Origin of the sequence: Burkholderia pseudomultivorans (assembly GCF_001718415.1) — a bacterium.
Lineage (GTDB): Bacteria > Pseudomonadota > Gammaproteobacteria > Burkholderiales > Burkholderiaceae > Burkholderia > Burkholderia pseudomultivorans_A.
This window is the reverse complement of the sequence record NZ_CP013378.1, coordinates 1,949,197-2,006,867: the sequence shown is the minus strand read 5'-3', so window position 1 is coordinate 2,006,867 and position 57,671 is coordinate 1,949,197. Positions and strand designations below refer to the sequence as shown.

At 62.2% G+C, this 57,671-nt stretch carries 49 protein-coding genes, 1 tRNA gene and 1 riboswitch (2 of these 51 only partly in view); of the genes, 24 read left to right on the top strand and 26 right to left on the bottom strand.

Features of this window, described 5'->3' with window-relative positions:
• The 4 genes in view from hmgA to WS57_RS21540 are tightly spaced (at most 35 nt apart) and all read right to left on the bottom strand, a layout consistent with a single transcriptional unit that may run on beyond the window.
• Positions 1–1,099, bottom strand: partial view of a homogentisate 1,2-dioxygenase gene (gene hmgA, locus WS57_RS21555; protein ID WP_059519389.1) — the 5' portion only. The gene continues 236 nt to the left of window position 1, outside the view; the window shows 1,099 of its 1,335 coding nt (coding positions 1–1,099); it begins with the start codon at positions 1,097–1,099; its stop codon lies off the left edge, out of view.
• A 20-nt stretch (positions 1,100–1,119) separates the two neighbouring features.
• The gene (locus WS57_RS21550) at positions 1,120–2,475 is read right to left on the bottom strand and encodes an MFS transporter (RefSeq protein ID WP_059519391.1); all 1,356 of its coding nucleotides are present in this window, start codon (positions 2,473–2,475) and stop codon (positions 1,120–1,122) included.
• Entirely contained in the window at positions 2,472–2,702 is a 231-nt protein-coding gene (locus tag WS57_RS21545) for a DUF2783 domain-containing protein (protein WP_059519393.1), read from the bottom strand. Before WS57_RS21545 ends, WS57_RS21550 begins: the two co-directional genes overlap by 4 nt.
• A 35-nt stretch (positions 2,703–2,737) precedes the next feature.
• Complete coding sequence (locus tag WS57_RS21540; protein ID WP_069245463.1) at positions 2,738–4,408, bottom strand: FAD-dependent oxidoreductase; 1,671 nt, start codon at positions 4,406–4,408, stop codon at positions 2,738–2,740.
• A 373-nt stretch (positions 4,409–4,781) separates the two neighbouring features.
• Here WS57_RS21540 and WS57_RS21535 point away from each other — a divergent pair, with 373 nt between their 5' ends.
• Positions 4,782–5,585 carry an EAL domain-containing protein gene (locus WS57_RS21535; protein ID WP_040126728.1) on the top strand — a complete coding sequence of 268 codons (804 nt, stop codon included), beginning with the start codon at positions 4,782–4,784 and terminating at the stop codon, positions 5,583–5,585.
• A gap of 140 nt (positions 5,586–5,725) precedes the next feature.
• Here the strand turns inward: WS57_RS21535 and WS57_RS21530 are convergent, their stop codons facing one another.
• Positions 5,726–6,517 (bottom strand): IclR family transcriptional regulator, encoded by a 792-nt coding sequence (locus WS57_RS21530; RefSeq protein ID WP_009690910.1) that lies wholly within the window; start codon positions 6,515–6,517, stop codon positions 5,726–5,728.
• A gap of 75 nt (positions 6,518–6,592) precedes the next feature.
• On the opposite strand from WS57_RS21530, the gene WS57_RS21525 reads away from it, so the two are divergent.
• The gene (locus WS57_RS21525) at positions 6,593–7,780 is read left to right on the top strand and encodes an acyl-CoA dehydrogenase (RefSeq protein WP_040126726.1); all 1,188 of its coding nucleotides are present in this window, start codon (positions 6,593–6,595) and stop codon (positions 7,778–7,780) included.
• 138 nt (positions 7,781–7,918) lie between these two features.
• Here WS57_RS21525 and WS57_RS21520 read toward each other — a convergent pair whose 3' ends face one another.
• Positions 7,919–8,557 carry a peroxiredoxin gene (locus tag WS57_RS21520; RefSeq protein WP_009690912.1) on the bottom strand — a complete coding sequence of 213 codons (639 nt, stop codon included), beginning with the start codon at positions 8,555–8,557 and terminating at the stop codon, positions 7,919–7,921.
• Between the two features lie 318 nt (positions 8,558–8,875).
• Here WS57_RS21520 and WS57_RS21515 point away from each other — a divergent pair, with 318 nt between their 5' ends.
• From WS57_RS21515 to WS57_RS21505, 3 genes are all read left to right on the top strand, one after another.
• On the top strand, positions 8,876–9,178 hold the full coding sequence (locus WS57_RS21515; protein ID WP_009690913.1) for a DUF883 family protein: 303 nt from the start codon (positions 8,876–8,878) through the stop codon (positions 9,176–9,178).
• Between the two features lie 120 nt (positions 9,179–9,298).
• Positions 9,299–9,688, top strand: a complete 390-nt coding sequence (locus WS57_RS21510) for a phage holin family protein (RefSeq protein ID WP_040126725.1) — start codon at positions 9,299–9,301, stop codon at positions 9,686–9,688.
• A 43-nt stretch (positions 9,689–9,731) separates the two neighbouring features.
• A complete protein-coding gene (locus WS57_RS21505) occupies positions 9,732–10,178 on the top strand; it encodes a DUF3318 domain-containing protein (RefSeq protein WP_009690915.1) in 447 nt (148 codons plus the stop codon).
• Positions 10,179–10,281: 103 nt separating this feature from the next.
• Here WS57_RS21505 and WS57_RS21500 read toward each other — a convergent pair whose 3' ends face one another.
• The 7 genes from WS57_RS21500 to glyA form a co-directional block, all read right to left on the bottom strand.
• On the bottom strand, positions 10,282–10,710 hold the full coding sequence (locus WS57_RS21500; RefSeq protein ID WP_059519399.1) for a type IV pilin protein: 429 nt from the start codon (positions 10,708–10,710) through the stop codon (positions 10,282–10,284).
• A gap of 15 nt (positions 10,711–10,725) precedes the next feature.
• A complete protein-coding gene (locus tag WS57_RS21495) occupies positions 10,726–11,184 on the bottom strand; it encodes a pilus assembly protein (RefSeq protein WP_059519407.1) in 459 nt (152 codons plus the stop codon).
• Between the two features lie 176 nt (positions 11,185–11,360).
• On the bottom strand, positions 11,361–12,182 hold the full coding sequence (locus WS57_RS21490) for a PilW family protein (protein WP_069244812.1): 822 nt from the start codon (positions 12,180–12,182) through the stop codon (positions 11,361–11,363).
• A complete protein-coding gene (locus WS57_RS21485) occupies positions 12,172–12,582 on the bottom strand; it encodes a type IV pilus modification PilV family protein (RefSeq protein ID WP_069245462.1) in 411 nt (136 codons plus the stop codon). Before WS57_RS21485 ends, WS57_RS21490 begins: the two co-directional genes overlap by 11 nt.
• On the bottom strand, positions 12,579–13,142 hold the full coding sequence (locus WS57_RS21480) for a GspH/FimT family pseudopilin (RefSeq protein ID WP_069244811.1): 564 nt from the start codon (positions 13,140–13,142) through the stop codon (positions 12,579–12,581). The genes WS57_RS21485 and WS57_RS21480 overlap by 4 nt, the downstream gene beginning before the upstream one ends.
• 151 nt (positions 13,143–13,293) lie before the next feature.
• Positions 13,294–13,773, bottom strand: coding sequence for a transcriptional regulator NrdR (gene nrdR, locus WS57_RS21475; protein WP_006417067.1), 480 nt, complete (start codon positions 13,771–13,773; stop codon positions 13,294–13,296).
• Positions 13,774–13,779: 6 nt separating this feature from the next.
• Positions 13,780–15,027 (bottom strand): serine hydroxymethyltransferase, encoded by a 1,248-nt coding sequence (gene glyA, locus WS57_RS21470; RefSeq protein ID WP_040126719.1) that lies wholly within the window; start codon positions 15,025–15,027, stop codon positions 13,780–13,782.
• A gap of 137 nt (positions 15,028–15,164) precedes the next feature.
• A riboswitch (ZMP/ZTP riboswitch) is annotated at positions 15,165–15,265 on the bottom strand.
• 180 nt (positions 15,266–15,445) lie between these two features.
• Between glyA and WS57_RS21465 the strand changes: the two genes are divergently transcribed.
• From WS57_RS21465 to WS57_RS21425, 9 genes are all read left to right on the top strand, one after another.
• A complete protein-coding gene (locus WS57_RS21465; RefSeq protein ID WP_009692363.1) occupies positions 15,446–16,192 on the top strand; it encodes an SDR family NAD(P)-dependent oxidoreductase in 747 nt (248 codons plus the stop codon).
• A gap of 98 nt (positions 16,193–16,290) precedes the next feature.
• Positions 16,291–16,776, top strand: a complete 486-nt coding sequence (gene ybgC, locus WS57_RS21460) for a tol-pal system-associated acyl-CoA thioesterase (protein ID WP_009692362.1) — start codon at positions 16,291–16,293, stop codon at positions 16,774–16,776.
• A 166-nt stretch (positions 16,777–16,942) separates the two neighbouring features.
• On the top strand, positions 16,943–17,620 hold the full coding sequence (gene tolQ / locus WS57_RS21455) for a protein TolQ (protein WP_006484959.1): 678 nt from the start codon (positions 16,943–16,945) through the stop codon (positions 17,618–17,620).
• 10 nt (positions 17,621–17,630) lie between these two features.
• Complete coding sequence (gene tolR / locus WS57_RS21450; RefSeq protein WP_006401570.1) at positions 17,631–18,080, top strand: protein TolR; 450 nt, start codon at positions 17,631–17,633, stop codon at positions 18,078–18,080.
• Positions 18,077–19,147: a cell envelope integrity protein TolA gene (tolA, locus tag WS57_RS21445; RefSeq protein ID WP_059603874.1), complete on the top strand. Its 1,071-nt coding sequence runs from the start codon at positions 18,077–18,079 to the stop codon at positions 19,145–19,147. Before tolR ends, tolA begins: the two co-directional genes overlap by 4 nt.
• 121 nt (positions 19,148–19,268) lie before the next feature.
• On the top strand, positions 19,269–20,564 hold the full coding sequence (gene tolB, locus WS57_RS21440; RefSeq protein ID WP_009692358.1) for a Tol-Pal system beta propeller repeat protein TolB: 1,296 nt from the start codon (positions 19,269–19,271) through the stop codon (positions 20,562–20,564).
• Between the two features lie 17 nt (positions 20,565–20,581).
• Entirely contained in the window at positions 20,582–21,094 is a 513-nt protein-coding gene (gene pal, locus WS57_RS21435) for a peptidoglycan-associated lipoprotein Pal (protein ID WP_040126715.1), read from the top strand.
• Positions 21,095–21,113: 19 nt separating this feature from the next.
• Positions 21,114–21,863: a tol-pal system protein YbgF gene (gene ybgF / locus WS57_RS21430; protein WP_009692356.1), complete on the top strand. Its 750-nt coding sequence runs from the start codon at positions 21,114–21,116 to the stop codon at positions 21,861–21,863.
• Positions 21,864–21,920: 57 nt separating this feature from the next.
• Positions 21,921–21,996, top strand: a tRNA-Lys gene (locus WS57_RS21425).
• A 186-nt stretch (positions 21,997–22,182) separates the two neighbouring features.
• On the opposite strand, the gene yiaA is transcribed toward WS57_RS21425, so the two are convergent.
• Positions 22,183–22,626, bottom strand: coding sequence for an inner membrane protein YiaA (gene yiaA, locus WS57_RS21420; RefSeq protein WP_009692355.1), 444 nt, complete (start codon positions 22,624–22,626; stop codon positions 22,183–22,185).
• A gap of 328 nt (positions 22,627–22,954) precedes the next feature.
• Here yiaA and WS57_RS21415 point away from each other — a divergent pair, with 328 nt between their 5' ends.
• Positions 22,955–24,829, top strand: a complete 1,875-nt coding sequence (locus WS57_RS21415) for a TadG family pilus assembly protein (protein WP_081337654.1) — start codon at positions 22,955–22,957, stop codon at positions 24,827–24,829.
• A gap of 91 nt (positions 24,830–24,920) precedes the next feature.
• Here the strand turns inward: WS57_RS21415 and WS57_RS21410 are convergent, their stop codons facing one another.
• Positions 24,921–25,862, bottom strand: coding sequence for a cupin domain-containing protein (locus tag WS57_RS21410; RefSeq protein ID WP_059512927.1), 942 nt, complete (start codon positions 25,860–25,862; stop codon positions 24,921–24,923).
• A gap of 128 nt (positions 25,863–25,990) precedes the next feature.
• Here WS57_RS21410 and WS57_RS21405 point away from each other — a divergent pair, with 128 nt between their 5' ends.
• The 9 genes from WS57_RS21405 (at position 25,991) to WS57_RS21365 (ending at position 42,111) form a co-directional block, all read left to right on the top strand.
• Entirely contained in the window at positions 25,991–26,320 is a 330-nt protein-coding gene (locus tag WS57_RS21405; protein ID WP_009692351.1) for a carboxymuconolactone decarboxylase family protein, read from the top strand.
• Between the two features lie 99 nt (positions 26,321–26,419).
• Positions 26,420–27,253 carry a class II glutamine amidotransferase gene (locus WS57_RS21400; protein WP_059481496.1) on the top strand — a complete coding sequence of 278 codons (834 nt, stop codon included), beginning with the start codon at positions 26,420–26,422 and terminating at the stop codon, positions 27,251–27,253.
• A 584-nt stretch (positions 27,254–27,837) separates the two neighbouring features.
• Positions 27,838–28,899, top strand: a complete 1,062-nt coding sequence (rfbB, locus tag WS57_RS21395) for a dTDP-glucose 4,6-dehydratase (protein ID WP_040126710.1) — start codon at positions 27,838–27,840, stop codon at positions 28,897–28,899.
• A gap of 11 nt (positions 28,900–28,910) precedes the next feature.
• A complete protein-coding gene (rfbA, locus tag WS57_RS21390) occupies positions 28,911–29,804 on the top strand; it encodes a glucose-1-phosphate thymidylyltransferase RfbA (protein ID WP_069244809.1) in 894 nt (297 codons plus the stop codon).
• On the top strand, positions 29,789–30,340 hold the full coding sequence (rfbC, locus tag WS57_RS21385) for a dTDP-4-dehydrorhamnose 3,5-epimerase (RefSeq protein WP_040126708.1): 552 nt from the start codon (positions 29,789–29,791) through the stop codon (positions 30,338–30,340). The genes rfbA and rfbC overlap by 16 nt, the downstream gene beginning before the upstream one ends.
• On the top strand, positions 30,328–31,251 hold the full coding sequence (gene rfbD, locus WS57_RS21380; RefSeq protein WP_059513046.1) for a dTDP-4-dehydrorhamnose reductase: 924 nt from the start codon (positions 30,328–30,330) through the stop codon (positions 31,249–31,251). The genes rfbC and rfbD overlap by 13 nt, the downstream gene beginning before the upstream one ends.
• A 643-nt stretch (positions 31,252–31,894) precedes the next feature.
• Complete coding sequence (locus tag WS57_RS21375; protein WP_069244808.1) at positions 31,895–39,523, top strand: type I polyketide synthase; 7,629 nt, start codon at positions 31,895–31,897, stop codon at positions 39,521–39,523.
• 7 nt (positions 39,524–39,530) lie between these two features.
• Positions 39,531–40,889, top strand: coding sequence for an aminotransferase class I/II-fold pyridoxal phosphate-dependent enzyme (locus tag WS57_RS21370; protein ID WP_059603863.1), 1,359 nt, complete (start codon positions 39,531–39,533; stop codon positions 40,887–40,889).
• Between the two features lie 55 nt (positions 40,890–40,944).
• The gene (locus WS57_RS21365) at positions 40,945–42,111 is read left to right on the top strand and encodes a nucleotide sugar dehydrogenase (protein WP_069244807.1); all 1,167 of its coding nucleotides are present in this window, start codon (positions 40,945–40,947) and stop codon (positions 42,109–42,111) included.
• Positions 42,112–42,176: 65 nt separating this feature from the next.
• Here the strand turns inward: WS57_RS21365 and WS57_RS21360 are convergent, their stop codons facing one another.
• From WS57_RS21360 to WS57_RS21330, 11 genes are all read right to left on the bottom strand, one after another.
• The gene (locus tag WS57_RS21360) at positions 42,177–43,427 is read right to left on the bottom strand and encodes an IS256 family transposase (RefSeq protein ID WP_038455837.1); all 1,251 of its coding nucleotides are present in this window, start codon (positions 43,425–43,427) and stop codon (positions 42,177–42,179) included.
• Between the two features lie 262 nt (positions 43,428–43,689).
• Positions 43,690–44,916: a glycosyltransferase family 61 protein gene (locus tag WS57_RS36030; RefSeq protein ID WP_081337653.1), complete on the bottom strand. Its 1,227-nt coding sequence runs from the start codon at positions 44,914–44,916 to the stop codon at positions 43,690–43,692.
• Positions 44,917–45,258: 342 nt separating this feature from the next.
• On the bottom strand, positions 45,259–46,173 hold the full coding sequence (locus tag WS57_RS36025) for a heparin lyase I family protein (RefSeq protein WP_081337652.1): 915 nt from the start codon (positions 46,171–46,173) through the stop codon (positions 45,259–45,261).
• Between the two features lie 161 nt (positions 46,174–46,334).
• On the bottom strand, positions 46,335–47,249 hold the full coding sequence (locus WS57_RS21355; RefSeq protein WP_069244806.1) for a glycosyltransferase family 2 protein: 915 nt from the start codon (positions 47,247–47,249) through the stop codon (positions 46,335–46,337).
• 18 nt (positions 47,250–47,267) lie between these two features.
• Positions 47,268–51,389: a glycosyltransferase gene (locus WS57_RS37205; protein ID WP_155774331.1), complete on the bottom strand. Its 4,122-nt coding sequence runs from the start codon at positions 51,387–51,389 to the stop codon at positions 47,268–47,270.
• A 32-nt stretch (positions 51,390–51,421) separates the two neighbouring features.
• Positions 51,422–51,976, bottom strand: coding sequence for a hypothetical protein (locus tag WS57_RS37200; protein WP_155774330.1), 555 nt, complete (start codon positions 51,974–51,976; stop codon positions 51,422–51,424).
• A 55-nt stretch (positions 51,977–52,031) separates the two neighbouring features.
• Positions 52,032–52,688, bottom strand: coding sequence for an ABC transporter ATP-binding protein (locus tag WS57_RS21350; protein WP_069244805.1), 657 nt, complete (start codon positions 52,686–52,688; stop codon positions 52,032–52,034).
• Positions 52,688–53,503, bottom strand: coding sequence for an ABC transporter permease (locus WS57_RS21345; RefSeq protein ID WP_069244804.1), 816 nt, complete (start codon positions 53,501–53,503; stop codon positions 52,688–52,690). Before WS57_RS21345 ends, WS57_RS21350 begins: the two co-directional genes overlap by 1 nt.
• An 11-nt stretch (positions 53,504–53,514) precedes the next feature.
• Positions 53,515–54,642 (bottom strand): polysaccharide biosynthesis/export family protein, encoded by a 1,128-nt coding sequence (locus tag WS57_RS21340; protein ID WP_236871953.1) that lies wholly within the window; start codon positions 54,640–54,642, stop codon positions 53,515–53,517.
• A gap of 19 nt (positions 54,643–54,661) precedes the next feature.
• Positions 54,662–55,774 (bottom strand): ABC transporter permease, encoded by a 1,113-nt coding sequence (locus tag WS57_RS21335; RefSeq protein WP_069244803.1) that lies wholly within the window; start codon positions 55,772–55,774, stop codon positions 54,662–54,664.
• A gap of 72 nt (positions 55,775–55,846) precedes the next feature.
• Positions 55,847–57,671, bottom strand: the 3' portion of a protein-coding gene (locus WS57_RS21330) for a glycosyltransferase family 2 protein (protein WP_236871952.1). It continues 266 nt past the right edge of the window; 1,825 of the gene's 2,091 nt are visible here — the last part of the coding sequence; the start codon falls outside the window, past its right edge; it ends in the stop codon at positions 55,847–55,849.

Here is a 57,671-nt window from a genome sequence, read left to right as displayed (position 1 = left end):
CGCCCGGCACGAAGCCTTCGGCCTTCGCGTCGTACGCGCCGTGCACGAGCCCCATGAACTCGCTCGCGACGTTGCGATGGAACCAGGGCGGACGGAACGTATCCTCGGCCGCGAGCCAGCGCGGCGGGAAGATCACGAAGTCGATCGCGTCGACGCCCGGCGTATCGGTCTGCGAATGCAGCACGAGGAAGATCGACGGATCGGGATGGTCGAAGCTGATCGAGCCGATCGTGTTGAACAGGCGCAGGTCGTATTTGTACGGCGCGTAGTTGCCGTGCCACGCGACGACGTCGAGCGGCGAGTGGCCGATATCCGCGCGCCACAGCCGGCCGTTCAGCTTGGCGACGAGTTCGAACGCGCCTTCGCGGTCCTCGTACGCGGCCTGCGGCGTCAGGAAGTCGCGCGGGTTCGCGAGCCCGTTCGAGCCGATCGGACCGAGGTCGGGCAGGCGCAGCTGCGCGCCGAAGTTCTCGCAGATATAGCCGCGCGCGTTGCCGTCGGGCAGCGCGACCGAGAAGCGCACGCCGCGCGGGATTACCGCGATCTCGAACGGCTCGACGTCGAGGCGGCCGAACTCGGTCGCGATGAACAACCGCCCCTGCTGCGGCACGATCAGCAGCTCGCCGTCGGCGCTGTAGAAGAAGCGGTCCTGCATCGAGCGGTTCGCCGCGTACAGGTGGATCGCGCAGCCGTTCATCGCGGCCGCCGAGCCGTTGCCGGCCATCGTCACCCAGCCTTCGACGAAATCGGTCGGCTCGGCCGGCATCGGCAGCGGATCCCAGCGCAGCTGGTTCGGCGGCGTCGGCGGCACGTCGGCCGAATCGCCGAATTCCGACACGAGCCGCTGCGGGCCCGCGAACGGCTCGAACGGCCGATGCACGGCCGCCGGGCGGATCCGGTACAGCCACGAGCGGCGGTTATGGCCGCGCGGCGCGGTAAACGCGGTGCCCGACAGCTGCTCCGCATAGAGCCCGTACGGCGCGCGCTGCGGCGAGTTGCGGCCGTGCGGCAATGCGCCGGGCAACGCCTCGGTCGCGAACTCGTTCGCGAAACCGCTCAGGTAGCCGGCACTCGCCGGTTTCGACAGGTCAAGCGTCATCGTTCCATTTCTCCATCAATTCAGGCGGCGCTCGGCGCCTGTTCGCCGAGGCGTCGCGACACACCCGCGAGCCCGAGAACGAACAGCGCCGAGCACAGCACGGGCACGGCGGCCGCATGAAACAGCGCGCCGTTCGACCAGTTGAGTGCAATCAGTTGCCCACCGACGAGCGGCCCCAGCACCGAGCCGATGCGGCCGATGCCGAGGCTCCAGCCGATGCCCGTCGAGCGCAGCGAGGTCGGGTAGTACTGGCCCGCGAGCGCGTTGACGGCCGGCTGCCCCCCGACCACGCAGAACCCGCCCGCGAACACGACGATCAGCAGCCACGGCAGCGCGTGCGCGACCGAGCCGATCAGCCCGACCGACACCGCCGCGCACGCGAAGCAGGCGAACAGCACGCGCACGAAGCCGTAGCGCTCGATGAACCAGCCGAGCGACAGCGTGCCGACCACGCCGCCCGTCTGCAGCACCGTGCCGACGATCACCGCGGTGGACGGCGCATAACCGGCATCGCGCATCACGGTCGGCAGCCAGTTCGACAGGAAGTACAGGTCGATCAGGTTCATGAAGCTGATCGCCCACAGCAGCAGCGTGACGGGCAGGCGACCATGGCGGAACAGCTCGGCGACCGGCGCGCCGCTCGTTGCGCGCTCGCGCACGACGAGCCGCGTGTTCGCGTCGATGCCCGCGTGCGGCGCGAAGCGCGCGAGCCAGTCGCGCGCCCGCGCGTCGCGCCCTTTCAGCACGAGGAACTGCAGCGACTCGGGAAGCCGCGCGACCATCGCGATCGCGAGCACCAGCGGCACCGCGCCGCCGACGAAGAACACCGCGCGCCAGCCGAGCGCCGGAATCAGCGCCGCGCTGATGAAGCCGCCGATCGCCGCGCCGAGCGTGAAGCCGCACGACACGATCATCATCCGCTTCACGCGATGCGCGCCCGGGCTGAACTCGCCGACCAGCGCCATCGCGTTCGGCATGATGCAGCCGAGGCCGAGCCCCGTGACGAAGCGCAACGCCATCAGCACCGGGATCGAGCCCGCGAACGGCGTCGCGAGCATCGTCAGCGCGAAGAACAGCGTCGCGCCGATCAGCACCGGGCGGCGCCCGATCCGGTCGGCCAGCACCGACAGGCCGAGCGCACCGAGCAGCATGCCGAACAGGCTCGCGCTGAACACCGGGCCGAGCGCCTGCTTCGGCACGCCCCATTCGGCGATCACGCTCGGCGCGACATAGCCCATCGCCTGCGCGTCGAAGCCGTCGATCACGAGGCACAGCCCGCACAGCACCAGCAGCATCCAGTGAAAGCCCGGGTTATGGGTGTCGTCGATCACATGCTCGACTTCGAGCGTGCGCGCATCGCTCGGCGCGGCACTCATTGCGTCACCTCGGCGGCCGGATGCGCGGGCGGCGTCACGCCGCGGCGCGCGAGCGCCATCGCTTCGCGCAGCACGTCGAGATCGCCGATCTGGTTCGCGAGCAGCAGGATCAGCTTCGCGTTGACGAGCTGGCTGTCGCTGTCGGACAGGTCGCGATGCATGTCGATCAGCGCTTCGTAGAATGCGTCCGGATCGGCCAGACGCGGGCGGGTGTCGAGTGGGGGCATGGCGGGTATCTCCGGTATCGGTATCGTTGTCGTGTTCAGCGTGCGCAGGTTGCGCGGGCCAGCGCATCGGCGATCGCGCGGCGATCGAGCGCGCGCATCCGCGCACACACGTGCTGGTCGGGGCGCAACAGGTAGAACGTGCCGGGCTTCGCGTCGTAGCGCTGTGCAGCTACGCCGTCGATATCCTCGACGACCTCGACGACCTCGACGCCCGCCGCCGGCTGCGCATGCCCGGCCGGCACGACCAGCACGGGCCGCACCGGCAGCGCGAGATCCGCGACCGCCTGCGCGAGCGCGGCCGCATCGCCCGGCAGTCCGAACAGCACGCCGGCGAAGCCGCCGCGGAGATGCTGCAGCAGCCAGCCCGAGCCGTGCGGCGTGCGCACCGGCGCATCGGCCGCCGCCGCGCCCGGCCGCATCGCGCCGGCGAACGTGTCGCGATCGGGTGTGTTCAGCGGCGAATCGGCGAGCACCGCCGGCACCGACAGCCGGCCGCTGTTCACCAGCTTGCGCGCGAACTCGCAGTCGCGCGCGAGCTTCAGCGTCGCGTCGCGGAACACGCGCGAGACGGGGCTCTTCGGCGTGATGAAGTCGGTCGAGCGTGTCGAGTTGCGGATGTTCTCGTCGGCCGCGAACTCGCGCTCGCTCGCATACGTGTCGAGCAGGCGGTCGGGGGCGCTGCCGTCGAGCACGAGCTTCAGCTTCCACGCGAGGTTGTCCGCGTCCTGCACGCCGCTGTTCGCGCCGCGCGCGCCGAACGGCGACACGCCGTGCGCGGAGTCGCCCGCGAACAGCACGCGGCCATGGCGGAACGTATCCATCCGCTGGCAACGGAACGTATAGACGCTGACCCATTCGAGCTCGAACTCGACGTCCGGCCCGAGCAGCGCGCGCACGCGCGGAATCACGCGCTCGGGCTGCTTCTCGGCGACCGGATCGGCATCCCAGCCGAGCTGGAAGTCGATGCGCCACACGTTGTCGGGCTGGCGATGCAGCAGCACCGACTGGTTGCGGTGGAACGGCGGATCGAACCAGAACCAGCGTTCGGTCGGGAATTCCGCCTTCATCTTCACGTCGGCGATCAGGAAGCGATCCTTGAACGTGCGGCCGCGGCTTTCGAGGCCCATCGCCGCGCGCAGCGGGCTGCGCGAGCCGTCGGCCGCGATCACGTACTGCGCGCGCAGCGTCTCGACGCCTTCCGGCGTCTCGATCGTCAGCACCGCATGCCCGGCCGACTGCTCGACGCCCGTCACCTTGTGCTTCCAGCGGATGTCGATGTTCGGCAGCTCGAACGCGCGCTCGGCCAGATAGCCTTCGACGTAGTACTGCTGCAGGTTGATGAACGCCGGACGCGCATGCCCTTGTTCCGGCAGCAGGTCGAAGGCGTAAAGCTGCTCGTCCTGCAGGAACACCTTGCCGACATGCCAGCTCACGCCCTTGTCGACGAAGCGCTCGCCGCAGCCGAGCCGGTCGAAGATCTCGAGCGTGCGCTTCGCGAAGCAGATCGCGCGCGAGCCGGTAGACAGCGTGTCGTCGTCGTCGAGCAGCACGACGGGCACGCCCTGCTGCGCGAGGTCGATCGCCGCCGACAGGCCGACCGGGCCCGCGCCGACGACGATCACCGGATGGACGGCCGCGTCATCGCCGGCGCCGCGCGCCGCGCGCGGGCGGTATTCGAACTTCAGGGTCTGGTAGTCGATGCTCATGGTCGCCATCCGTCCGTCATCCCCGCCCCGCGCCCGCCGGCGCGCCCGTCGTGATCCCGCCCCGGCACACCGGCCGGCCCTGCTGCCTCCATTTCCAGTCAACCGCCACGTCTCGCTCCTTGCTTCCTGTTGATTCGGGGACGGCGCCGCCTGCGCAGCGCCCTGATGCCGCTTTTCTTGATCGATGTCACGCTTCAGGATTTACGAATAGTAAAACCAATTACGAATAGTGAAATCAACGTAAACCCTAGGCGGCCCGCTCGGGGACGGGATAACCATATGAGCGAAACGCCAAGCCGAGCCCCGCGCGCACTGCTACTATCGAGATGAGGCGGCCCGTTCGGCCGCCCTTTTTCCTTGTCGATCGACGCCGATGATTCCGCCTACCATTCCCGAGCTGGTCGCCCGTGCCGGGCAGCTGCCCTATCTGCGGGAACACCTCGCGCTTGCCGAAGGCGGCACCGCGTGTGCGCGCCTGCCCGAGCGCGTACTCGGCAGCGCGTACGAACCCATCTACGACGTGACGATGCCGGGCGCGCCGCAGTCGACGTCGTTCGCGGACGCGATCGAGCGCTACGGCGACGAGCTCGGCTTCCAGGCCGTCACGCTGGTGACGGGCGCGCCGCACGATCCGGTCGACTCCGCCATCGACGACCAGACGCTGGTCGCGATCGACCGCCTGTCGCGCGCGCTGCACGCGATCAACTTCTTCGGTGCGCAGCGCCACGGGCTGCTGTTCCTGCGCGTGCACGAACGGCTGCTCAAGAGCGTGAAATACGATCACGGCAAGCATTTCTCGTCGGTGCTGCAGCGCTTCGGGCTGTCGCCCGAGCGGATCGTGATCGAGCTGCCGGCGGTCGCGGTCGCGCACAAGACCTTCCTCGGCTACCTGACGCGCAGCTACCAGCATCACGGCTTCAAGGTCGCGGACAAGCTGCCCGACCCGGGGCGCATCCTCGCGGTCGAATCGGAGATGGCGCGGCCCGACTACATCAAGATGGATGCCGGCATCGCGCTGCGCGACGGGATGGTGAAGGCGCTCGTCGCGTATGCGCAGCGCGTGCGGATTCCGCTGATCTTCGACGGCGTCGTCGACGAGACGCAGTGCGAACTGCTGCGCCAGCACGACGTGCGGTTCATGCAGGGGCCGGTGTTCGCGAAGGTGGTGACGGTCTAGAAAGGGCCGCGGCCGGGCAGGCTGCTCGGTGCGCGGAGGAATGGAAAGGGAACGGGCGCGGAGGAATCGACGCCCTGTTTGCCGGGTCGTCTCGGGGCCTCGCTATGCGAGGCGTCAGATGCGCAGCGCGGCCGTCGCGCTCAGGCCGTCTGCCCGAGCCGCTGCGCGAGCGCCTTCAATTTTGGCCCGACCAGCGTGCGGAACACGTCGTCGTCCATCGACGACGCCGGGCCGCTGCAGCTCAGGATCAGCCAGCGCCCTTCGCGCGGCTCGCGAAACGGCACGGCCGCCGCGTTGACGTCCGCGTGCCACGCGCGGAACGAATAGCAGCAGCCGCTCGCCGGAAACTCGGCCACCGCCTGCTGCGCAGCGGCGACGAGCGCATCGGCGTCGGCCGCGCCGCCGGCCGCCCGGTGCAATTCCGCATAGAGCGCGCGCCGGACATCCTCCGGCTGCACGGCCAGGTACGCGCGCCCCATCGAACTCGTCAGCATCGACAGCCGCGAGCCGGGCGCGAGCCCGAGCGTCAGCGCGGTCTCGCTGCGAATCGTCTCCAGATAGATCATGTCGAGGCCGTCGCGGCAGCCGAGCGACACGGCCGCGCCGATCTCGCGCGCGAGCGCCTGCATGTGCGGTCGCGCGAGGTCGAGCGTGCCGGAGCCCGACAGCAGCGCGTAGCCGAGCGACAGCACGCCGGCGTCCAGCGCATACTTTCCGAGCGTCTCGTCGTAGCGCAGATAGCCCAGCACGGTCAGCGTATAGGCGAGCCGGTTCACCGTCGCCTTCGGCAAACCCGTGCGCTGCGCGAAATCGCGGTTGCCGAGCATCGTCTCGCCGGGCCGGAATGCGCGCAGCAGGTCGAGCCCGCGCGCAAGCGCGACCACGAACTTGCGTTCGTCGATTGGGGTTTCGTCGATGGTTGAAAGCGTCATCTGATGCTACACTGGGATCAATTTGCAAAACATTGTTCCGCAGAGCGGAACTACAGTCAAGTGAGGAGATCATCGATGAGCGCTGCAACTTTTCATTGGGACGATCCGCTGCTGCTCGACCAGCAACTGACCGAAGAAGAGCGGATGGTGCGCGACGCCGCGCACGCGTACGCGCAGGACAAGCTCGCGCCGCGCGTGACCGAGGCGTTCCGCCACGAGCGCACCGATGCGGAAATCTTCCGCGAGATGGGCGAGCTCGGCCTGCTCGGCCCGACGATTCCCGAGCAGTACGGCGGCCCCGGCCTCAACTACGTGAGCTACGGCCTGATCGCGCGCGAAGTCGAGCGCGTCGATTCCGGCTACCGCTCGATGATGTCGGTGCAGTCGTCGCTCGTGATGGTGCCGATCTTCGAATTCGGCTCGGACGCGCAGAAACAGAAATATCTGCCGAAGCTCGCGACCGGCGAGTGGATCGGCTGCTTCGGGCTGACCGAGCCGAACCACGGCTCCGATCCGGGCAGCATGGTCACGCGCGCGAAGAAAGTGGCCGGCGGCTACTCGCTGTCCGGCGCGAAGATGTGGATCACCAACTCGCCGATCGCCGACGTGTTCGTCGTGTGGGCGAAACTCGAGGAAGACGGCAAGGACACGATCCGCGGCTTCATCCTCGAGAAGGGCTGGAAGGGCCTGTCGGCGCCGGCGATCCACGGCAAGGTCGGGCTGCGCGCGTCGATCACCGGCGAGATCGTGCTCGACGAGGTGTTCGTGCCCGACGAGAACCTGATGCCGAACGTGAGCGGCCTGCGCGGCCCATTCACGTGCCTGAACTCGGCGCGCTACGGGATTGCATGGGGCGCGCTCGGCGCCGCCGAGTCGTGCTGGCACACCGCGCGCCAGTACGTGCTCGACCGCAAGCAGTTCGGCCGGCCGCTCGCCGCGAACCAGCTGATCCAGAAGAAGCTCGCCGACATGCAGACCGAGATCACGCTCGGCCTGCAGGGCGTGTTGCGACTCGGCCGGATGAAGGACGAAGGCACGGCGGCCGTCGAGATCACGTCGATCATGAAGCGCAATTCGTGCGGCAAGGCGCTCGACATCGCGCGGCTCGCGCGCGACATGCTCGGCGGCAACGGCATCTCGGACGAATTCGGCGTCGCGCGTCACCTCGTGAACCTCGAGGTGGTCAACACGTACGAAGGCACGCACGACATCCACGCGCTGATTCTCGGCCGCGCGCAGACCGGCATCCAGGCTTTCTTCTGATCGTTCCGACGTGGCGGCGGCCGCCGCCACGCATGCACCGCAAAGAAACGGCCCGCCCGGCATGACTGCCGGGCGGGCCGTTGTTTCATCGACCTTCGCGCATCGGGCCCAAGGCCGCGATCGCGCGACGCACGCCGCTTACTTGTTCGGCTGCGGCGTGAGGCGCAGGTACGGACGCACCGCGTTGAAGCCCTTCGGGAAGCGCTGCTTCAGTTCCTCCGGATCCTGCAGCGACGGCACGATCACGACATCGTCGCCATCCTTCCAGTTGCCGGGCGTCGCGACCTTGTAGTTGTCGGTGAGCTGCAGCGAGTCGATCACGCGCAGCACTTCGTCGAAGTTGCGCCCCGTGCTGGCCGGGTAGGTGATGATGAGCCGCACCTTCTTGTTCGGATCGATCACGAACAGCGAGCGCACCGTCAGCGTTTCGTTCGCGTTCGGGTGGATCATGTCATACAGTTGCGAGACCTTGCGATCCGCATCGGCGATGATCGGGAAACCGACGACCGTCGACTGCGTTTCGTTGATGTCGTTGATCCAGCCCTTGTGCGAATCGACGCCGTCGACCGACAGCGCGATCACCTTCACGTTGCGCTTCTCGAATTCGCCCTTCAGCTTCGCGGTCAGCCCGAGTTCCGTCGTGCACACCGGCGTGTAGTCGGCCGGATGGGAGAACAGCACGCCCCAGCTGTTGCCGAGCCACTCGTGAAACTTGATCGGGCCCAGGCTCGATTCCTGCTCGAAATCCGGTGCGATGTCGCCAAGACGCAGACTCATGGTGTTCCCTCCTCGAACGATACTGGTTGAAACCGCGCGCGGTCGGCGCGGGACAGTCCATCAGCTTAAGGGAAGCCATGCGCGATGCGAACGATTATTACGTTTGATATTCATGCTTTTTTGTCATTTTTGCCCGGTGCCGGGCGAGGATGACCGGTCGCGCATGAAACTTTTTGCGCCGTTTGCCGCTCTGTCGAAGATTACAAGTCGTTTACTATGCAGTCTGGCAACGCACCCCGTGCGTCTTCCCGGCTCGCCAGCAGGCAGGCGTTTCGCTACGATGTGAACCTGCAGCATGACAGCATGAAGGGAGTTGCAATGTCGGAAATCAACAAGGAGAAACTGATGTCGGATATCAAAACCGTTCTCGCGGACGCCGAAGACCTGCTCAAGCAAGCCGCGAGCAGCACGGGCGACCGTGCGGCCGAGCTGCGCGAAAAAGCCATGTCGCGCCTGAAGCAGGCCAAGGAAAAGGCAGCCGACGTCCAGGTCGTCGTGGTCGAGAAAGGCAAGAAGGCCGCGCGCGCGACCGACGACTACGTGCATGAGCATCCGTGGACGTCGATCGGCGTCGCTGCGGGCGTCGGCGTGCTGATCGGTCTGCTGATCAACCGCAAGTAACGCGCGCCTGGCGCCGTTCCGCCCCCGCGCCGCTACCCGCGGCTGCGGGCGCCGAAGCCGGCCGGCGGTTCGCCGCCGGCGGCTTTGTCCTAGCCGCTCACTGGCGCAAGCCACTCATCCATGACGACAGACACCCACTCGCAGCCGTCCGGCCAGGGACCGCTGCGCCGCCTCGTCGGCTCGGCGATCGGCCTCCTGCAAACCCGCCTCGAACTGGTGGGCATCGAGCTGGCCGAGGAGAAGGAACGCCTGATGGGCGTGCTGTTCCTCGGGCTCGCCGCGATGATGCTCGCGACGATGGCGCTGATCAGCCTGACCGTGCTGATCGCGATCGCGTTCTGGGACACCTATCGCTGGCAGGCGCTCGCCGCAATCACCGCGCTCTATGCGCTGGGCGGCATCGCGTGCGCGCTGAAGGCACGCTCGGGCCTGCGCGATGCGCCGACCGTGTTCGAGGCGACCCTCGCCGAGCTCGAGAAAGACCGCGAACTGTTCCGCGGCAAGCCATGAACGCGATCGCGTTCGTCCCTCTCACTCACTTCGCCGACGCGCCATGAGCCAGAACGCCACGGGCAATGCACCCCGCCCCCCTTCGTCGCGATCGAACTGGAGCGCGTCGCAGCATCGCGCGCTCCGCAAGGAATTGCTGATCCTGCGATCCGAGGTCGAACGACTCGAACTGGCGGAAGCCGCCGCCGAGATGCGCCACGCGGTCACGCGCTTCAGCTGGCTCAAGGTGTTCATCCCCGGCCTGTCCGGCGGCAAGTTCAGCCAGTCCGCGAAGACGCTGAACGCGAGCCTCGGCAATCTCGTCAACCAGTATCCGATGCTGAGCTCGCTCGCCTCGCTCGTGCTGGCGAAACCGGTTCGCTCGCTGCTGCGCGCCAGCGCCGGCCCCGCGCTGAAGTGGGGCTCGCTCGGGTTCGCCGCATGGGAGGTCTACCGGATCTGGAAACAATCGCGCGACGAGCGCGGCAGCGACGCCGCCATCGGCGAATGACGCGCTAAGCGGCCGCCACGGCCGCAGTGGCCGCAACGCAGCGCAGGCGGTGACGCGCGCTGGCCGCGCGCGGCAGTATGCGCTTCATTCGCTTCGCGGGCGGTCAGCGTACGCCCCAGCAAGCCGGATTCCACGCATCGTTGCCGTCGTGCCGCGCATTGCTTTTTGTCCCGTCCGAATGCAGCGTGAACGCGCCGCACAGGTCGTCGCGCATGGGTCCGGTGTCGAGCGGGATCGCTTCGAGTTCGTACGCCATCGGCGCATCGTCGCCGGCCGGCGGCCGCCGCGTCACGCGATAGACCGGCCGCCCGTCCGGCGGCGCATGCGCGAGCGCATCGGGCAGCGTTGCCGGCGGCACGCCGTCGAGCGTCTCGAGATACTGGGCCGCGCGATACAGCGCCGATACCGCCGATGCCCGATGGACCCGCGCGACATGCTCGCGATACGACGGAATCCCCCATCCGGCCAAGGCGGCGACGATCGCGAGCACGATCATCAGCTCGAGCAACGTGAATCCTGACGGTCGCACCATGCCCCCCTCCCCTTGTCAGTGCAATGCCGCTACGCGCCGCCAGCGTTGCGCGACGATGCGGCCGTCACGAATCGCAACCTGGCTCTGCAGCCAGACGACGCTCGACCCGTGCGTGCCGACGCCGCGCGCCGTGACGAGGTACGCACGGGCGTCATCCGGCCCCGCGCCGCGCCACGCTTCGATCAGGCATCGCGGCGGCTGCACGGCCGGCGGCCAGTCGGCGAACGGCGCGAATGCCTCGGCGAGCGTCAGCGCAGGCTCGTGCCGCCACGCATCCGGTTCGGCATGCGCGTCGCGTTCGGGCAGGTAACTTGCCGAACCGCGCAACAAGCGCGCGGTGCATGCAGCCAGCGCGGCGTCGGCCGCATGAAACGCGATCAACCGGTCCGACAGCGCTCGCGTGCGGCGCGACTCCGTCAGCGCCGATTCGAACCATGTGCCCGTCAGCGCGGCGACGGCCGCGCCGACCGCGATCACGGCCGGCAGTGCAAAGCCGGTGTCGCCGCGTCCACTGCCGCGAGGTGGGTGAGACCGTGTGAACCGGGCGCGATGCCCCGCAGCGGGATCTTCCGGTGCAGGTGGTTTATCGCCATTCGTCGTTGCGCTTTCCCGGCGCAGGCACTGCGCCGTCACGCGCTTTCCGCCGCCCTTCATCGCAACACCTCGTGTGCATGATGCGTCTCGCCGAATCCGATCGTCGCGTTCCTCAACGCGACGACGCGATGCAGCGCCAGACGCGCACGGCCATCCCGTGCGACCATTTCGCGCTCGTCGCAGTCGACGTACCGGGCCGGCGCGCGCATCGGCTCGCCGCGCGCCTGCACGCAGACCTGCACGGCCACGACGTCGTGCCAGTCGGCGGCCCGCATCGCGTCCGCGCGCACGAAGCGCGCGTCGCCGCGCCGCAGATAGCGCACGCGCAACTGCTCGATGCCCGCCACCACGGGCTGCGGCCCGCCCGGACGGCCGCTGCCCTCGCAATACAGTTCGGGTTCGCCCGTCGACGGACTGATGTGCGCATCGAAGCGATTCACGACGAGCGGCCGTTCGCCCGGCGCGCCGACGCCCTGCCCCAGGCAATCCGATACCTGCGCAGTCGCCGTCGGCCACGTCGACACCGCATCGCCGACATACCGGACCAGCAGCGCATCGGAATCCGTTCGCAGCGGATCGCACCGCACCTGCGCGCCGTCGCCGCGAATACGCGCGGCCGAGCAGCCGAATACCGGCGGCAATGCTGTCGGCGCACCGGCGTCGAGCGGCCGGAATCCCGCCATCTGAAGCTGCTGGCCGATCAGCAACAGCGCGGTGCCCGCCGCATCGCGCATCCGGAAATCATCGTCCGCGCGCCGCTGCGCGACCCGCTGCGTGTGGTACGCGGCGCCTGCAGCCGCGAGCACGAGCAGACCGACGGTCATGGCGATCAGCACCTCGAGCAGCGTATGGGCGCGCATGCGGCGCTTAGTGCGCATCGGCGTGACCCTCCCGAAACGGAAGCCGCACGCAGGCAGGCGGCTCCTTCGATATGCGCGCGTCGCCGCAACGCGACGAAGCCGCCGCTTCGCCGCCGTGCCAGCCGACGACGACGAATCGCATGCCGGCCGCTCCCGCATCGAGCGTCATCGCACCGCCGGGCAGCGAGGCCGCCGCCAACGCCGCCAGGCCGTCCTCGACGCCCGGCGCAGCGTGCATGCGCTCGATGCGCGCATCGGCCAGCCAGAGCGCGCGCTCGCGCCAGATCGTCGCCCGCTGCGCTTGCGTCATCGCGAGCTGACTGCCGGCCACCGCGAGCATCACGATCGCCAGCAGCGCAATGGCCAGCGTCGCTTCGAGCAGCGACGTGCCGCGCGACGCATGGCGCACCGTCATCATGCCGCGTCGCAACGGCCGGTCGCGACGCGCGCGCGACCGCCCGCCGCAATCCGTACGCAGCGGGACACGCGTGCATCGTCGACGCCCGGCATGTCGCGCCGCGGACGCAATTCGAAACGCCGGATTCCGCCGATCGCCTGCCCTGCCGGCGGCACGAAGGCGAGATCGTGCGCGGCACCCGCGACCGCGATGTCGGGATCGCGCGGATAGCGCCGCAGCACGCGCGATTGCCCGTCGAACTGCCCGCTGACGACCCAGTCGCACGACCACTCGGACTCGCCGCACCGCTGGCCGGGACCAAGGCACGTGCCGTCATGCGCGGCGCGACACAGCGTGACGCGCACGCCCAGACGCGTCGCCTCGGCACGCGCAAACGACAGCGCGCCGAGCAAGGCGCGCGAGCGCGCATCGACGCGTTCGCGCATGCGCCACTGATCGAACGCGGGCGCCGCGTAGAGCGCAAGCCCGACCGTCAGCGCGATCGCGACCATCAGCTCGACGAGCGTGAAGCCGCCGAACCGACGTCCGGTCGTGTTTCCAGTCAGTCTGCAACGCGCCATTGCCGTGCTCCGCGAACGTGATGCGGCGACTGTAACGACGCGAGCGCATGCATGCCTATATGCCGAACGGCCGACTGGCGACAGACGCTCGCGACCGACACAATCGGCGCGAACTGAACCACGGGAGCAGGCGATGAACGAACGCAGCGCGTCAGCGCTTACGCGGGGGCTTGGCGGGTGAAGCGCGACGGAATTCCTCGATCACGTCGGCAAATTCGGAGACGTCCTCGAACCGGCGATACACCGATGCGAAGCGGACATAGGCGATCGTATCGAGGCCGCGCAACTCGTTCATCACGAGTTCGCCGAGCTTCTCGCTACGCACTTCGCGCTCGCCGGTCGCGAGCAGTTGATATTCGATACGGGCGACCGCCGCGTCGATCGCGTCGGCAGCAACCGGCCGCTTGCGCAGCGCGAGTTGCATGCTGGCGACGATCTTGCGACGGTCGAATTCGGTGCGGCTGCCGTCCTTCTTCACGACGGCCGGCAGGTTCAACTCGACCCGCTCGTACGTCGTGAAGCGCTTGTCGCAAGCCGAGCAGCGACGGCGCCGGCGAATCGCGGCGCCATCCTCGGACACGCGGGAGTCAACGACCTGCGTGTCTTCGTGCCGGCAGAACGGGCAGCGCATCGTCGATCAGCGATAGACCGGGAAACGCTTGGTCAGCTCGGCGACCTGCGCACGCACGCGCTCGATCGTCGCGGCGTCTTCCGGATTGTCGAGCACGTCGGCGATCAGGTTGCCCACCTGCTCGGCTTCCGCCGGGCCGAAGCCGCGCGTCGTCATCGCCGGCGAACCCAGACGGATCCCGCTCGTCACGAACGGCTTTTCCGGATCGTTCGGGATCGCGTTCTTGTTCACCGTGATGTGCGCCGCACCCAGTGCCGCTTCCGCCGCCTTGCCGGTGATGTTCTTTGCGCGCAGGTCCACCAGCATCACGTGGCTTTCGGTGCGCCCCGACACGATCCGCAAGCCGCGCTTGACCAGCGTCTCGGCCAGCACGCGCGCGTTCTCGACCACCTTCTGCTGGTATGCCTTGAACTCCGGCGACAGCGCTTCCTTGAACGCCACCGCCTTCGCCGCGATCACGTGCATCAGCGGGCCGCCCTGGATGCCCGGGAAGATCGCCGAGTTGATCGGCTTCTCGTACTCGGCCTTCATCAGGATCACGCCGCCGCGCGGGCCGCGCAGGCTCTTGTGCGTCGTCGTCGTCACGAAGTCGGCGTGCGGCACCGGGTTCGGATACACGCCCGCGGCGATCAGGCCCGCGTAGTGCGCCATGTCGACCATCAGGTACGCGCCGACCGACTTCGCGATCTTCGCCAGACGCTCGAAATCGATCTTCAGCGCGAACGCCGACGCGCCCGCGACGATCAGCTTCGGCTTGTGCTCGTTGGCCAGCTTCTCGGCCGCGTCGTAGTCGATGTCCTCGTTCTCGTTCAGCCCGTAGCTGACGACGTTGAACCACTTGCCCGACATGTTCACCGGCGAGCCGTGCGTCAGGTGACCGCCGTGCGCGAGGCTCATGCCCATGATCGTGTCGCCCGGCTTGAGCATCGCGAAGAACACGCCCTGGTTCGCCTGCGAGCCGGAGTTCGGCTGCACGTTCGCGGCTTCCGCGCCGAACAGCTGCTTCACGCGGTCGATCGCGAGCTGCTCGACGACGTCGACGTATTCGCAGCCGCCGTAGTAGCGCTTGCCCGGATAGCCTTCCGCGTACTTGTTCGTGAGTTGCGAGCCCTGGGCGGCCATCACGGCCGGGCTCGTGTAGTTTTCCGACGCGATCAGCTCGATGTGATCTTCCTGGCGGCGGTTTTCCTGTTCGATCGCGGCAAAGACTTCGGGATCGACGTTCGCAATGGTGCTTTGGGCTCTGTCAAACATACGGTTTCCGTTAAGTGTGTACAGGTTGACCGGGGTGGCCGAGTACAGGGCGCTGCTGGCGGGACCAGCTCGACGTGGCGGAAGAATCCGGGTGACGCGAGGCAGGACAGCCACCGGCGATGCACGCGACGGCGCACAACGGCTGCCCAGGCGAACGGCAAAAACGGCGCCCTGCGCTTCACGGTGGGATGCTCCACCTTGAACCCGAAGGGTTCTATCGCCAGTCACGCAGGGGTGATGAGCGCGTTAGTGTATTGGATGCGTCATGAATAGGCAACCGCGCGCCGGCGTCCCCGGCACAATCAGGGCCAGATTGCACATGCGCGCGCCGCATTGCTTCGGCGCCTTGCCGCGGTGCGGCAATCTCAGTAGGCTTGCGGGATACTACCCGCCATTTCATTACCGACCAGGAGCACCCATGATCGTGTTCGTCACAGGCGCGTCCGCCGGCTTCGGCGCCGCCATCGCCCGGGCTTTCGTCAAAGGCGGCCACCGCGTGGTCGCCACCGCCCGCCGCAAGGACCGCCTCGACGCGCTCGCCGCCGAACTCGGCGACGCACTGCTGCCGTTCGAACTCGACGTGCGCGACCGCGCCGCCGTGGAAGCCGTGCCGGCCGCCCTCCCCGCCGAATTCGCGGCGCTCGACGTGCTCGTCAACAACGCCGGTCTCGCGCTCGGCGTCGAGCCGGCGCACAAGGCCAGCCTCGACGAATGGCGCACGATGATCGACACGAACTGCGCGGGCCTCGTCACGGTCACGCATGCGCTGCTGCCCGGCATGGTCGAGCGCGGCCGCGGCCACATCTTCAATCTCGGTTCGGTGGCGGGGTCGTACCCGTACGCGGGCGGGAACGTCTACGGCGCGACCAAGGCTTTCGTCAGGCAATTCAGCCTGAACCTGCGCGCCGACCTGCTCGGCACGCCGCTGCGCGTCACCGACATCGAGCCGGGCCTGTGCGGCGGCACCGAATTCTCGAACGTCCGCTATCGCGGCGACGATGCGAAGGCGGCCAGCGTCTACACGAACGTGCATCCGCTGATGCCCGAGGACATCGCCGACACGATCTACTGGATCGCGACGCGTCCGGCGCACGTCAACATCAACACGATCGAGCTGATGCCGATCGCGCAGGCACCCGGCGGCCCGACCGTCCACCGAGGCTGAACGCCCGCGGGCCGGCCACAGGCCGGCCCGCGAAGTGCTACCGGATACTACATTCCGTTACGAATCGGTTACGAATCGGGTCATCCGGTTCCGGTAGAATGCGCGCCATGACTCAGCCTACCCGCTCCCCGGAAACGCCCGCCGGCTTTATCTGGCCGGTTCGCGTGTACTACGAGGATACCGACGCAGGCGGCATCGTCTTCTATGCCAACTACCTGAAGTTCTTCGAGCGTGCCCGCACCGAGTGGCTGCGCGCGTGCGGCATCGACCAGCGTCGGCTCGCCGACGACACGGGCGCGCTGTTCATCGTCCGCAGCACGTCGCTCGACTACCGCGCACCGGCGCGACTCGACGACATGCTGACGATCACGAGCCGGCCCGGACGCATCGGCCGCGCGTCGGTGGAATTCACCCAGGAAGCCTGGCGTGGCGACACGCTGCTCGTCGCCGGACAGATCCGTATCGGCTGCGTCGACCGGACCGGCATCCGGCCCGCGGCGATCCCGCCGGCCGTACTCGACGCACTGCACCGCGGGCCCGTCCTCGACGCCGGGCCCACTGCATTGTCAACGAAGCTCGCATGAGCCCCGTTTAGACTGAGCCTATGAACTTGCCTTCCTGAATCGATACTAAGCAAGGCTCGATGTCAGGCGCGGCAGGCGCATCCCGGCCGGCCCGTCGGCCGACGCGTTACACCGCACGCATACCGGGCGCCCGCGGGCACCCCGAAGGGACGTTACTCAAACCTCTATGAACACTTCTCAAGACCTGTCGATCATTTCCCTCGTCCTCAACGCGAGCGTGCTGGCCCAGGCCGTGATGGGGCTGCTGCTGCTGCTGTCGCTGATGTCGTGGACCTTCATCTTCCGCAAGTGGTTTGCGATCCGCCGCGCACGCGCCCAGACCGAACGCTTCGAGAAGGACTTCTGGTCGGGCGGCGACCTGCAGGCGCTGTACCAGAGCGCGGCCAACAACCGCCACACGATCGGCGCGCTCGAACGGATCTTCGAATCGGGGATGCGCGAATTCCTGAAGGCGAAAGAAAAGCGCCTCAGCGACCCGGGCCTCGTGCTCGATGGCGCACGCCGCGCGATGCGCGCGTCGTTCCAGCGCGAGATGGACGTGCTCGAGGCGAACCTCGCGTTCCTCGCGTCGGTCGGTTCGGTCAGCCCGTACATCGGTCTGTTCGGCACCGTGTGGGGGATCATGAACTCGTTCCGCGGCCTCGCGAACGTGCAGCAGGCCACGCTCGCGAACGTCGCGCCGGGCATCGCCGAAGCGCTGGTCGCCACCGCGATCGGCCTGTTCGCCGCGATTCCGGCGGTGGTCGCATACAACCGCTACGCACACGACATCGATCGCCTCGCGATCCGCTTCGAGACCTTCATCGAGGAGTTCTCGAACATCCTGCAGCGTCAGGCCCAGTAAGGAGCGCGTCATGGCAGGCACTCCCATTCGATCCAGCATGCGCGGCGGCCGCTCGCGCCGCGCGATGGCCGACATCAACGTCGTGCCGTACATCGACGTGATGCTGGTGCTGCTCGTGATCTTCATGGTCACGGCACCGCTCGTCGCGCCGTCGATCATCAACCTGCCGACCGTCGGCAACGCCGCGCCGCAGGAGCAGACGCCGCCCGTCGTCGTCAACATCAAGGCCGACCGCACGATGAGCGTCAAGTACAAGGGCGACTCCGGCGCGACGCAGGAAGACACGATGACCAAGGCCGAGCTCGACAGCTTCATCTCGGCCCGCCAGGCCGATCACCCTGACCAGCCGGTCGTGATCGCAGCCGACAAGACCGTGCAGTACGATGCAGTCATGACCGTGATGTCGGATCTGAAGGCGCGCGGCGTCAAGCGCGTCGGCCTCCTCGTCAAATCGCAATGAACCGGCAGCAATCCACGCGCAGCAACGCCTACCCGCCTCAGCCCCCGCGCGAGCGCGGCACCTGGCGCGCGTTCGCGCTCGCCGCGCTGATGCACGTGCTGCTCGCGCTGTTCCTCTATCACGGCGTGCAATGGCAGAACAGCACGCCGGCCGGCGCCGAAGCCGAGCTGTGGACCGAGGTGCCCGACGTCGCCGCGCCGCGGCCGGTCGTCACGCCGACACCGCCCGCCCGGGTCGCGCCCCCCGCTCCCCCGGTCCGGGACGAGCAGGCCGACATCGCGCTGCAGCAGAAGAAGCGGCAGCAGGAAGCGGCCGCGCGCGAAGCGCTGCTCGAGCAGCAGCGTCGCGCGCAGCAACTGAAGGCCGAGCAGCAGGAAGAAGCCCGCCGCGCGCAACTCGCGGCCCAGCAGGCCGCCGCGCTCGCCGCGCAGAAGGCGGCCGAGCGCGAAAAGCAGAAGCAGGCCGAGAAGCTCAAGCAGCAACAGCTGGCCGAGCAGCAGAAACTCGAACAGCAGAAGCTCGAACAACAGAAACTCCAGCAGCAGAAGCAGGCCCAGCTCGAAGCACAGCAGGCAGCGAAGGCCAAGGCCGACGCGGCCGCGAAAGCCAAGGCGGAAGCCGCGGCCAAGGCGAAGGCCGAAGCGAGCGCCCGCGCGAAGGCCGACGCGGCGGCGAAGGCGAAGCTCGACCGCGAACGCAATGCGCGTCTCGCGCAGATGCAGGGTCTGGCCGGCGCCGGCGAAGGCGGCGGCGAGGGTCTCGCGCGAAGCGGCACGGGCTCGGGCGCCGGCGGCAATGCCGCCTCGCCCGGCTATCCGGACAAGGTGCGCCGTCGCGTGAAGCCGAATATCGTGTGGGGTGGGGAGCGCGCCGGCCTGACGACCGTCGTCGCGATCCGCTGCACGCCGTCGGGCGACGTGCTGAGCGTGTCGATCCGCCGTTCGAGCGGAAATTCGGGGTGGGATCAAGCCGTGGTCAATGCGATCCAGGCCTCGGTCCCGTTGCCGCCCGATTCTAACGGTCGTACCCCACCGGACATTACGATTACCTTCAAGGCGGCGGAGTGAACGGAAATGCGCTTACACTCCGGCCGTCGCTGTCCGACAGGAACGCATTCGGGAACGAATCGGGTATTTTTACTGTCTCTGCGGTTGCGCAGCGATCCATGTCATACGGGAAGCAAGAAGCATGAGTTTGATGACGAAGCTAGGTTTCAGGGCACTCGTGGCCTCCTGCCTGATTGCGGCGGGCAGCGCCGCTAACGCCCAGGTCAACGTGCTGATCACCGGCGTCGGTTCGACCCAGTTCCCCATTGCCACCGCGAACTTCGCGAACGAGGCGGGCCTGCCGCAGCAGGTCACGTCGATCGTCCGCGCCGATCTGGCTCGCAGCGGCAAATTCACCAACATCGACGCGGGCAGCACGCCCGTGCCCGAAACCGCCTCGGTCGACCTCGGCGCGTGGAAGGCCAAGGGCGCGAACGCGTTCGTCGCGGGCAGCGTGAACCGTGAGGGGAACGGCCAGTACAAGGTCAACTTCATCCTGTACGACACCGTGAAGCAGCAGAGCCTCGGCGGCCTGTCGCTGACGGCTAACGACAGCACGCTGCGCACGGCCGGCCACAAGATCGCCGACTACATCTACCAGAAGCTGCTCGGCGTGCGCGGCGTGTTCGCGACGCGCCTGTCGTACGTGATCAAGAGCGGCAACCGCTACCAGCTGCAGATTTCCGACTCGGACGGCCAGAACGCGCGCATCGCACTGTCGAGCACCGAGCCGATCATCTCGCCGTCGTGGTCGCCGAGCGGCACGAAGGTCGCGTATGTATCGTTCGAGCGCAAGAAGCCGATCGTCTACATCCACGACCTGCCGACGGGCCACCGCTACATCGTGTCCGACCAGAAGGGCAACAACAGCGCGCCGGCATGGTCGCCGGACGGCAACACGCTCGCGGTCGCGCTGTCGCTGACGGGCAACACGCAGATCTACACGGTCAATTCGACGGGCGGCGGCCTGCGCCGCCTGACGCAGAGCAGCTCGATCGACACCGAGCCGTACTACTCGCCGGACGGCCGCTGGATCTACTTCACGAGCGATCGCGGCGGCGCGCCGCAGATCTACCGGATGCCCGCGCAGGGCGAAAGCGCAGGCGCGGCGCAACGCGTGACATTCACCGGCAGCTACAACACGAGCCCGCGCGTGAGCCCGGACGGCAAGCTGCTCGCTTACATCTCCCGCACGGGCGGGGGCTTCAAGCTGTACGTTCAGGATTTGCAAACCGGCGCGGCGAACGCCATCACGAATACCAATCGCGACGAATCGCCGAGCTTCGCGGCAAATGGCCAGTACATTCTGTACGCTACCCAGTCGGGTGGTCGCAACGTTCTGGCAGCAGTGCCCTCCGACGGCAGCGCGCCGCCGCAAATCCTGTCCGTCCAGGGCGGCTCGGTTCGTGAGCCGTCGTGGGGGCCCTTCATGCAATGACCACAAGGAGAGTAACCATGATGTCGAACAAAGCTCGTCTGGCCCTGGCCGTGATGATGATCAGCGCGCTCGCCGCGTGTAAGTCGGGTGTGAAGCTCGACGACAAGGCCAACAACGCAGGTGCGGTCAGCACGCAGCCGAGCGCCGACAATGTCGCGCAAGTGAACGTCGATCCGCTGAACGATCCGAACAGCCCGCTCGCGAAGCGCAGCATCTACTTCGACTTCGACAGCTATTCGGTGAAGGACGAGTACCAGCCGCTGCTGCAGCAACACGCGCAGTACCTGAAGAGCCACCCGCAGCGCCATGTGCTGATCCAGGGCAACACCGACGAACGCGGCACGAGCGAGTACAACCTCGCGCTGGGCCAGAAGCGTGCGGAAGCGGTCCGTCGCGCGATGTCGCTGCTCGGCGTGAACGATTCGCAGATGGAAGCGGTGAGCCTCGGCAAGGAAAAGCCGCAGGCAACGGGTCACGACGAAGCGTCGTGGGCGCAGAACCGCCGCGCCGATCTCGTCTATCAACAGTAAGTAACGGAAGAATCGCCGTATGACGCACCGTGTATCCTGGCTGCGCGTAACCGCAGCGTTCTGCGTCGTCGGCGCGGCGTGGTCGGCCGCGCCGGCGCACGCCGGCATGTTCGACGACAACGAGGCGCGCCGCGCCGTGCTCGATCTGCGCAGCAAGAGCGACAACCTGTCCAGCCAGTTGTCGGCCGCCCAGCGTACGATCCTCGATCAATCCGCCCGCCTCGACCAGCTGAACCAGCAGGTCGCGACGCTGCGCGGCGAGAACGAGGACCTGACGAACCGGCTGACGACGCTCGAGCGGCAGCAGAAGGAGTACTACCAGGATCTCGACACGCGGCTCAAGAAGTTCGAGCCGCAGCAGGCGACGATCGACGGCGTCGAAGGTACCGTGCAGCCGGGTGAAACGGATGCGCTCAGCGCGGCACAGCAGCAGTTCCGCAACGGCAACTTCAAGGCGGCTGCGGCATCTTTCCGCAGTTTCATCGCGAAGTATCCGCAGAGCCCGTACCAGCCGACCGCGCAGTACTGGCTCGGCAATGCGCAATACGCGCTGCGCGACTACCGCGGCTCGACGGCGACGTGGCAGGCGATCGTCAGCAAGTATCCGCAGCATCCGCGTGCGGCCGACGCGCTCGTGGCGATCGGCACGAACCAGCTCGAACAAGGCCAGAAAGCGGCCGCGAAGAAGACGTTCGAGCAGGTCGTTTCCCAGTACGCGGGATCGAATGCGGCGCAGACGGCGCAGGGCAAGCTCGAGACCATCAAGTAATTGTCGTGACGGGTTGTTGACAGCCAAGCAATCCGTCGCTATAATCTTTTGCTCTTTGGGTCGTTAGCTCAGTTGGTAGAGCAGCGGACTTTTAATCCGTTGGTCACAGGTTCAAGTCCTGTACGGCCTACCAAAGATTCAAGGGCCTGGCAGCGATGCCGGGCCCTTTTTATTTGCCGCGCGCAAACCGCATTGCGACTGCGCGGCGATCCATGCACGTCAGTAGCGGTCGAGACACCGCGACGATGGAGTGCATCGCCCCTTCCCCGCGCCCCGTCGTCGCGAAACGGGCGACCTCGTCCGCGCCCGCGGCGTGCCGTCACTCCTGAACGGGCGGCACGGAATCGATATCGATCGCGCGCGGCTTCGCGCCTTGCAGGTCACGCGTGTTCTTCTGTACGGTCACGGCACCGAACAGCGCGAGCACGAACGACATCGCATAGAAACCCTTCTCGCTGAGCTGCAGCGTCGCATTGAACAGGCCGACGACCAGCAGCGCGATCGCCAGCAGCAGCGCGACCCAGCTCAGTCCGTAGTAGATGCCCGTGACGGGAATGCCTTCCGCGCGGTCGCGCACGCTCTTCTGCAGCGAGATCGCCGCATACAGCCCGAACGCCAGCACGGTGAAGTAGTAGCCCTTCTCGTTGAGCTGCATGCCGGCATTCCAGAGGCCGATCAGGAATGCGGCAAAACCGGCGATCAACGCGGCCCACGATGCGGCGACGAAAGCGAACGACGGTTGCTGGATGGTGGTTTGATTCATTGCTTTGCCCTCTCTTTTTTGTCGGTATCTCGTCCCGGCCGGAACACGTTTCGCGCATGTTAGCAGCTTTAACGCGCCGCAAGACGAATCGGCGCGCGAATACACGCCGACGCATTTCTCCTCCCTACAAACCGACGCTGCTTTCTAATTTCCTGTGTTCTAATGCGATTCGCGCTGAGCACGGTTCACCTGCCAATTGTTAAAACCGATTCACGCCTGGCACGGAGAGCGCAACGCGCGAGGAAAGGTGTGCGCGCCACCAACAATAGAAAAGAAATTGGGGATTCTGTTATCTCGGCAATGAACCGCCGATAACAGCTACGACGTTATGAAAAATCACGAACAACAACGCGTACGGGGAAAATCGGGGCGCACGAATCATGCAATACGGCGTGTAGCGTCCCGGCATCATCAGCAAGGCTCGCTCGCCATAACGGGCGCAATTGTTCTGTCGGTGGCCGTGATCCTGCTACTCGGCGCGATCTATCTCGGCATCGCCTATTCGCAGCGACGCCAGCTCCAGGCCGCGGCCGACATGGCCGCCCTTTCCGCCGTCCAGCAAATCAATTCGGATCCGGGCTGCACCGGCATTGCGCTATCCACCGCGAACGCGGTCGCGCAGGTGAACGGCTATGCGGCGACGAATCCCGCGCCGGTTGTCCAGTGCGGCTACTGGCAGCCTTCGTCCCAGCCCGGCGGCAGTTTCAGTCAAACCGTCCCGGCAGGCTCGCAGGCCAATGCCGTGTCGGTGACATTGAGCGCGCCGATTTCGTATTTCGGCGGGATGGATATGGTTCACGCGACGGCACGCAATCTCGTGCAGGACACGTTCTCGCTGTCGTCGACACTGGCGACGCTGAATGGCGGCATTCTGAATCAATTGCTGAATGGATTGCTCGGCGGCATTTTCGGCGGACAGAAATTCAATCTGGTGCTCAAGCTCGGGGACTATCAGAATCTTGCCGCCGTGGGCCTCAACGTGCTCGATATCGCGGCAGCCATCAATGCCGGTTCGGTGAACGGCGCACTGAACACCGATGTGACGCTGGCCCAGTTGATTCAGGCCGAGATTGCCGCGGCCATGAAAGAAGGCGTCGCAGACGTCAACCTCAACGTTTTGCGTGCCATTCTTGCGAAGATCGGCGTGAACGGCGGTCCGACGCTGCAACTGGGGAATCTCCTCGGCCTGTCGACCGCCAATGGCGCGCAAGCGGTCGATGCGAGCATCAGCGCGCTGAGCTTGCTGACCACGGCACTGGAAACGGCCTATGTCTCCGCGAACGGCGTGTCGATCGCCAACGGGACAAATTTCCTCAAGGTTCCCCTGGCGATCCACATTCCGTCGAACCCGCTGCTGACAGCCAACGTCTCGGCGTACATTCAGCTTATCCAGCCGCCGACGATCGCAAGCGGCCCGCCCGGAAAGAACGCGTCGGGTCAGTACTACACCTTTGCCACTTCGGCAGTCGGCAAGGTTTTTCTGACCGTTCAGCTCAGCCTGCTCAGTTTTGGCGGCGGCTCTGCGCTGCAGGTCAACCTGCCGATCTGGCTGTTTGTCGGGCCAAGCACCGCGGGCCTGGCCGCGGTGAACTGCACGGCCGCCAACCGGTCGGCCACGATCGACGTCAGGCCGGGCGTGCTCGGCCTGTATATCGGCGGATCGATGAGCTCGCCGCCGAACTTCAATGCAGGAACGGGAGCGGTCACCTCGGGTGGCGCATCCGCGCCGATCATTCAGGTATTGAATCTCATCCCGGGCCTGCCCCCGCTGCTGTCCGTCTCCGCCGGCGGATCGAACGGCTTGAGCGTACCGCTGACGAGCCAGGCCCAGACGCTGCAGTTTTCCTATCCGATGTCGAGCAATCCGTCTTCGTGGACGCCGAACGGCGGCAGCAGCCCACCTTACAGCCAGACGGCTTCGACGAACCTGATCGCGTCGACGGGAAGCCTGCTGCAGACGGTGCTGACACAGTTGTCGAACCCGAACAACCTCGACGTGTCGGTTGCAGGGCTCCATCTCACCGTCGTGTCGGAGATCGTCGCGGCGGTGTCGCCGATCTTGACGGGCATTCTCGCCCCGGTATTCGTCGTGCTGAACTCCCTCGTCACGCCGCTTCTGCAGCTGCTCGGGTTGCAGGTCGGCAGCGCGACGGTACAGAACTTCCCGCAGGCGATTACCTGCAGTCCGTCGCTGGTGCAGTAATCCGGTCGCGAGCGTGCCCTGCTTCGGCGGGCACGTTCTCTGAGGTTCGAGCTGCGTCGCTGCGCGGCCCGACGAATCGGCGCTTGCCGCGTTACGACGCTCGCTGCGCGCGCCGCCAGCGCCCCGGCGTCGTGCCGAGCACGGCGCGAAACGCCTTGCCGAACGCAGCCTCGGATTGATAGCCGACCGCCTGGCCGATTTCGGCCTGGCCGCGCTGCGTGTCCTGCAGCAATGCGCACGCATGCATCATGCGGATCTGCGCGACGAACGCGCCGACGCTCATGCCGGCCTTCTCGCGAAAATGCCGCGCATAGGTCGCGCGCGACATCGCCGCAGCTTCGCCGAGCGACTCCACCGTCCACGGTTTCGCCGGTGCCTGCAGCACGGCCTGGACCGACGGGCCGAGCCGCGCGTCGGCCGCGAGCGCGAGCCAGCCGGACGGCATCCGCGTGTCGCGCCCGTACGCGCGCAGCGCATACGCGAGTAGCGCCTGCCCGAGCGCATTCACGATCGCGCGTGCGCCCGGCTGCGCGTTCGACGCCTCGCCGCGCAGCACGCTCGTCAGCAGTTGCAGCGGCGCGAGCCCCGACGCGTCGCTCAAGCCGACGTGCAACACCGGCGGCAGCATGCGCATCAGCAGCCCGCCCGCGCCGCGCGCATAGACGAAGCGTCCGCACAGCAGATCGACGCTCGCGCGCTCCGGTTCGGCAAGATTCGAGCGGACCGGCAGCACCGCACCGCCGGCACTCGTCGGCTCGCGCAGCGGCATGGCTGCCCGCGATCGAACGGCGGCGGCATCGAGCAGGTCGTGCGCATCGCCGCCCGGCAGCAGTACGAAGTCGCCCTCGGCGAGCTGCAGCATGCGCCCGTCCGCGGTACGCAGCCGGCAGCTTCCCGCCAGCAGCAGATGAAACGCCGCCTCGCCCGGTGGCAGCGGCGCGTGCGGCATCGCGAACGCGCCGTCGAGCAGGCAGCGCAGGTCGAGTTCGACATGACTGCGGCCCAGCGACAGCAGCTGACTCAAGGCATCCATGAGACGATCGCGCTAAAAATTGACACTGTAGCGTATCGAAACCCTCAGCGCGAACGATCAGAATGAGTCCTGCATCGCCCGAGACCGCGGCCCAGGCCGCGCCCCCTCTCTTCCTGAAAGGACCCATCATGCTGAACTGGAACGAATACCGGAAGGAACTCTCGACCCGCATCGGCGAACTGTCGAAGCTGTCGCCCGACACGCTGGCCGGCTACAAGGCGCTGTCCGGCGCCGGCGCGAAGACCGGCCATCTCGATGCGAAGACGCGCGAGCTGATCGCGCTCGCCGTGGCCGTCACGACGCGCTGCGACGGCTGTATCGCGGTGCACACGGCCGAAGCGGCCAAGCATGGGGCCACCCGCGAAGAAGTGGCGGAAGCGCTCGGCGTGGCCGTCGCGCTGAATGCGGGCGCGGCGCTTGTTTATTCGGCGCGTGTGATGGATGCGATGGGGGACTGACGAGCAACGCCGGCGCGTCGCCGGCATCGACGCGACGCGCCGGCGGTACGCCGAACTCGGCTACCATGCGCTACACGATTCATCGCGAAGGAGCGCGTCATGTGCCGCTGGCTCGCCTATACGGGCAATCCGATCCATCTCGAAACCGTGCTGTTCCGCGCGAAGCATTCGCTGATCGACCAGAGCCTGCATTCCGAACTCGGCGCGACGACCACCAACGGCGACGGCTTCGGGCTCGGCTGGTACGGGCACCCCGACGAGCTGCCGTTTCGCTATCGTTCCGTGCATCCGGCCTGGAACGACCGCAACCTGCGCGAAGCCGCGCGCGCGATTCGTTCTCGAATGTTCATCGCGCATATCCGCGCGGCGACCGACACGCCGGTACAGGAAACCAACTGTCATCCGTTTCGTCACGGCCGCTGGCTGTTCGCGCACAACGGGCTGATCCGCGACTTCCACAAGCTGCGCCGCGACCTGACGATGAAGGTCGATCCCGCGCTGTTTCCGACGCTCGAAGGCTCGACCGATTCCGAGCTGATGTTCCGCCTCGCCTTGACATACGGGCTCGAGCAGGCGCCGCTGCCCGCGCTCGAGCGGATGGCTGGCGTGGTCGAGGAAACGGCCGCGCGGCATCGTGTGGCGCAACCGCTGAACATGACGATCTGCGCGACCGACGGCGAACGGATCATCGCGGTGCGCTATTCGAGCGAGCGGCAATCGCGCTCGCTGTTTCACAGCACGTCGTTCAAGCACCTGCACGAGTTGTATCCGCACAATCCGCGCATCGCGGAGGCCGGCGATGACGCGTTCATGGTGGTGTCGGAGCCGCTCGTCGATCTGCGCGGCGCGTGGGAGGAAATCCCGGAAAGTACGGCGATCGTCGCGCAGGGGGCGGATGTGCAGCAGCGGGGGTTTACGCCGCGGCATAGATGACACGTCGACGCACTGCGACCGCGGTCATACACACAGCTCGATACGAAGTCGGAATATGTACGACCGATAGAAAACCGCAGGCACTTTAACGGGTTTCCATGACCGATATGGCGACACGCAATCGTTTGCAAATATCGTCGAAGACGAATCAGGCGGCATGCACGGAAAATTAGGGAAATAACGAACTTCAGCGATTTTTCAGTCGGCACTTATGGCCGCCCCGCTAATCGGCAACTCATTCGCGAGTCCCGTCGTACTTTTCCATACGGCGGTTTCAGCGCTGTCCAACGCCGCGGCCCCCCGCGCGCGCGCCGCCCGTCAGCGGCGAATCGCCGCGGCGCCCGTACGTTCCCGAACGCCCCGGAATACAGAATTAATACTCTTTCGCGATGGATTCAACGCCCGCACAGCCTTTGCCGACAAGGATCCCGCCTCGACGGACCCGCAAGGAAAATGTCAGAAACGCCAACTCGATTCGTCGTTTCTTGATATTCTTCGCACTGCCTCGATCGAGGGATCGATGCCATACGGACAACCGAGAGGATGGCAGCACACGCTGCCATTAAAAACAAAACAGAGGCTACATGATATTGGTAACAGGCGGCGCCGGTTTTATCGGGGCCAATTTTGTGCTCGACTGGCTGCGCCAATCGGATGAAGCGGTTCTGAACGTCGATAAATTGACCTACGCGGGCAATCTCGGAACTTTAAAGTCGTTGCAGGACGATCCGAAACACGTGTTCGCACGCGTGGACATCTGCGACCGCGCGGCACTCGACGCGCTGTTCGCCGAGCACAAGCCGCGCGCGGTGCTGCATTTCGCCGCCGAAAGCCACGTCGACCGCTCGATCCACGGCCCGGCCGATTTCGTGCAGACCAATGTCGTCGGCACCTTCACGCTGCTCGAAGCCACGCGTCAATACTGGAACGCGCTGCCCGAAGCCGACAAGGCCGCGTTCCGCTTCCTGCACGTGTCGACCGACGAAGTGTTCGGCTCGCTGTCGGCAACCGATCCACAGTTCTCCGAAACGACGCCGTACGCGCCGAACAGCCCGTACTCGGCCACCAAGGCCGGCTCCGATCATCTCGTACGCGCGTACCATCACACCTACGGCCTGCCGACGCTCACCACGAACTGCTCGAACAACTACGGTCCGTACCAGTTCCCGGAGAAGCTCATTCCGCTGATGATTGCCAACGCGCTCGCCGGCAAGCCGCTGCCCGTCTACGGCGACGGCCAGAACGTGCGCGACTGGCTGTACGTGGGCGACCACTGCAGCGCGATCCGCGAAGTGCTCGCACGCGGCGTGCCCGGCGAGACGTACAACGTCGGCGGCTGGAACGAGAAGAAGAACCTCGAAGTCGTGCACACGCTGTGCGACCTGCTCGATGCGCAGCGCCCGAAGGCGGCCGGCTCGTATCGCGACCAGATCACCTACGTGACGGACCGCCCCGGCCACGACCGCCGCTACGCGATCGATGCGCGCAAGCTCGAGCGCGAGCTCGGCTGGAAGCCGGCGGAGACGTTCGAGACGGGGCTGGCGAAGACGGTCGCATGGTATCTCGACAACCAGGCGTGGGCCGACGAAGTCGCGTCGGGCGAATACCGCAAGTGGGTCGAAACCAACTACGCGCAGCGCGCGTAAGGGTGGCGGACATGGCACGCAAAGGCATCATCCTGGCCGGCGGTTCCGGCACCCGGCTGTATCCGATCACGCACGCGGTGTCGAAGCAGTTGCTGCCGGTGTACGACAAGCCGATGATCTACTATCCGCTGTCGACGCTGATGGTCGCGGGCATTCGCGACGTGCTGATCATCTCGACGCCGCAGGACACGCCGCGCTTCGAGGCGATGCTCGGCGACGGCAGCCAGTGGGGGATGAACATCCAGTACGCGGTGCAGCCGTCGCCGGACGGGCTCGCGCAGGCGTTCATCATCGGCAGGGAATTCGTCGGCAACGATCCGTCGGCGCTGATTCTCGGCGACAACATCTTCTACGGCCACGACCTCGCGAAGCAGCTTGAGCATGCGAACGCGCAGCAAGCGGGCGCGACGGTGTTCGCGTATCACGTGCACGATCCCGAGCGTTACGGCGTGGTCGAATTCGACCGGGACTTCCGCGCGCTGTCGATCGAGGAGAAGCCGGCGAAACCGCGTTCGCACTATGCGGTCACGGGCCTGTACTTCTACGACAACCGCGTGTGCGACATCGCGGCCGACATCAAGCCGTCGCCGCGCGGCGAGCTGGAGATCACCGACGTCAATTCGCGCTATCTGGCGGACGGCGCACTGAATGTCGAGATCATGGGGCGCGGTTACGCGTGGCTCGACACCGGCACGCACGATTCGCTGATCGAGGCGGCGAGCTTCATCGCGACGCTGCAGAAGCGGCAAGGGCTGGTGGTCGCGTGCCCGGAGGAAATCGCGTACCGCCGTCAGTGGATCGACGCGGAGCAGGTGCAGAAGCTGGCGCAGCCGTTGTCGAAGAACGGCTACGGTCAATATTTGCTCAACATTCTTACGGATCAGGTTGCATGGCCATCACGGTAACTGCCACGGCGCTGCCCGAAGTCAAGATCATCGAGCCGAAGGTGTTCGGCGATGCGCGCGGCTATTTCTACGAGAGCTTCAACGGGCGTGAATTCGCCGAGCACGTCGAGCCGGGCGTGGAGTTCGTGCAGGACAACCATTCGCGCTCGGCGAAGGGCGTGCTGCGCGGGCTGCACTATCAGATCCAGCATGCGCAGGGCAAGCTCGTGCGCGTGGTCGAGGGCGAGGTGTTCGACGTTGCGGTCGATATCCGCAAGCACTCGCCGAACTTCGGCAAGTGGGTCGGCGTGACGCTGTCGGCGGACAACCACCGGCAGCTGTGGGTGCCGCCCGGGTTCGCGCATGGATTCGTGGTGCTGTCGGAGGCGGCGCAGTTCCTCTACAAGACCACCGACTACTGGTACCCGGAGCACGAGCGCAGCATCGTGTGGAACGATCCGGAGATCGGCATCGAGTGGCCGATCGATTTCGAGCCGCTGCTGGCCGCGAAGGATGCGGCGGGCAAGCGGCTTGCCGAAGCCGAATGCTTCCAGTGAGGACCGCCGTGCACACGCCTGAACCGCGAACCATCCTGCTCACCGGCATCAACGGCCAGGTCGGCTTCGAGCTGGCGCGCACGCTGCAAGGGCTCGGCAACGTGGTCGCGCTCGACCGCAGCCGGCTCGACCTGTCGCGCCTCGACCAGGTGCGCGACGTCGTGCGCGACCTGAAGCCCGACCTGATCGTGAACCCGGCCGCCTATACGGCGGTGGATCAGGCGCAAACCGACGTCGCGCTGGCCACGCGCCTGAATGCCGAGGCACCGGCGGTGCTCGCCGAAGAAGCGAAGCGCATCGGCGCGGCGCTGATTCATTACTCGACGGACTACGTGTTCGCCGGCACGAAGGATGGCGCCTACGTCGAGGACGATCCGGTCGATCCGCAAAACGTCTACGGCAAGACCAAGCTCGAAGGCGAACAGGCGATCGCGGCTGCCGGCTGCGCGCACCTGATCTTCCGCACGAGCTGGGTGTACGGCGCGCGCGGCAAGAACTTTCTGCTGACGATGCTGCGCCTCGGCGCCGAGCGCGACGAACTGAAGATCGTCGCGGACCAGATCGGCGCGCCGACCTGGTCGAACACGATCGCGACGCTGACGGCGCACGTGGTCGCGCAGGCAGTCGCCGCCGGTGCGAGCGGCCGGGAAGCATGGTGGAGCGCGCATTCGGGCGTCTATCACCTGTGCGCGGCGGGCTCGACTTCATGGCATGGATTCGCCGAGGCGATTTTCCGTCTCTCGAATCTGCAGAAGAAACCTTCGGTGACGCCGATTCCCGCCAGCGCCTATCCGACGCCTGCGAGCCGCCCGGCGAATTCGCGCATGTCGAACGAGAAACTGGCCGAGCACTTCGGCGTGCGGGCGCCGCACTGGGAGACTGCGCTCGAGCTTTGCATGAACGGGATGTAACGCAAGCTGCAAAACCAAGCCGCCTGCCGCTCATTCAAAAGAGCGGTGGCGGCTTTATTTCCGTCGTTATGCGACTCGCCGCCTGATTATTATTTAAAACATTTATTATCAAGCCGTTACCCGTTTTTTTCCTCGCGCATGGCTGTCCGCCATGTGCGGATCGCGGCGCGTTTTAATCCTCATACGTGATTCCGATGAGCCCGGAAAAATGCGCCTGGACGAGAGACCGGAACGCCCCGCCGGGGGTCCGGACGCATCGTCGGAAAAGCAAATATTACCGGCACATCGATACCGACCCTCGACGGGAAAATATCCGACGAGTACGATTTACCGTCCCACTCTGTAAGCAATCATTCAGGGAATGATCCCAATATAACGTCCTACGAATCAATGTGCCGATCCCCGCGCGGCGGACGCAATCCCGGGCTGCCCCGCCCGGCCTGCCGACTAGGATTCTTACGATCGTAAGATCGAATTTTACGTACTGGTCAGCTTTCGGGATAAAATCGCGGGTCGCACCCATGTCCCAAGGCTGGCGGACACGGCAATTCCTACTCCCATACGCGTACATCCGGGCCGTCTCGTACTTCCACGCATTAACAGGGAAATCACACAGTCAGCCAGCAACAAAAGAAAGAAGCTCATGAGCAAAAGCGTCGCTTTAGTCGGATTGGCATTTCGATTTCCGGGAACAGATAGTCGTCACTACTGGAGCGATCTGCTCAACGGCAAGGACTGCGTGACGGAAGTCGAGCCCGGCAGATGGTCGAAGGATGCATACCTGCATCCGGCCAAGGAACATCCGGGCACCGCTTACACGTTCGCCGCCGGTTCGATCGGCGACGTCTCGGGCTTCGACGCCGACTTCTTCGGCATCTCGCCGCGCGAAGCCGCGCTGATGGATCCTCAGCAACGCCTGTTGCTGGAACTCTGCTGGGAAAGCATCGAAAACGCGGGCGTCAAGCCCTCGTCGCTGCGCGGCAGCGATTGCGGCGTATTCGTCGGCATCGCCAGCGCCGACTACTCGTACCGGATGGCCGACGATCTCGCCACGGTCGACGCCTCGATGGCGACCGGCAACACCGCCAGCATCGCCGCCAACCGCCTGTCCTACGTCTTCGACCTGCGCGGCCCGAGTCTCGCGGTCGATACCGCCTGCTCGTCCGCGATGGTGGCGTTCCACCTCGCGTGCCGCGCGATCGCGAACGGCGAAATCAGCCACGCGATCGCGGGCGGCGTCAGCCTGCACCTGCATCCGTATGGCTTCATCACCTTCTCGAAGGCCTCGATGCTGTCGCCGAACGGGCGATGCAAGGTCTTCGACGCGTCGGGCGACGGTTACGTGCGCTCCGAAGGCGGCGGCCTGTTCCTGCTGAAGGACTACGACCAGGCGCTCGCCGATGGCGATCGCATCCTCGCCGTCGTGGCCGGCACCGCCGTCAACACCGACGGTCGCAAGTCCGGCCTGACCGTGCCGAGCGTCGACGCGCAGACCGCGCTGATGCGGCAGGTCTACGAACAGGCAGGCATTCCGCCCGAGGCCATCGACTATCTGGAAGCGCACGGCACCGGCACGCCGGTCGGCGATCCGATCGAAACCCGCGCGATCGGACAGGCGCTCGGCCAGCGACGCCCCGCCGGCGCACCGCTGCCGATCGGCTCGGTCAAGAGCAACCTCGGACACCTCGAAGCGGCATCCGGCGTCGCCGGGTTGGTCAAGGCCGTCTACAGCCTGCAGCATCGCGTGGTGCCGGGCACGATCGGCATCCAGGAATTCAACCCGAACATCCGCTTCGACGACTGGAACATCCGGGTCGTGACGAAGCCCCATCCGCTGCGCGAAACGGGCACGCTGACGATCGGCGTGAACTCGTTCGGCTTCGGCGGCGCGAATGCGCACGTGATCCTGCAGTCGCCGGCGGAAACCGTCCGTGCCACCGACACCGCGTCACACCCGGCGGCCGCCGTGCCGGTCGTCGTGACCGGCCGCAGCGCGGACGCGCTGCAGGCCAACGCCCGCCAGCTCGCCGACACGCTGCGCAGCCCGTCCGCGCCCGCGCTGTACGACGTTGCCTACGCAGCCGCACTGCGTCGCGACTGGCACGACAAGCGCGCGGTGGTATTCGGCGCGGACAGCGAAAGCATCGCTCAACTGCTCGACCAGATCGGCGCGGACGACGCTGCGAATCCGGCCGTGCACACCGGCGTCGGCGTGCGTGACGCACAGGGCCCGGTGTTCGTCTACTCGGGCAACGGTTCGCAGTGGGCCGGCATGGGCGGCAAGCTGCTCGCGCATCCCGTATTCGCGCAGTCGGTCGCCGACATCGACGGGCTGTTCGTCAAACTCGCCGGCTGGTCGCTGAAGGAACTGTTCGAGCGCGACGCGCAGGGCGACGTCTACGAACGCACCGAAATCGCTCAGCCCGCCCTCTTCGCGATCCAGGTCGGCATCACGCGCATGCTCGCCGCGCAGGGCGTGCAGCCCACCGCCGTCACCGGACACAGCGTCGGCGAAGTCGCCGCCGCCTGGGCATGCGGCGCGCTCACGCTGGCCGACGCGATCACGGTGATCTATCACCGTAGCCAGCAGCAGGGACTCACGAAGGGCAAGGGGCGCATGGCGGCAGTCGGCATGGACGGCGTCGCCGCCGCCGCGCTGCTCGACGAACTCGGCCTTCAGCACGCGCTGTGCGTCGCCGGCTACAACAGCACCAAGGGCGCGACGCTTGCGGGCGCCGTGGAAGCGCTGGAGCAGGTCGGCCACGTGCTGGCCGAGCGGCGCGTGTTCTACAAGCAGCTCGATCTCGATTACGCGTTCCACAGCAGCGCGATGGATCCGATCGAAGCGCCGCTCAAGCAGGCGCTCGCGCACATTCGTCCGCAACGCGGCGACGTGCCGTTCTTCTCGACCGTCGAAGGCGCGCTGCTCGACGGCGCAGCGCTCGATGCCGATTACTGGTGGCGCAACATCCGCGTCCCGGTGCGCTTCGAGCAGGCACTCGACAACCTCGTCGCGCAAGGCAGCGACGTGCTGATCGAGGTCGGCCCGGCGCCCGTGCTGCGCAGCTACGTCAACGAGATGCTCAAGCATCACGGCAAGACCGGCGTCTGCATCCCGACCGGCCGTCGCAACGACGACGCGCCCGAGCGTGTGCAGGCCGCCGTCGCGCAGACCATCATCAGCGGCGCGCCGATCGACTGGGCGCACTTCTTCCCGACCGGCGCGGCCCGCGCCGAACTGCCGTCGTACGCATGGCAGCGCGAGCGCTACTGGCACCCGGTCACGACCGAATCGCTGAACCAGCTCGGACGCCGCCGCGTGCATCCGCTGCTCGGCTACAAGATGAGCCAGCAGACGCAACCGGCGTGGGAAAACCAGCTCGATACGCTCCTCCAGCCGTGGCTGGCCGACCATGTCGTCGGCCACGCGACCGTGTTCCCGGGCTCCGGCTTCGCGGAAATCGCGCTCGCCGCCGCGCTGCAATGGCACCCGGGCGATCACGCGGACATCGAGGAACTGGAAATTCATGCGCCGCTGCTGCTGTCGACCACGCCGAGCAAGATCACGCGCCTGTCGCTCGACGACAGCGACGGCCGCTTCCGGCTGCGCAGCAAGCAGGTCGGCAGCTCCGACCCGTGGACCGTGCATGCGAGCGGCCGCCTGCTGTCGGGTGCGAACCCGCAGCAACTGACCGAAACCGCACCCGCCCTGCCCGCGCGCGAGCCCGATTTCACGGGCGAGACGCACCTCGCGCTGACGCGCGCGGCCGAGCTGGACTACGGCCCGGCCTTCCAGGCGGTGTCGCACGGCTGGCTCGAATCGCCGCGCGACGTAGTGGCCGTGCTGCACGCACCAGCGGCGCTCGCCGCGAGCCTGCCGCACAGCCTGCTGCACCCGGCGCTGCTCGACTGCACGTTCCAGCTCATCATCCAGATGCTGAAGGATGATCCGTCGCTCGGCCAGGGCGTCGCGTTCGTGCCGACCCGCATCGGCCGACTGCGCTGGCGGGCCGGCCTCGGCACGCCGCATCGCGTGCGCGCACGCCTGCTCAAGCGCGCGCCGCATTCGCTCACCGCCGAATTCGCGCTGTTCGACGAACAGGGGCAGCAGATCGCGGCCGTCAGCGAAGCGCGCTTCCGCAGCGTGCGCCTGTCGAAGTCGCATGCCGAACCGCTCGCATTCCTCGACTACGCCGCGATTCCGAGCCCGCATCCGCAGCACCCGCAACAGGCGAACCCCGCACTGCGACGCAACGCGCTGCAGCCCGCGCTGCGCGCGATGGTCCGCTCCATCGTGACGGACGGCCTGCTCGAACGCTACGCGCAGGAAGTCGATCCGCTGCTGGAAACGTTGTGCGACCGCTATGCCGCCGACGCGCTGCTGACGCTGTCGACGAACGACCGCCTCGACGCGAGCGCGCTCACCGCCTGTCGCGACGCCGCACCGCACGCGGCGCCGCTGCTCGACTGGCTGCTCGCCCGCAGCGCACGCCGGCTCGCCGATTCACCGGACTGGCAGATCGACGTGCCGCAGGACGACGGCGCCAGCACGGCCGACATCTGGAACAGCCTGCTGCGCGAATACCCCGATTACTTCACGCTGGTCCACGCGACCGGGCGCATCGGCCTGCACCTGCCGGCGCTGCTGAGCGGCGAAGCCGCGTGGGCGAACGTCTGCCCGCGCGACATCTCGCCCGTCGAACTCGCACACTACGTGCTCGGCGACGCGGCCAGCCAGCGGCTGTCCGACACGCTGGGCGCCCATCTCGAGAAAGCACTGCTCGCCCGCGCGCCCGAACAGCGCGTCGGCATCCTGGAAATCGGGGCCGGCGCATCGCGCGTCGCAACCGAGCTGTGCCGCCATCTGGATTTCGCCGTCGCCGACTTCGGCTACGCAAGTTCCGAAGACGCCGCGCTCGAACACGCGGAGCGCCTGCGCGAGCACTGCCCCGAACTGTCGGTCGAGCGGATCGACGCCAACGCGACGAGCACCCGCCGCGACGTCGACCTGATCGTGTTCCATGGCGACTTCGGCAGCCTCGAAGCGGCCCGCCAGGCGCTGCAATATGGCGCGAACCGACTGAAGCCCGGCGGTACGCTGCTGCTGTGGGGCACGCAACCCGCCGCGTGGATGGACTTCATCTTCGGCGGCAACGCCGCGTGGTGGACCAAGCGCGCCGACGGCACGCCCGGCACCCCGCAACGCACGGCGGCCTACTGGCAATCCGAACTGGCTCAGCTCGGCCTCGATTGCGACGAGCCGCTGGAACTCGCGCCGGAAAGCGCGTGCGGCCCCTATCTGCTCGCGGCAGGCCTGCCCGTGGAAGCGTCCGCCGTCGCGCAGCCGCAAGTGCCGCAAGGCGGCTGGCTGATTCTCGCCGATGCGCATACGGCCGGCGAATCCGGCGCCGCACGCAAGCTGGCCGATCACCTGTCGAGCCGCCGCCGCTTGCCGGTGCGCATCGAGACCGACGTCAAGCCGGAGCAACTGGACGCGCTGCTGCAGCGCGCGCAAGCCGAGCTCGGCGAAATCCGCGGCATCGTGCATCTTGCGGGCCTCGCCAGCGGCGCGAACCTGGACGCCGACGATCCGCAACGCCTGCTGCAGGCTCAGGTGCAGCGCTGTGCGCTGGCCGCCGGGCTCGCGTCGGCAAGCGAACGCGCCGGCCTGAAGACCACGCTGTGGCTGCTGACCGCCGGCGCCGCGCCGTTCCTGCCCGCCGCGCAAGTCGACGGTTATGCGACGCTGAACGATGCGTCGCTGTGGCTCTACGGCCGCACGATGATCAACGAGGCCGCCGGATTCGACGTGCGTCTCGTCGACCTGCCGCAGGCTGCTCCAGTGCCGCTGGAAGCACTCGCGCGTGAACTGCTGTGGCCGGACGGCGAGCAGGAAGTCGCGCTGGGCGCAGCCGGCGAACGTTATGCACCGCGCCTGCGCAAGAACCCGCGCCCGCATGCCGAATCGCCGGCAGCGCCCGCCTCCGCCGCGGACACCGCGCTGCGCCTCGGTTTCGAAGTGCCGGGTCAGTTGCGCAACCTGCGCTGGGAAGCCCATCCGCTGCCCGACATGCGCGAGGACGAGTTGCAAATTCGCGTCGAGGCCACCGGCCTGAATTTCCGCGACGTGATGTACACGCTGGGACTGCTGTCCGACGAAGCGATCGAAAACGGCTTTGCCGGCCCGACGCTGGGCCTCGAGTTCTCGGGCGTCGTCGAGCGCGTGGGCCGCAAGGTCACCGGCTACAAGGCAGGCGACGCGGTGGTCGGCTTCGGGCCAGCCAGCTTCGGCAACGTCGTCGTGACCCAGCCGAGCGCGCTGTCGCACATCCCGCGCAGCCTGTCGTTCGAGGCCGCGGCGACGATCCCGAGCACGTTCTTCACCGTCTACTACGCGCTGCATCACCTCGCGCGGCTCGAGCCCGGCGAACGCGTGCTGATCCACGGCGCGGCCGGCGGCGTCGGCATCGCGGCAATCCAGTTCGCGCAATGGATCGGCGCGGAGATTCACGCGAGTGCCGGTTCGGACGAGAAACGCGACTTCCTGCGCCTGATGGGCGTGAAGCACATCTACGATTCGCGCTCGCTCGACTTCGCCGACGAAATCCTCGCGGCCACCGACGGCGAAGGCGTCGACGTCGTGCTGAATTCGCTCGCAGGCGAAGCCATCAACCGCAACCTGCGTGCGCTGAAGCCGTTCGGCCGGTTCCTGGAGCTGGGCAAGCGCGACTTCTACGAGAACACGCGCATTGGCCTGCGCCCGTTCCGCAACAACATCAGCTACTTCGGCATCGATGCCGATCAGCTGATGTCGAAGCGCCCCGACCTGACCCGGCGCCTGTACGGCGAGATGATGGCGCTGTTCGAGGAAGGCGTGCTGCGCCCGCTGCCATATCACGCGTTCGACGCGAACGACATCGTCGATGCGTTCCGCCACATGCAGCAGGCGCGCCAGATCGGCAAGATCGTGATCACCTATCGTCGCGGCCTGCACGCGAACGCCCCCGCGCCAGCGGTCGCGAGCGACGGCGAATTGAAGCTGCGCGACGACGCGAGCTATCTCGTCACCGGGGGCCTGTCCGGATTCGGGCTGCGCACCGCGCAATGGCTGGCCGACAAGGGTGCGCGCCATCTGGTGCTCGTGAGCCGCAGCGGCCCGGCGTCGGAAGAAGCGCAGGAAGCGATCGCCGTACTGCGCGAACGCGGCGTCGCCGTGCATGCCGCGCCGTGCGACGTGACCGACCGCGCGGCGCTCGCCGCACTGCTCGCGCATGTGGAAGCGCAGATGCCGCCGCTGCGCGGCATCGTGCATGCCGCGATGGTCATCGACGACGGCCTCGTGCGCGGAGCGACCGCCGCGCAAATCGAACGCGTGATGGCACCCAAGATCGTCGGCGCGCTGCACCTCGACGAACTGACTCGCGCGCTGCCGCTGGACTTTTTCGTGTTCCATTCGTCGGGCACCACGCTGTTCGGCAACCCGGGCCAGTCGAATTACGTGGCCGCAAACGGCTGGCTCGAGGCGCTGGCCCGCCACCGGCGCGCGCGCGGCTTGCCCGCCACCAGCCCGCGCTGGGGCGCGATTGCCGATGCCGGCTTCCTCGCGCGCAACCAGAAGGTCAAGGACGCGCTGCAAAACCGCATGGGCGGCAGCGCCCTGCCCGCCGCGACGGCGCTCGACGCACTCGAAGACATGCTGCTCGCCGACACCGGCGACCTCGGCGTGCTCGAACTCGACTGGCGCTCGCTGGCCCGCTTCCTGCCGAGCGCGCAAACGCCGAAGTTCGCCTGGGTGGCGCGCGATGCGGCGACCTCGCATCAGGACGAGGACGGCAGCGACGACGTCGCCGAGTTGCTGGCCACGCTGAACGACGAGGAACTGCACCCCGCGGTGGTCGACATGATCAAGCATGAAGTCAGCGAGATCCTGCGCGTGCCGGCCGACAAGATCGACCCCGACCGTTCGGTTTACGACATGGGCCTCGATTCGCTGATGGGCGTGGAACTGGTGGTGGCGCTCGAAAGCCGCTTCGGCGTCCGGCTGCCGGTCATGGCGCTCTCCGAGAGCCCCACCATGACCAAGCTGGCGACGCGCCTGATCGAAGTGCTGCGCGGCGACGAGCCGGCCGAGCCGGATACCGTCGCTCAGCAGGTCGCGCACGTGGTGGCCCAGCATACCGAGGACGTTTCCAGCGAAGCGCTCGCCGAGTTCACCGACGAAATCAAGGCCGCACAAGAAGCGGGCCACAAGCCGCAACGCATGATCCGATAAGCGCGACATGAGCAAGACCAAAACCACCGGCCTGCCGGGCCTGACCTCGGCCCTGAAGAACAAGCTCATCCAGCAGGCACTCGAGCGCAAGCTGCGCGAAGCCGGACGCGACCAGCCCGCGGCTGCGCCCGTCGCGGGCCGGAAAACGGCCTCGTCGGTACCCGACGCGTACACGCGCTTCGACCAGTATCCGGGCTACCGCCAGCTGCGCATCATGAACGACGGTGCCGCCCGCCTCGGCGTGCGCAGCCCGTTCTTCAAGCTGCACGAAGGCACCGCCGGCGCGCAGACCGATATCGCCGGCAATACGTATGTCAATTACGCGAGCTACAACTACCTCGACATGTCGGGCGACCCGGTTGTCTCGCAAGCGGCGAAGGATGCGATCGACCGGTACGGCACGTCGGTGTCGGCCAGCCGCCTGGTGTCGGGCGAACGCCCGATTCACCGCGAACTCGAACGTGCGCTCGCCGATCTGTACGGCGTGGACGACGCGATCACGTTCGTGAGTGGTCATGCGGCCAACGTGACCACGATCGGTTATCTGTTCGGGCCGCGCGATCTGGTGATCCACGACGAGCTGATCCACAACAGCGTGCTGCAGGGGATCCAGCTTTCCGGCGCGAAGCGCTTTTCGTTCGCGCACAACGACGCCGATGCGCTCGAACGGCTGCTGACCGAGCAGCGGCACCAGTTCGAACGCGTGCTGATCGTGCTGGAAGGCATCTACAGCATGGACGGCGACTACCCCGACCTGCCGCGCTTCGTCGACATCAAGCGCCGCCATCGGGCATTCCTGATGGTGGATGAAGCGCATTCGATGGGCGTGATGGGCAAGACGGGGCGCGGGATTCGCGAGCACTTCGGCCTCGCCGGCGATGCCGTCGATATCTGGATGGGTACGCTGAGCAAATCGCTGGCCGGCTGCGGTGGTTATATCGCCGGCGAGACGGCGCTCGTCGAGCATCTGAAGTTTCTCGCGCCGGGGTTCCTGTACAGCGTAGGCATGCCGCCGCCGGTGGCCGCGGCGTCCCTCGCGGCGCTGCAGCGCATGCTGGAGTTGCCCGAGCGCGTGGCGACGCTGCAGGCGCGCGGACAGTATTTTCTTGCCCAGGCCAAGGCCGCGGGGATCGATACGGGCAGCAGCGCGGGGATTGCCGTCATTCCGGCGATTCTCGGCAGTTCGTTGCGGGCCACCAAGTGGTCGGACGCGCTGTTCGAGCAGGGTATCAATGTGCAGCCGATCCTGTATCCGGCCGTGCCGGAACAGTCGGCGCGGTTGCGGTTCTTCATCGCTTGCACGCATAGCGAGGCGCAGATCGACAGGACGGTCGAGGCGATGAAGGTGTTGATCGAAAAGCGCTAGCTGCCGTAGGTTGGGTCAAGGGCCACTCTCGTTCAAATTCAATAAACGATAAATCATGAAAATCGCTATTGCCGGTACCGGCTACGTCGGACTTTCCAACGGCATCCTGCTGGCTCAGCATCACGAAGTCGTCGCGCTGGACATCGTTGCCGAGAAGGTCGAACTGCTTAATCGCAAGCAGTCTCCGATCATCGATGCCGAGATCGAAGACTATCTTGCGAACAAGCAACTGAATTTCCGCGCGACGCTGGACAAGCACGATGCCTATGAAGGAGCGGACTACGTCGTCATCGCGACTCCGACGGACTACGATCCCGAGACCAATTACTTCAACACGCGCTCGATCGAGGCCGTAATCAAGGACGTCCAGGCGATCAATCCGAAGGCGGTGATGGTGATCAAGTCGACCGTGCCGGTCGGTTATACCGCGAAGATTCGGCAGGAGCTGAATTGCGACCGCGTGATTTTCTCCCCTGAATTCCTGCGCGAAGGCCGAGCGTTGCACGACAACCTGCATCCGTCGCGCATCATCGTCGGCGAGCGATCGGAACGGGCGAAGGTGTTTGCCGAACTGCTCCAGGAAGGGGCGATCAAGAAGGATATCTCCGTCCTCTTCACCGACTCGACCGAGGCCGAAGCCATCAAGCTGTTCGCGAATACCTACCTCGCGATGCGTGTGTCGTATTTCAACGAACTCGATACGTACGCTGCGACGCACGGCCTGGATACGCGCCAGATCATCGACGGCGTGTGTCTCGATCCGCGCATCGGTGACCACTACAACAACCCGTCGTTCGGTTACGGCGGTTACTGCCTGCCAAAGGACACCAAGCAGCTTCTCGCCAACTACAAGGCGGTGCCGCAGAACCTGATCCAGGCGATCGTCGCGTCCAACACCACGCGCAAGGATTTCATTGCCGAAGACGTATTGCGCCGCAAGCCGAAGGTCGTCGGGATCTATCGGCTTATCATGAAGAGCGGCTCGGACAACTTCCGTGCGTCAAGCATTCAGGGGGTGATGAAACGGATCAAGGCGAAGGGGGTCGAGGTTATCGTGTATGAACCGGCGCTGAAGGAAGCAGAATTCTTCCATTCGCGGGTCGTCGAGGATCTTGAGGCGTTCAAGAAGGAATCGGATGTGATTATTAGCAATCGTCTGACTTCGGCTTTGGACGATGTTGTTGAAAAGGTGTATACCCGAGATCTCTTTGGCAGCGACTAAAACCGCATACGCTGTCCGCCTCGACGGGGGTGTCAGGATTTCCGTGTTCAAGGCGGGTGGAGTAATTACACGGAAGGCCGAACGAATCGATCTGCGTAAAGGATAGCGAATTGGTTCATGGCCGTCTTCCAGTCGTGAGCGGCGCTCCCCCAGTTCGCGGTGATGTTGCGCAAGGCCAGCCAGATGAGCTTGGTGGCAGCCTCGTCGGTCGGGAAGTGACCACGGGTCTTGATGATCTTGCGCAACTGCGAGTTGATATTTTCAATCGCGTTCGTCGTGTAAATGATCTTGCGCACACCCGGCGGAAACGCAAAGAACGGGATCACGCGATCCCAGGCGTTGCGCCACGCGCTACTGACAGTCGGGAATTTCTGACCCCACGGCCCATCCGCAAACGCATCGAGTTCGGCCTGAGCGGCTTCCGCGCTGGGAGCGGCGTAGATCGGCTTGATCGCCGCGGCCAAGCCTCGGCGGTCCTTCCAACTGGCGTAATCGAGGCTGTTGCGGATGAGGTGGACGATGCAGGTCTGCAGCGTGGTGGCCGGGAACACGGCGGCCAGCGCTTCGGGCATGCCCTTGAGCCCGTCCGTGACGGCAATCAGGATGTCGTGAACGCCGCGCGTCTTCAGATCGTTGAACACCTTCATCCAGAACTTGGCCCCCTCGGTATTCTCGATCCACAGGCCCAGGATTTCCCGCGTGCCGTCGGGCAGCACGCCCAGCGCCAGATAGACCGCCTTGTTGCGCACGACGGCGTCTTCGCGAATCTTGACCCGCAGTGCGTCGAAAAACACGACCGGATACATCGGCTCAAGCGGTCGGGCCTGCCAGGCGGTTACTTCGGCCATGACCTCGTCGGTGACCGAACTGATGAAGTCGGGCGAGACCTCGGTGCCGTACTGTTCCAGCAAGAAGCCCTGAATCTCGCGTACGGTCATGCCTCGGGCATACATGGCGACGATCTTGTCGTCGAAGCCCGTGAAGCGCCGTTCGTGCTTGGGAATCAGGATGGGTTCGAAGCTGCCGTCGCGGTCACGCGGCACCTCGATACGGATCGGGCCGTCTTCGGTCAGAACCGTCTTGGCCCCTTTGCCGTTGCGCTGATTCGTGGCGTTGACCGGCTTGGCAGCACCGGGAGGGTAGCCGAGATGATGGTTCATCTCGCCGCCCAGCGCCCGTTCGATCAGCGCCTTCTTGAGCGCCAGCGTCGCGGCGTTGATGGCTTCGGCCGTCATCGGACCGTTGCCGAACTGCTCGAGCAGCTCGGCCGGAATCGCCGGCAGAGCCGCCGGCTGGGCTTTCGGTTTGCGAGGCATAAACTCTCCTTGGGAGCATGTTATGCCTTAAACACAAAATTCCTGACAGGCCCGCCTCGACACAAAATCCGCGATGTCACACGGAAATGCGCACAGCCAATACGGTTGCATATACACTCAACCGCATCAATCTCGATATTTTTTAAGTCAATAAAAAATTTCCTGACTCGAACTAACGAAATCTCACTCCACGTCACGTCATGGGCATTCAAAACGCACATCAACAACACGCGACGGGGATCGACTTTACCTCCATCCAAATCTACAACTCGACTCCACCCTCAAAAATCGAGTACGACCTCTCCAATTTCTCAACATCAACAAACCAACCCCGCTCTTCCTTTGGCTTTTTAAAATCAATCGACGACCCAAAGCAAACTCGGAGGCGCGCGTTATTCGCAGATGCTATTAAACTATCATCTCTCAAATAAAAATTCCGTGGCGCCACCACAAAGCAACCTGAGCCTTTCTGCTGAAAGGCAGCAAGATACATCTGACTTCCAACAGGGCCGGCCAAAACACAAGATTCGTTTGCGATTTTTATCTGCTCTTTCAGGCCAATCGCCTCGGGACAAATCACTTCAAATCCCTGCTTGACAAAGAAATTCTCCACCTCGAGCTCATTTGTCAACGGCCGGTCGGGAACAGATTTTCGTGACAGGTACACCTTCCTTGTCGGACGACCAGGAGAAACTCCTGCAGCATGGGCGGAAATTGTGCGCCAGACGTCCATTTGCTGCGGTGCAATCCAACGATGCGAACGCATGGAAGGCGACGGCACCACAAGCTTTTCCAAGATAGCAGCCTTGGGTACCGTCACTATTCTGTCCAGGTCAACTCCGGCGAGTTCAAGCAGTGTCAGCGCAAATGGTTTTATTTCATCTTCGTATATAGCAAATCGAACCGACGGATTTTCTTCAAAAAATGGGAGCGCCCAGAGCCGCGTCAAACCTTCGAGCAGTACGTGTCCGAAGTGCCGATGAACATTGCCAATCAAATAATAAACACCAGGCAGTTCCTCCGCGAACTGAGGGCCTTGATACCTAAACTCGCTCGCTTCTTTATGCAAAATATCGCCAGGCAAATCTCGGTTTCCATCCATCGTTCCATACGAGCCATCAATCAGACGGCCATCCGACGTGACAATCGTTTGCCCAAAAAAATGGAATCCAGCTACACGTCGACTTATACGTCCGCCAAAAACATACGGCCGACTTAAAAAAGAAAGAGAAACATTATCAATAGCGAAATTATTACTTCTCCAACATTCCGGCAAAAAAATGGCATTTCCCCTCTCCTCACCTTGGAGCTCGCTTTCCAAGTCCAACTCATCAAATACGCCAACACCGGGATTTGCGATTGTATGCGACGAAATAGCGACCTCGCAATCCACTTGAGAAGATAATCCTTCGTTAATATCTTTAACGACCGGAAGATTTTTTTGTGTAAGCGAAATGGAAGACAGCGCCACTTCTTTTTCGTTGGCCATAACTTTCAGGGAAGTAATTTTCTATCTACGTCATGAGAACGTAGGATTGTGAAGTGTACATCAAAATTAACGGGGCCCGAACACCTGGCAGCCTCCAGGACGTCTGGAGCTTCGACCTGTTTGTCCAAGGGTGGAAGGTGCGTTGGTTTCATACACCACACCGGCCGTATAGATCGATAGTTGGTACACCGGGAGCTATCGATCGCACCTCGTCACAAATCAGCCGCCTCGCCTGCCCCAATACGCAATCAACGGCGATTTGATATCGCTCCAATTTGGGCACTTATGGAGACGTCGAACGCGAACATCTAAATCCGACGTCTCGATACGAGAGCAGTGGCATCAATGCGGCGTAACCGCTTCTCGCGATGTTCCCCAGCGCAACTGATCAATCCAAATAGTATGTGCTACAGGCTGAGGATTTCCGTATAGACCGACTCTCACATCAAAGGTATTAAGGAAATTCGATGATGCATGCCCCCAAGTTCGTTTAGATCCCCCAAGATATACTCCATTGAGCCACATCTCGATCAAACCCGGTCCGTCCGGATCATTTATCGCTCTAGGCAGCACATGGAGAACCACCGAATTCCACTGATTTCGGAGAAAACGGGGATGTCCCAAATTCACTTGCGTCGATTTCTCGCTCCTATCATCACGAGTGGCGAGTGTAAAGCTCAAATCGTCTTTTTCGGGAACCATTACGATGAACGCCGCGGGACCGGCCTTCTCTTCCTTGAAAGGCTGCCAAATCTGGCTAACGATAATCTCCCCTTTTGGAGGGGGAAAAGAATCCTTATCAAAGAAAATCGAAAATCCCATATAGCGTTCCTCGCCAAGGCGCAGCGCCAAGGGATCCCCTTGATGTACAAGGGTAAATTCCGATCGATCATTCGTTGTTTGCCCGGGCGCGGAAGGGCCAATAGTCAGCTTCAACGACCGCCCACCAATTTTCGAGGCCTTGTCACTCACCTGAGGTGGCGCAGCTTGCCCTTGATAGGGCATGTTAAACGTTTGCCCGTCACGCTTAAATAAACGGTAATGCTCATTGAATTGAGTAACCTGCCCACCGCGATCACCAAAATCAGCTTCCCGGAGAGCCGAGGCTGCGACACTCCGCTCGCTCATGAATAGCAAAAAGAGCAACCCACAAAAAAATGCCCCAAATCCTTTGCCAGCGGCCGAAAGTTGCCGCCCCCGCCCAAACATCAGACGCACTCCATCATGACCAAAAGCAACAAGCAGTTGACTATACATAGCTCAACCTCCATTTGAAAAATTAAATCCACCAAGAACCAACTACTTGCCATCCCGAATACTTTAGACCTGCAACATCGTCAATCAAAAATCGACGAAGCGTTCAAAAATATAATTCCCCAACAACAAGAACCAAAATTTCTCATGCTTCGCCACGTAAATCAAAAGCCGATAATTTTCATAATCCTTTTCAACGCAGGGGGTTTGTCGCTCGCTCGGCTCTCCTCTGACTCCCTCACTCTTTCCAATCCAGATTTTATTAACTCAAGCTCCGCCAAAACCCTGGAATGGAGTGACCGTGGGATCTCTGACACGACATCATTTTTATCATGGCGATAAAAATAATCAGCATGCTTAACTCTCGATGCCCGACTCGCACTCCCCTTCCGACTTTTACCAACCAAAAACTCCTCGAGCGATTTTACCGCGTAATGATTTACGCGCGCCCCACCCCAAACCACATCTCGACTTAATCCGTGCCCGTGTCGCTCATGATAAACGACATCATTTCCGATCGAGTCAACGAAACGGCCGCCAATCAGCTTCGCATGATGTGGGTTTTCAAAAAAATCAACTCTCGCGGGACGCACAATACTCTTGTAATGATTATTTACTCCAAAATCCTTTTCTGCCATTTTGGTGAATCTATCGATCACCAATTCATTGGTAGCAAAAACCTGACCACATGACCCATAAGTTGCCCAATTCAGGGCGAGCGCACTCACGGCTTCGTCGGAGAATATTCGGCCGAAGAAAGATCGTATCGAATCACTCCCGTCCAATGGAAGAATGAATTCGTCTGCATCAATGAACGCAAGCAGATCCACATCTTCCGGACAAACTTTCAGCATATGTGAATATGCCGGCAACTGCGGCCGTTGGTCAATCGGATTTTGAAATTGCATTGCCTGAATAAATCCAGCCGCCTCAAGGCTTCCAAGCAGTTCGGCAGAGCCGTCCTCACTCTCATTGTCAGCAATAAGAAAGTAATCGATGCCGATAGCACGATGATATGCAATCCATTCAAGAATGAATTCACATTCATTTTTAAATATGGCAGCAATTCCGATTTTCAAAACTCGATCACCATAAAATTAGTTTACCTTTCTTGCCAGAGATCCATGCCGCACGGTCGATTTACCTCTAATCAGAGCATAGATCGCTGCATCGAAATCACTCAACTGACGACGCACGGAGCGCTCATTCTTTGCATACTCAAAACCCTCCCTTGCCATTTCCAGCATTTTATTGGCATTTTGACATGCAAATAACAGAGCATACTCCCATGCTTCATCGTTGTTTTCGACCAGCATACCATTTTTACCGTGGATGACAACATCCACGTAGGGTTTAACCCGACTACACATTACCGGCAGCTTCGCAGCAGAGTACTCAAGAAATTTGAGATCGGATTTTGCCGCATTAAAACTGGACTCCACGAGAGGGGCGACACCAAAATCCATTGCATTCAATATTCCGCGCAGCCATCTTACGAAATCCGGATAATTTCTTTTATCCTCCGGAATCGGAATTGACTCGTACCAGTCTCCTTTCTCTCCGGTGATACCAATTGTGAAAAGACGAAGGCCAGGGCACTTTCGATTGGCCTGTCGCACCGCATTTTTTAAAAGAGCGAGATCTTCACTATGTGTACTAGATCCCATGTAGACGGCCCATGTCTCCCCGGGATTCTTTCTACCGATCAGATCGCTCACGTGCGACGGAACAGGAGACAACCAGAGTCTCTCGCTTACAGCGTTCTCAATAATCGCAATATTGTCATTTAGCGCCTGGTATCGAGTCTTGAGCTCGGCCGTCGAAACAGTCACTAATGATGATCGCGTGAGTAAAGTACGAACAGAATTCAGATATTCTCCATATTCGCCGCCTGTTTGCCCGTCGCGTTCCGCACGCTCCAACAAATCGTCATCCAACTCAAAAATAAGAGGTTTTTCAGCAGCCGTGAGAGCATCGACGACAGGAATAACACGACTACCCGTCAGAGCTGTCCGTTGAATCAAAATAGCATCGTAGCGTGAGATCAGGTGATCAATATGAGCATCGCCATTTACATACTCATATCGAATACTTCGGTCGAAGCCATCCCGTGTTTTCTCGCCAAGTCGGATATGCGTCGAGGCGGGGGCTTTCTGTAATTGATAATTTTTCAGCAGAGAATTAGGCACAATAATTCCCACTTTCGGTCGACTATCGCTCGGCCGAGGCATGCCGCCAAACAGAAGCGAGCGGTAGACATCGAAGTATCGATGAGCCATGTATTCGCAATTATGCAAAGTGCCTTCGCTTTTTTGCCATGCAAGAACGTTGCTTCTCTTTTCCTCGATATCTTGCGGATTGTCCTTCAGACGAAGAATCAAGGCCAAAGCCGCTTCGGGCGATACATCACCTGCCAACCAACCGGCCTGGGTTTCTTCGATTCGATCGCCGGCGGCACCAAGGTCGTACGCGAGCACTGGAATGCCGAGGGACCACATCTCTGTCAAGGTATGGCAATACGTTTCCAGCGAAATAGAAAAGACCGCACCGATATGCGGATCTATCCTTTTTACAATCTCCCCAAACTCTTCTCTATCGTACTTTCCGTGATAGACAATTCCTGGCGCCGACATCAAGTCATCAGACGCGCTTCCCATAATATGCATCTCGAAATTATGAGACTCAGCGTGTTTGCTAAGATACCTGACTACGTCAGCACCTTTCCAATTTGAAATGTTGCCCGGCACCAAAATTCGAAGCTTTTCGGAAGCATTAAAGTCCGCTGCAATATCGTAAAAATCTACAAAATTTCGACCGTGAGGAATCACTTCAAATATCCGATCCTTCAGGAACGGATATGTCGATATCATAAGGTCCCTAGCACTTGGCGCGGTTGTAACAAACGCGTCACAACGCTTCAGCAGGTTCCCGAACATGATTCGCCATTGGTGAATGGCGTTATTCTTTAGCGGCGGAAAATCTGGCTCGGTCCAAAGAGCGTGCACACATTCGCCCTTGCCAGACGAGCACTTTCCGGAGCAGAATGTATTTGTCTCATCCAGAAGATTAACGGTCGGACAGACAGTGTAGAAATCGTGGAATGAAAATACCACTGGCAATCCGATGTTCTTCGCCTGCTCAATCAGTCCGAAACCATGCCATGCGATATGCCGAACGTGCACCAGTTCGATTGCGTATTTAACAAGCCAATTAGCAATCACAACATCGTACTCCTCGCTACGATGCGGAAATGCCTTTATTTCACTCGAAAGAATATGCGTTTCCATTTCAATGTACTCACCTTCCAGGTAGTACATCAAACTCATTCGCTTGCTGTTGCATCGAAGAACAAACGTTTCTAGTCTGTCATTGATAGACTGCATCAAATCTTGATTTGTCTGAGGTGTTCCTCCGGTGTATGTCGACAACACGTAGAGGATGCGAGGTTTTGCCTCATCGCCACTCTCACCTAAAGCATCAGATGCAATTCTTACTTGATCCCTCGCCCGCTTTATGGACTGTGAATTAAAACTTTCCCGAATAAGCGCTGAATAATTCGGATACCTTTCGTCAATAACCCGTCGCCCCGCCGCCATTAGGTCACGCTTGGATTCTCCGAAACTCGCGGATCTGACGTGATAAACGTAGCTTGAGTCATCGATAATATGGCGCCACCCCAATCGGCCTGCACGCATGCAAAAGTCGTTTTCCTCTCCGTATCCACGGGGGAAGCTGACAGCATCCAGCTCGCCAACTTCGTCGAGGCAATCACGACGAATGTACAAGCAGAAGCCGTTCCCAGTTGGAACCTCGGGGTACTCTCTTCGAGAAGCATGTGCAATTGCCCGGGCATATTCGTCGAGACTCAGCCACTCGGGCACCGGCGATTCTTCGGGGCCAGCGATCGGTGCCGAAAATGCGCCTGCGTTATTGGAAAATGGCGTAACAGTGCCAATATCACGACTCGAATACGCGGCGATCCTCAACCTCCGCAACCAGCCAGGCGTCACCTTTGTATCCGAATTCAGGAAGACCACGTCCGATCGCCCCGCCAAGGAGATTCCGCGATTAACAGTTCGCGTGAACCCCAAATTTTTCTTATTTACATGAATCTCCAGATTTCTTTTTCCCTTATATTTACCGAGAATTTTTTTGATTTTTGGGTCAGGGCTAGCGTCGTCAATAACTATTATGCGACAAGATTTTTCCGTATGCAAAAACACGGATCGCAGACATTCCTCAACTTCTTCGGGAGCGTTATAAACTGGAATGATTATAGCCGGCAAACAATCCTTCTTCGCTAGGCGATTCGACGCGTCAAAGACAGATCGAGTGGCGAGAATATTCTCCTCGTCGAACAGATCCTGCCCATTTCCTGACGAAGAGAGCACGGCCATCCACCAAACCTTAGAGTTTCGGGACTTGGGTTTTGGTAAATATCCTTTTGATTTTCCCCACAGACAATAGTGAATCAACGGATTGATACCTTCCGGAATTTCTGCTCCGTACTCGTCAACGTACCATTTGGTGCTGAAACCCGGGCCCGGGTCTCTCCCCTCGCGCGCGCCATGCCTTATGAAATGGGAAACAGGCTCTGCGCCACGTCTAGCGATGTCTTTATACTCCGATGCATACCACTTCTTATTAACCAAGCCACTTGATTCAGCAATGCTGATCTGCTCTGCAAGGGAATAATGCTGCTTGACCACAACCGCTCCCTGGCTACCCGGCTTTGTGGCAATTCCCGCCGCGCTTGATTCCCGCTGAACAGATTGATCCGCTTTAGCTTTCTTCTTGTCCGCTTTCGGCTGGAGTTTTATATTCGCCGCCGATTTATTTTCTTTACTACTGTGAGCGTCCGCAGCATTCAATTCAGTGGAAGCAGCCGTGGATACCCTTTCTGGCACTTGACGACGAAGCAGTTCCTGAGTCGGAGCGCTCCCCTCGGTTGGTATAGCGACTTCTTCTCGCGCTTTCGCCAGAGAGTGCGTTGTGATCAGTCGTAAGTCCTCAAAGAGCTTTGGTAATGCCCCAGGTGACACATTTTCCGAATCGTCGGCTACGACAGACGTCGATGGGCGAGGAGGACGCCCGAGAAGAGCACCGTATTTTTTATAGTGCTCAGCAGGAGATAACCCAGAAATCTCGACATCCGGATATTCTCGCGCGTACCACTCCTCATCAAGCTCCTTCGAAAAACCCTGAGATTCATTCAGCATCGGCACTCTCCCAGCACTTCCATTTATTAAGGTCACTTTCGTTTCTTTCCAGCAGCGATAAAGGCCAGAAGGGGATTCCCTCCTCCCTCGGAGGATTTTTCATTCGGATCAGAGGTCGGCACGAAGCCTGCGCTCGGGCGTCGTCCTTCTTTCGCACCAAAAACCAGATAATGCACAATCGGATCCTGTCCGCTCGCGGCCACATCGGGATATTCTTTGAGATACCAGTCCGCATCAAAAAGACCAGAGCGTTCGATTACTTTCCTGCTTTGCCTCAGCTCCTTGTCCCGGGATCCTCCAAAAAAAGGAACGTCTAATTTTCTTAACGGAGCGGTGATTTTCCACGACACCGTTTCTTTCATTTTTTCCAGCTTTCGCTTGTAGCGAGCGATATCCTGCTCTTTCTTAACCAGCTCGCGCTCACGTTCCTCCAACAATTGAACCAGCAGTCCAATTTCGGAGAATCGAAGACTTAAGCTCTTTTTCAGATCATTGGATGTCGAAATTAGTTTTTTATTTTGACGCTCAACATCCTGAACATAGCGCTTAAGCTCTTCCATTATTTCATTCTTTCGATCATCGATCATGCAAATCTCTCAGTGACAGAGTCAGTCAGCGCAGCCCTCGTTCAAAAAATATCAACTATAAATTTGTATAAACTCGAATACCTTCCTCGACATCATCGTACACATCGACCGTTCCGTTATTTAACAGCAAAATGATATCGCACAGACTTCTTACTTGGTTCATATTGTGAGTTACCACAATAAGATTAGAGTGCCCCACTCTTTTCTTAAATTCCCTCTCAGCTTTAGCTCTGAAGTGTGCATCACCCACCGACATGGCCTCGTCGACCATATAATAGTCAAAATCAAATGCCAAGCTCATACCAAAACGGAGTCGCGCACCCATACCGGAAGAATAGGTCTTAACCGGCTGATGAAAGTAATCGCCGAGTTCCGCAAATTCTTGAACGTAAGCAATTATTTTCTCCATTTCTTCACCTTCAGCGCCAAGGGCTCTACAGATGAATTTTACGTTTTGGCGCCCTGTCAACGACCCCTGAAATCCGCCGCCAAGCCCAACAGGCCACGATATTCGTTTGTCGGTAACAATTCTCCCGCTGTCAGGTACGTCCGTACCGCACAGCAACCGCATCAATGTACTCTTTCCCGCCCCGTTTCGACCAATTAAAGCTATGTTCTTATCAGGCGGCACAACAAAAGATAGGTCGCGAAATACATACTTGCGACCCAACGTTGTTACATAGGATTTAGTTAGTCTATCGAGAGCTATCATTACGCGTTGAATACTCGTAAATTTTGCCGACGGCGGCGATACACCATCAGCGAAAATATCAAAACAACGAGGGAAAACATTACAGGATACATCAGATTCAATCCCTCGGATGCAGGATATCCCGTAATCATTCCCGCTCTAATTCGATCTATCACCGCGACGTATGGATTAAAAGACATGTAATAGACTTTTTCTTTCGGCATTCGCCACAGCGGGTAAAAAACGCCCGCGGTCACGTAAATTGGGATGTACGAGAGTTTCAGTATCCGACCGCTATTAGGTAGCGCGTTTCCTATAATGGCGTAAAGCAACCCGATCGCAAAAGAGAGCAATATTCCCACCGCGATAGCCGCCAACCATGCAAGAGGGTCATCAATCAGAACATCATGATCAAACCAGACGCCCAAAAAAAAGCAAATCACAAAATACACAAATGAATATATGCATATCTCCACAATCACACGCGCAATAAACGTGGAAAAAGGAGTAACCTGCCGATACGCAAACAAGCCTTGATTTGCTTGAATTGAATCAATCATTCTCCACGGAATGCTTCGCATCAGGTTAAAGGGGACGATCCCGCTAACCATATACACGACAAAATCAACGCCTTTAACAGGATTATTCAAGACGTGCGCATGAAAAATCATAACCACCGTCAAAATTGCCAATGGCTCGAAGATCACCCACAAAAAGCCCATCCTTCGGCCATCAAAGCGAGTTTGTATTTCACGCATGAATAATGCAAATAGCACAGCTTTTGCGATCTTCAGCGGCGGACGCTTCGTTTTAAACGAGTGCTCGAGGGTTCCCATAAATCGCCTCGTTAGAAGGAGTCGATTCGTTGGCCCAGCAGCAACACCTGGACGATTGGCGTTATGATTTTCTGCATTTCATAAACAGGCGCGTTGGTCACGTACACCGTATCATCTGGTAAAATCAGGAAGTCTTTCGCCAGAAACATCGAAGTCGGTTCTCGCATATCAACATGAAAGACTTGAGCGGTCTTCTTTCCGCTTGCACCTTGATCTGAGAGACGAAATACGAATACTCCACTAGGATTCGCACTTCTTTCACTTAACCCGTGCACCGAGCCTAGTACCTCAAGCAAGCTCGGCGTGGCCGAGGGTAAGTCATGCAACCCAGGATCGCCGACTGCACCCATGGCTACAAATCGCTTCCGCGCACGATCCAGTACGATCTCGGAATTCGGTGGAACTGGAATATTTCCGCCCGCCAACAGATCCTGATAATTGAACATTTGTACGGTCTTACCCGTGCGAAGCGAAACGTTTATCAAGTATGGCTCAAGCACGGGGCCACCCGCTTGGTTGATCGCGTCGAGCAGCGTCAGTGGTCCCTTCAACTTGGAAAAACGTCCAGGACTCTTGACTGCACCGGCGACAAGTACAGAACCAGACAGATCACTCACCAACTCGACATGGACTTGTGGTTCACCCGCGCGTCCCTTAAGGCCGCGGCGGATGATATCTTCCGCTTCAGGCAGACTGACTCCGCTCACTTTCTTCTTGCCAAGGTAGGGGAGTGATATGGCGCCGTATGCGTCTACCAGGACCTTGTCAAAGGTCGTCCCACCTTGAGCCAATGGTGCGAATACAGCGGCTTCGCCGCTATCGTCTGAAATCATCACTTTGAGGACGTCACCGGGCATCAACCTCACATCCATCATCGACGGGTAAACGACATGCTTAAGCGGTTCTCCCTCCGGCCGGCGCGCGTATGCTGAGACATTTTGCGGCGATAACGGGATAAGCTGATACGGATAGTCCACGTTTTGAATGTTACTCTCGTCCGTAATTTGGCCGACACGCGGCCCGGATCCCGACAGAGTTTGACACCCCGCCAGAAACAAGATGCCACTTAACAGTATGCCGAGGCGCCAATAGTTGCCGCTACTCACTCCGTTCTTCAAACGCATATCCTGCTTATTCATATCAACTACTCTCCGTTTCTTAATCCTGGTGATCCTTGATCGTGGCGATGACAAAACATGTAATCCCGTAGACCAGCAGAAGAACGACCAGAACGGTAAAGAGGCTATACAGACGCTTCGGGAAGAGAGACTCTTCCGGCATATTCGGGTTGACCACGACAACCAAACTACGCAATTTCTTAGCAGCCTCGATTCTTGCAGTATTCATCGAGGCAACCGCCCCTTTATATGCGTCCTCCGCAATCCCGGCGTCGATTTCCAATGCTTGATACTTGGACGCCACGACGTTCATCTCATTCTGCGAATTTTTAGCAATCAACTTCGCCTGCTCCGCGGCAATTTGCTGCTGTATTGCCTGAATTCGAATTTTCTGCTGACGCACTCGCGGACTGTCCTCGCTAAAATTTGCATTCAGTGCCCGCAGAACCGTATCTTCCTTCGCGAGGTCAGCTTGCAAGGCCGTGATAACCTCATTACGCGCTTTAGCAGTCTGGCGCGCGTCCAGCACGTTATTTGCACCTTGGAATTTGAGTAACGCTTCTCTTTTTCCTTCGAAAGCGAGGCGAGCACGTGCCACTTCGCCCTCAGCGAAATTCACCTGCTCCCTAGCCAGGCGATGAGAAATGTCGTTAACAAATCGATCGCTTTCAGAAATTATTACCGACAAGGTTTTCTTTGCAAAATCCCTGTCAAATGAATCCACGGTGACGGTCAACAACCCAGTCGTTTCATCGTACTGTGCCCGAACCATTTTCTGATAATATTTCAACATCTCTTCTCGAGATGCATTCGGCGACAGGTAATACCATAAATCACGAGTATAACCAGAATAGTGCTGACTCCACTGCAACTTATCTTGCAATATATTCAACATATCTTGCGAAACGATAAACTCGCGCACGTACAGCGTTTCGGCGCTCGAGCTAAGAGCACCGCCCCCCATCAATACGGCTAGACCGGAGATTTGAGATGCAGCCGCATCGTCACTCGAACCGACCTTATGCACCACAACCTGAGACGTACTGACGTAGCGATTACGTGCCAGAAATCCGTAATACACGATGGCCAATACCATCGGCAGCACCACCATCCCCAGAAACAGCCTATTTTTCTTGATACTGTTGATATCCATTTCGCAGCGTTCTTTATAATTTCACGCAGTTTTAAAAAGACTCACACAAATCCAACTTAATGACCGGCACCGCTATAGCGCGCTTAAGCGATTCCGTCTGATCCAAGGCCGCCGAATATCAGGTGTAGCCGCCAAGGCAAAATCTGGCTGAAGATAATTAAGGTTCGGATTATAGTAAGGATCGTGATACATCAGATGTGCCCAACGCTTGCGCATATGGCTTACCTCCGCCTTAAAACGGCGTCGCTGAGCCGGCGTTTCGTCTTTGCCACGCGAAATCGATTCGTGGTGGTATAGCTTTGCATGCGGAGTCCACACCACGCGCAAACCCGCGTCCCGCACACGCAAGCAGTAATCCACATCGTTGAACGCCACCTTGAGGTGGGTTTCATCGAGACCACCGACCGTCTGATATGTGGATTTCCTGGTCAACAAACACGCCGCCGTAACCGCCGACAAATCCTGCGCGACCAAAGCCCTCCCCGTATACCCCGGCTCGTCCCGCCCGATCCCGCTATGCAAATGATTCGCGCATCCCCCGGGGCCCACTGTATCCCCCGCATGCTGCACCGTATCGTCTCCATACAGCAGCTTCGCCCCGACAGCCCCCACCCCATCACTCAACAGCAGCCCCACCATCTCGCCCAACCAATCCGACGAAATCACTTCCGTATCGTTGTTGAGCAGACACACGAGTTCGCCCTTCGCCTCGGCAATCGCGATGTTGTTGATGCGCGAGTAATTGAAGGGCTCATCAAACGGCAAGACCCGAACATTGGCCAGCTGCTGCAAGCTTTGCAGATAGACCAGTGTGTCGGGTTCGGCGCTTTGATTATCGACAACGATGATTTCATACGGCCCGTAGCGAGTCTTCTCCAGCACGCTGGAGATACAACGGCGCAGGTGCCCCAACTGGTCACGCGTCGGAATGACGATGCTGACCAGCGGAGCAGGCTCGGCAACCGGGTACCTCACCCGACAACGGCCCGGGCCCGTGCTCTCGACTTCGGCCGGCACACCCACGCGCCGCAAATGCGCGGCTACCGCGCGCACCGTCTCTGCGCCGTCGCTCCGCTCGTCGTTCCGAGGCGTCATATGCCAGAGCGGCGCAGGCACGTGAACCATCGGCGAGCCCAGTTCGCTCAATGCCAACAGCAAAGCGTGCATCACATTGGCGTCGCTCACATCCCCGCCGAATTCAGGCAGGCGACCTGCATACCGACCGTTCCAGACAAAGGCGTCGCCGATATAGTTAGTCGAACGCAGCAGTTCGGGAGACCAGTCAGGCTTGAACACGGGATCGCTCAATTGGCCGTCGGCGCCCACCACATCGTGATCGGCGTAGATAGCAGCGGCATCCGGCGTTCTGATGCCGGCGTCCGCGAGACAAAACAACGCCTGCTCCGCCAGCGTCACGCCAGCTCGAATAACGAGATGCCACGAATCGCGTGCTGGAACTGCCGGGATTAATCTTCCCCAATCTCCCGACAAATCGTCCAGCAACTCGACTTCAAAGCGCTGATAAGTCTGCGCCTGCAAAGCGGCACGCGTCGCATCGATTTCTGCCTGGGTCGTTTGCTTATTTACGAGGAGAAAGATTTTAAAAACCGGTAAATATTGCCAACTCTTCGCACGACGTATCATCAATGCACGGTCAGTCGGCGTAATAGCATAGAACTCCTGATACCACCCTGCGTAACCCTCGGGATACACATTTGCACGAAAACGGCAAGCGACTTCGTACGCGTAATCGAGATTGCGAAACAGGGTGATCGGCGTGAGCCCCGCGCGCGCGCAACGCTGCAATGGCTGCTTGCGCAACGTGCTCGCGGCTCTCCAGAACTGCCTCAGCCGGAATTCGGCCGAAGTCAGGCGGCGATGTCGAAGGGAAAGGACA

Bases quoted from the DNA above. Each gene is read 5' to 3' on its own strand.
- WS57_RS21550 (WP_059519391.1), bottom strand. From the start codon at position 2,475: ATGAGTGCCGCGCCGAGCGATGCGCGCACGCTCGAAGTCGAGCATGTG.
- WS57_RS21545 (WP_059519393.1), bottom strand. From the start codon at position 2,702: ATGCCCCCACTCGACACCCGCCCGCGTCTGGCCGATCCGGACGCATTC.
- WS57_RS21540 (WP_069245463.1), bottom strand. From the start codon at position 4,408: ATGAGCATCGACTACCAGACCCTGAAGTTCGAATACCGCCCGCGCGCG.
- WS57_RS21535 (WP_040126728.1), top strand. From the start codon at position 4,782: ATGATTCCGCCTACCATTCCCGAGCTGGTCGCCCGTGCCGGGCAGCTG.
- WS57_RS21530 (WP_009690910.1), bottom strand. From the start codon at position 6,517: ATGACGCTTTCAACCATCGACGAAACCCCAATCGACGAACGCAAGTTC.
- WS57_RS21525 (WP_040126726.1), top strand. From the start codon at position 6,593: ATGAGCGCTGCAACTTTTCATTGGGACGATCCGCTGCTGCTCGACCAG.
- WS57_RS21520 (WP_009690912.1), bottom strand. From the start codon at position 8,557: ATGAGTCTGCGTCTTGGCGACATCGCACCGGATTTCGAGCAGGAATCG.
- WS57_RS21515 (WP_009690913.1), top strand. From the start codon at position 8,876: ATGTCGGAAATCAACAAGGAGAAACTGATGTCGGATATCAAAACCGTT.
- WS57_RS21510 (WP_040126725.1), top strand. From the start codon at position 9,299: ATGACGACAGACACCCACTCGCAGCCGTCCGGCCAGGGACCGCTGCGC.
- WS57_RS21505 (WP_009690915.1), top strand. From the start codon at position 9,732: ATGAGCCAGAACGCCACGGGCAATGCACCCCGCCCCCCTTCGTCGCGA.
- WS57_RS21500 (WP_059519399.1), bottom strand. From the start codon at position 10,710: ATGGTGCGACCGTCAGGATTCACGTTGCTCGAGCTGATGATCGTGCTC.
- WS57_RS21490 (WP_069244812.1), bottom strand. From the start codon at position 12,182: ATGCGCACTAAGCGCCGCATGCGCGCCCATACGCTGCTCGAGGTGCTG.
- WS57_RS21485 (WP_069245462.1), bottom strand. From the start codon at position 12,582: ATGATGACGGTGCGCCATGCGTCGCGCGGCACGTCGCTGCTCGAAGCG.
- WS57_RS21480 (WP_069244811.1), bottom strand. From the start codon at position 13,142: ATGGCGCGTTGCAGACTGACTGGAAACACGACCGGACGTCGGTTCGGC.
- nrdR (WP_006417067.1), bottom strand. From the start codon at position 13,773: ATGCGCTGCCCGTTCTGCCGGCACGAAGACACGCAGGTCGTTGACTCC.
- glyA (WP_040126719.1), bottom strand. From the start codon at position 15,027: ATGTTTGACAGAGCCCAAAGCACCATTGCGAACGTCGATCCCGAAGTC.
- WS57_RS21465 (WP_009692363.1), top strand. From the start codon at position 15,446: ATGATCGTGTTCGTCACAGGCGCGTCCGCCGGCTTCGGCGCCGCCATC.
- ybgC (WP_009692362.1), top strand. From the start codon at position 16,291: ATGCGCGCCATGACTCAGCCTACCCGCTCCCCGGAAACGCCCGCCGGC.
- tolQ (WP_006484959.1), top strand. From the start codon at position 16,943: ATGAACACTTCTCAAGACCTGTCGATCATTTCCCTCGTCCTCAACGCG.
- tolR (WP_006401570.1), top strand. From the start codon at position 17,631: ATGGCAGGCACTCCCATTCGATCCAGCATGCGCGGCGGCCGCTCGCGC.
- tolA (WP_059603874.1), top strand. From the start codon at position 18,077: ATGAACCGGCAGCAATCCACGCGCAGCAACGCCTACCCGCCTCAGCCC.
- tolB (WP_009692358.1), top strand. From the start codon at position 19,269: ATGAGTTTGATGACGAAGCTAGGTTTCAGGGCACTCGTGGCCTCCTGC.
- pal (WP_040126715.1), top strand. From the start codon at position 20,582: ATGATGTCGAACAAAGCTCGTCTGGCCCTGGCCGTGATGATGATCAGC.
- ybgF (WP_009692356.1), top strand. From the start codon at position 21,114: ATGACGCACCGTGTATCCTGGCTGCGCGTAACCGCAGCGTTCTGCGTC.
- yiaA (WP_009692355.1), bottom strand. From the start codon at position 22,626: ATGAATCAAACCACCATCCAGCAACCGTCGTTCGCTTTCGTCGCCGCA.
- WS57_RS21415 (WP_081337654.1), top strand. From the start codon at position 22,955: ATGAAAAATCACGAACAACAACGCGTACGGGGAAAATCGGGGCGCACG.
- WS57_RS21410 (WP_059512927.1), bottom strand. From the start codon at position 25,862: ATGGATGCCTTGAGTCAGCTGCTGTCGCTGGGCCGCAGTCATGTCGAA.
- WS57_RS21405 (WP_009692351.1), top strand. From the start codon at position 25,991: ATGCTGAACTGGAACGAATACCGGAAGGAACTCTCGACCCGCATCGGC.
- WS57_RS21400 (WP_059481496.1), top strand. From the start codon at position 26,420: ATGTGCCGCTGGCTCGCCTATACGGGCAATCCGATCCATCTCGAAACC.
- rfbB (WP_040126710.1), top strand. From the start codon at position 27,838: ATGATATTGGTAACAGGCGGCGCCGGTTTTATCGGGGCCAATTTTGTG.
- rfbA (WP_069244809.1), top strand. From the start codon at position 28,911: ATGGCACGCAAAGGCATCATCCTGGCCGGCGGTTCCGGCACCCGGCTG.
- rfbC (WP_040126708.1), top strand. From the start codon at position 29,789: ATGGCCATCACGGTAACTGCCACGGCGCTGCCCGAAGTCAAGATCATC.
- rfbD (WP_059513046.1), top strand. From the start codon at position 30,328: ATGCTTCCAGTGAGGACCGCCGTGCACACGCCTGAACCGCGAACCATC.
- WS57_RS21375 (WP_069244808.1), top strand. From the start codon at position 31,895: ATGAGCAAAAGCGTCGCTTTAGTCGGATTGGCATTTCGATTTCCGGGA.
- WS57_RS21370 (WP_059603863.1), top strand. From the start codon at position 39,531: ATGAGCAAGACCAAAACCACCGGCCTGCCGGGCCTGACCTCGGCCCTG.
- WS57_RS21365 (WP_069244807.1), top strand. From the start codon at position 40,945: ATGAAAATCGCTATTGCCGGTACCGGCTACGTCGGACTTTCCAACGGC.
- WS57_RS21360 (WP_038455837.1), bottom strand. From the start codon at position 43,427: ATGCCTCGCAAACCGAAAGCCCAGCCGGCGGCTCTGCCGGCGATTCCG.
- WS57_RS36030 (WP_081337653.1), bottom strand. From the start codon at position 44,916: ATGGCCAACGAAAAAGAAGTGGCGCTGTCTTCCATTTCGCTTACACAA.
- WS57_RS36025 (WP_081337652.1), bottom strand. From the start codon at position 46,173: ATGTATAGTCAACTGCTTGTTGCTTTTGGTCATGATGGAGTGCGTCTG.
- WS57_RS37205 (WP_155774331.1), bottom strand. From the start codon at position 51,389: ATGCTGAATGAATCTCAGGGTTTTTCGAAGGAGCTTGATGAGGAGTGG.
- WS57_RS37200 (WP_155774330.1), bottom strand. From the start codon at position 51,976: ATGATCGATGATCGAAAGAATGAAATAATGGAAGAGCTTAAGCGCTAT.
- WS57_RS21350 (WP_069244805.1), bottom strand. From the start codon at position 52,688: ATGATAGCTCTCGATAGACTAACTAAATCCTATGTAACAACGTTGGGT.
- WS57_RS21345 (WP_069244804.1), bottom strand. From the start codon at position 53,503: ATGGGAACCCTCGAGCACTCGTTTAAAACGAAGCGTCCGCCGCTGAAG.
- WS57_RS21340 (WP_236871953.1), bottom strand. From the start codon at position 54,642: ATGAATAAGCAGGATATGCGTTTGAAGAACGGAGTGAGTAGCGGCAAC.
- WS57_RS21335 (WP_069244803.1), bottom strand. From the start codon at position 55,774: ATGGATATCAACAGTATCAAGAAAAATAGGCTGTTTCTGGGGATGGTG.